At 33.5% G+C, this 57671-nt stretch carries 50 protein-coding genes (1 of these 50 cut by a window edge); 34 read left to right on the top strand and 16 right to left on the bottom strand.

Annotation, left to right across the window (positions count from 1 at the left end; translation table 11 throughout):
- Positions 1 to 787, bottom strand: partial view of a class 1 fructose-bisphosphatase gene (fbp, locus tag ACEN2I_RS08235; protein ID WP_441765616.1) — the 5' portion only. It extends 221 nt beyond the left edge of the window; only the first 787 of its 1008 coding nucleotides appear in the window; its start codon is at positions 785 to 787; the stop codon falls past the left edge of the window.
- Positions 788 to 959: 172 nt separating this feature from the next.
- On the opposite strand from fbp, the gene ACEN2I_RS08230 reads away from it, so the two are divergent.
- The 6 genes from ACEN2I_RS08230 (at position 960) to ACEN2I_RS08205 (ending at position 8459) form a co-directional block, all read left to right on the top strand.
- Complete coding sequence (locus ACEN2I_RS08230; RefSeq protein ID WP_441765615.1) at positions 960 to 1448, top strand: GNAT family N-acetyltransferase; 489 nt, start codon at positions 960 to 962, stop codon at positions 1446 to 1448.
- A 70-nt stretch (positions 1449 to 1518) separates the two neighbouring features.
- A complete protein-coding gene (locus tag ACEN2I_RS08225; RefSeq protein ID WP_441765614.1) occupies positions 1519 to 2778 on the top strand; it encodes an aspartate kinase in 1260 nt (419 codons plus the stop codon).
- Between the two features lie 166 nt (positions 2779 to 2944).
- The gene (locus ACEN2I_RS08220; RefSeq protein ID WP_441765613.1) at positions 2945 to 3172 is read left to right on the top strand and encodes a DUF5808 domain-containing protein; all 228 of its coding nucleotides are present in this window, start codon (positions 2945 to 2947) and stop codon (positions 3170 to 3172) included.
- A 91-nt stretch (positions 3173 to 3263) separates the two neighbouring features.
- The gene (locus ACEN2I_RS08215; RefSeq protein ID WP_441765612.1) at positions 3264 to 6695 is read left to right on the top strand and encodes a hypothetical protein; all 3432 of its coding nucleotides are present in this window, start codon (positions 3264 to 3266) and stop codon (positions 6693 to 6695) included.
- Between the two features lie 63 nt (positions 6696 to 6758).
- A complete protein-coding gene (locus ACEN2I_RS08210; protein WP_441765611.1) occupies positions 6759 to 7238 on the top strand; it encodes a hypothetical protein in 480 nt (159 codons plus the stop codon).
- A 150-nt stretch (positions 7239 to 7388) separates the two neighbouring features.
- Positions 7389 to 8459, top strand: a complete 1071-nt coding sequence (locus ACEN2I_RS08205; protein ID WP_441765610.1) for a glycosyltransferase — start codon at positions 7389 to 7391, stop codon at positions 8457 to 8459.
- A gap of 2 nt (positions 8460 to 8461) precedes the next feature.
- Here ACEN2I_RS08205 and ACEN2I_RS08200 read toward each other — a convergent pair whose 3' ends face one another.
- From ACEN2I_RS08200 to ACEN2I_RS08190, 3 genes are all read right to left on the bottom strand, one after another.
- Positions 8462 to 9757 (bottom strand): porin, encoded by a 1296-nt coding sequence (locus ACEN2I_RS08200; protein ID WP_441765609.1) that lies wholly within the window; start codon positions 9755 to 9757, stop codon positions 8462 to 8464.
- Between the two features lie 161 nt (positions 9758 to 9918).
- Positions 9919 to 11004: a sensor histidine kinase gene (locus ACEN2I_RS08195; RefSeq protein ID WP_441765608.1), complete on the bottom strand. Its 1086-nt coding sequence runs from the start codon at positions 11002 to 11004 to the stop codon at positions 9919 to 9921.
- 225 nt (positions 11005 to 11229) lie between these two features.
- The gene (locus ACEN2I_RS08190) at positions 11230 to 11913 is read right to left on the bottom strand and encodes a response regulator transcription factor (RefSeq protein ID WP_294929662.1); all 684 of its coding nucleotides are present in this window, start codon (positions 11911 to 11913) and stop codon (positions 11230 to 11232) included.
- A gap of 232 nt (positions 11914 to 12145) precedes the next feature.
- On the opposite strand from ACEN2I_RS08190, the gene ACEN2I_RS08185 reads away from it, so the two are divergent.
- From ACEN2I_RS08185 to ACEN2I_RS08170, 4 genes are all read left to right on the top strand, one after another.
- The gene (locus ACEN2I_RS08185; RefSeq protein WP_441765607.1) at positions 12146 to 14920 is read left to right on the top strand and encodes a TonB-dependent receptor domain-containing protein; all 2775 of its coding nucleotides are present in this window, start codon (positions 12146 to 12148) and stop codon (positions 14918 to 14920) included.
- Between the two features lie 204 nt (positions 14921 to 15124).
- The gene (locus ACEN2I_RS08180; protein WP_441765606.1) at positions 15125 to 16255 is read left to right on the top strand and encodes a hypothetical protein; all 1131 of its coding nucleotides are present in this window, start codon (positions 15125 to 15127) and stop codon (positions 16253 to 16255) included.
- Positions 16256 to 16548: 293 nt separating this feature from the next.
- The gene (locus ACEN2I_RS08175; RefSeq protein WP_441765605.1) at positions 16549 to 16887 is read left to right on the top strand and encodes a T9SS type A sorting domain-containing protein; all 339 of its coding nucleotides are present in this window, start codon (positions 16549 to 16551) and stop codon (positions 16885 to 16887) included.
- A 90-nt stretch (positions 16888 to 16977) separates the two neighbouring features.
- Positions 16978 to 17958, top strand: coding sequence for a LuxE/PaaK family acyltransferase (locus ACEN2I_RS08170; protein WP_441765604.1), 981 nt, complete (start codon positions 16978 to 16980; stop codon positions 17956 to 17958).
- A 28-nt stretch (positions 17959 to 17986) separates the two neighbouring features.
- Here ACEN2I_RS08170 and tyrS read toward each other — a convergent pair whose 3' ends face one another.
- Positions 17987 to 19282 carry a tyrosine--tRNA ligase gene (tyrS, locus tag ACEN2I_RS08165; RefSeq protein ID WP_441765603.1) on the bottom strand — a complete coding sequence of 432 codons (1296 nt, stop codon included), beginning with the start codon at positions 19280 to 19282 and terminating at the stop codon, positions 17987 to 17989.
- A 194-nt stretch (positions 19283 to 19476) separates the two neighbouring features.
- Between tyrS and ACEN2I_RS08160 the strand changes: the two genes are divergently transcribed.
- Positions 19477 to 20478, top strand: coding sequence for an NAD-dependent epimerase/dehydratase family protein (locus tag ACEN2I_RS08160; protein ID WP_441765602.1), 1002 nt, complete (start codon positions 19477 to 19479; stop codon positions 20476 to 20478).
- Here ACEN2I_RS08160 and ACEN2I_RS08155 read toward each other — a convergent pair.
- Genes ACEN2I_RS08155 through ACEN2I_RS08145 form a run of 3 tightly spaced genes read right to left on the bottom strand, consistent with a single transcriptional unit; the run spans position 20473 to position 23056 of the window.
- On the bottom strand, positions 20473 to 20973 hold the full coding sequence (locus tag ACEN2I_RS08155; protein ID WP_441765601.1) for a DUF4296 domain-containing protein: 501 nt from the start codon (positions 20971 to 20973) through the stop codon (positions 20473 to 20475). The genes ACEN2I_RS08160 and ACEN2I_RS08155 overlap by 6 nt on opposite strands.
- Before the next feature lie 6 nt (positions 20974 to 20979).
- Positions 20980 to 22320, bottom strand: a complete 1341-nt coding sequence (locus ACEN2I_RS08150; protein WP_441765600.1) for a dihydroorotase — start codon at positions 22318 to 22320, stop codon at positions 20980 to 20982.
- Positions 22321 to 22330: 10 nt separating this feature from the next.
- Positions 22331 to 23056 carry a polyprenol monophosphomannose synthase gene (locus tag ACEN2I_RS08145; RefSeq protein WP_441765599.1) on the bottom strand — a complete coding sequence of 242 codons (726 nt, stop codon included), beginning with the start codon at positions 23054 to 23056 and terminating at the stop codon, positions 22331 to 22333.
- A 106-nt stretch (positions 23057 to 23162) separates the two neighbouring features.
- On the opposite strand from ACEN2I_RS08145, the gene ACEN2I_RS08140 reads away from it, so the two are divergent.
- The 3 genes from ACEN2I_RS08140 (at position 23163) to ACEN2I_RS08130 (ending at position 25344) form a co-directional block, all read left to right on the top strand.
- Entirely contained in the window at positions 23163 to 23840 is a 678-nt protein-coding gene (locus ACEN2I_RS08140) for a DUF4271 domain-containing protein (RefSeq protein ID WP_441765598.1), read from the top strand.
- 14 nt (positions 23841 to 23854) lie between these two features.
- Entirely contained in the window at positions 23855 to 24604 is a 750-nt protein-coding gene (locus tag ACEN2I_RS08135) for a uroporphyrinogen-III synthase (protein ID WP_441765597.1), read from the top strand.
- A gap of 269 nt (positions 24605 to 24873) precedes the next feature.
- Positions 24874 to 25344 (top strand): Lrp/AsnC family transcriptional regulator, encoded by a 471-nt coding sequence (locus ACEN2I_RS08130; protein WP_007811264.1) that lies wholly within the window; start codon positions 24874 to 24876, stop codon positions 25342 to 25344.
- Positions 25345 to 25746: 402 nt separating this feature from the next.
- Here the strand turns inward: ACEN2I_RS08130 and ACEN2I_RS08125 are convergent, their stop codons facing one another.
- Together ACEN2I_RS08125 and ACEN2I_RS08120 are read right to left on the bottom strand one after the other, a co-directional pair.
- Positions 25747 to 26439 (bottom strand): zinc metallopeptidase, encoded by a 693-nt coding sequence (locus ACEN2I_RS08125; RefSeq protein WP_441765596.1) that lies wholly within the window; start codon positions 26437 to 26439, stop codon positions 25747 to 25749.
- A 275-nt stretch (positions 26440 to 26714) separates the two neighbouring features.
- Positions 26715 to 29723 carry a leucine--tRNA ligase gene (locus ACEN2I_RS08120; RefSeq protein WP_441765595.1) on the bottom strand — a complete coding sequence of 1003 codons (3009 nt, stop codon included), beginning with the start codon at positions 29721 to 29723 and terminating at the stop codon, positions 26715 to 26717.
- 495 nt (positions 29724 to 30218) lie between these two features.
- Between ACEN2I_RS08120 and ACEN2I_RS08115 the strand changes: the two genes are divergently transcribed.
- From ACEN2I_RS08115 to ACEN2I_RS08095, 5 genes are all read left to right on the top strand, one after another.
- Positions 30219 to 31094, top strand: a complete 876-nt coding sequence (locus ACEN2I_RS08115; RefSeq protein ID WP_441765594.1) for a cell division protein FtsX — start codon at positions 30219 to 30221, stop codon at positions 31092 to 31094.
- 56 nt (positions 31095 to 31150) lie between these two features.
- Positions 31151 to 31411: a DUF3098 domain-containing protein gene (locus tag ACEN2I_RS08110; RefSeq protein WP_441765593.1), complete on the top strand. Its 261-nt coding sequence runs from the start codon at positions 31151 to 31153 to the stop codon at positions 31409 to 31411.
- A gap of 95 nt (positions 31412 to 31506) precedes the next feature.
- Entirely contained in the window at positions 31507 to 32304 is a 798-nt protein-coding gene (locus tag ACEN2I_RS08105) for an undecaprenyl-diphosphate phosphatase (protein ID WP_441765592.1), read from the top strand.
- A complete protein-coding gene (gene truB, locus ACEN2I_RS08100) occupies positions 32304 to 32993 on the top strand; it encodes a tRNA pseudouridine(55) synthase TruB (RefSeq protein ID WP_441765591.1) in 690 nt (229 codons plus the stop codon). The genes ACEN2I_RS08105 and truB overlap by 1 nt, the downstream gene beginning before the upstream one ends.
- A gap of 39 nt (positions 32994 to 33032) precedes the next feature.
- Positions 33033 to 33563 (top strand): hypothetical protein, encoded by a 531-nt coding sequence (locus tag ACEN2I_RS08095; RefSeq protein ID WP_441765590.1) that lies wholly within the window; start codon positions 33033 to 33035, stop codon positions 33561 to 33563.
- Between the two features lie 405 nt (positions 33564 to 33968).
- Here ACEN2I_RS08095 and ACEN2I_RS08090 read toward each other — a convergent pair whose 3' ends face one another.
- Positions 33969 to 34586 carry a thioredoxin family protein gene (locus ACEN2I_RS08090; RefSeq protein WP_441765589.1) on the bottom strand — a complete coding sequence of 206 codons (618 nt, stop codon included), beginning with the start codon at positions 34584 to 34586 and terminating at the stop codon, positions 33969 to 33971.
- Positions 34587 to 34771: 185 nt separating this feature from the next.
- On the opposite strand from ACEN2I_RS08090, the gene pyrH reads away from it, so the two are divergent.
- From pyrH to ACEN2I_RS08075, 3 genes are all read left to right on the top strand, one after another.
- Positions 34772 to 35479, top strand: coding sequence for a UMP kinase (pyrH, locus tag ACEN2I_RS08085; protein ID WP_441765666.1), 708 nt, complete (start codon positions 34772 to 34774; stop codon positions 35477 to 35479).
- Between the two features lie 163 nt (positions 35480 to 35642).
- On the top strand, positions 35643 to 36206 hold the full coding sequence (gene frr, locus ACEN2I_RS08080) for a ribosome recycling factor (RefSeq protein WP_441765588.1): 564 nt from the start codon (positions 35643 to 35645) through the stop codon (positions 36204 to 36206).
- Positions 36207 to 36311: 105 nt separating this feature from the next.
- Entirely contained in the window at positions 36312 to 38807 is a 2496-nt protein-coding gene (locus ACEN2I_RS08075) for a DUF5686 family protein (RefSeq protein ID WP_441765587.1), read from the top strand.
- 146 nt (positions 38808 to 38953) lie between these two features.
- Here ACEN2I_RS08075 and ACEN2I_RS08070 read toward each other — a convergent pair whose 3' ends face one another.
- Entirely contained in the window at positions 38954 to 39283 is a 330-nt protein-coding gene (locus ACEN2I_RS08070) for a DMT family transporter (RefSeq protein ID WP_441765586.1), read from the bottom strand.
- Between the two features lie 179 nt (positions 39284 to 39462).
- Between ACEN2I_RS08070 and ACEN2I_RS08065 the strand changes: the two genes are divergently transcribed.
- The 4 genes from ACEN2I_RS08065 (at position 39463) to rpoN (ending at position 45766) form a co-directional block, all read left to right on the top strand.
- A complete protein-coding gene (locus ACEN2I_RS08065) occupies positions 39463 to 41892 on the top strand; it encodes an efflux RND transporter permease subunit (RefSeq protein ID WP_441765585.1) in 2430 nt (809 codons plus the stop codon).
- Between the two features lie 305 nt (positions 41893 to 42197).
- Positions 42198 to 43631, top strand: a complete 1434-nt coding sequence (asnS, locus tag ACEN2I_RS08060) for an asparagine--tRNA ligase (protein ID WP_441765584.1) — start codon at positions 42198 to 42200, stop codon at positions 43629 to 43631.
- A 194-nt stretch (positions 43632 to 43825) separates the two neighbouring features.
- Positions 43826 to 44218, top strand: coding sequence for a GxxExxY protein (locus tag ACEN2I_RS08055; protein WP_441765583.1), 393 nt, complete (start codon positions 43826 to 43828; stop codon positions 44216 to 44218).
- An 87-nt stretch (positions 44219 to 44305) separates the two neighbouring features.
- Positions 44306 to 45766, top strand: coding sequence for an RNA polymerase factor sigma-54 (gene rpoN / locus ACEN2I_RS08050; RefSeq protein ID WP_441765582.1), 1461 nt, complete (start codon positions 44306 to 44308; stop codon positions 45764 to 45766).
- 75 nt (positions 45767 to 45841) lie between these two features.
- On the opposite strand, the gene ACEN2I_RS08045 is transcribed toward rpoN, so the two are convergent.
- Both ACEN2I_RS08045 and ACEN2I_RS08040 read right to left on the bottom strand, forming a co-directional pair.
- A complete protein-coding gene (locus tag ACEN2I_RS08045) occupies positions 45842 to 46279 on the bottom strand; it encodes a hypothetical protein (protein ID WP_441765581.1) in 438 nt (145 codons plus the stop codon).
- 30 nt (positions 46280 to 46309) lie between these two features.
- On the bottom strand, positions 46310 to 46900 hold the full coding sequence (locus tag ACEN2I_RS08040) for a thymidine kinase (RefSeq protein WP_441765580.1): 591 nt from the start codon (positions 46898 to 46900) through the stop codon (positions 46310 to 46312).
- Between the two features lie 237 nt (positions 46901 to 47137).
- Here ACEN2I_RS08040 and ACEN2I_RS08035 point away from each other — a divergent pair, with 237 nt between their 5' ends.
- From ACEN2I_RS08035 to ACEN2I_RS08025, 3 genes are all read left to right on the top strand, one after another.
- Positions 47138 to 48157, top strand: a complete 1020-nt coding sequence (locus tag ACEN2I_RS08035) for a hypothetical protein (RefSeq protein ID WP_441765579.1) — start codon at positions 47138 to 47140, stop codon at positions 48155 to 48157.
- Between the two features lie 109 nt (positions 48158 to 48266).
- The gene (gene rsmI / locus ACEN2I_RS08030; RefSeq protein WP_441765578.1) at positions 48267 to 48983 is read left to right on the top strand and encodes a 16S rRNA (cytidine(1402)-2'-O)-methyltransferase; all 717 of its coding nucleotides are present in this window, start codon (positions 48267 to 48269) and stop codon (positions 48981 to 48983) included.
- A gap of 12 nt (positions 48984 to 48995) precedes the next feature.
- Positions 48996 to 49343 carry a HopJ type III effector protein gene (locus ACEN2I_RS08025; protein WP_441765577.1) on the top strand — a complete coding sequence of 116 codons (348 nt, stop codon included), beginning with the start codon at positions 48996 to 48998 and terminating at the stop codon, positions 49341 to 49343.
- A 1-nt stretch (position 49344) separates the two neighbouring features.
- Here the strand turns inward: ACEN2I_RS08025 and ade are convergent, their stop codons facing one another.
- A complete protein-coding gene (gene ade / locus ACEN2I_RS08020; protein WP_441765576.1) occupies positions 49345 to 50967 on the bottom strand; it encodes an adenine deaminase in 1623 nt (540 codons plus the stop codon).
- A 231-nt stretch (positions 50968 to 51198) separates the two neighbouring features.
- Between ade and recJ the strand changes: the two genes are divergently transcribed.
- The 5 genes from recJ to ACEN2I_RS07995 all read left to right on the top strand — a co-directional run bounded on the left by recJ (position 51199) and on the right by ACEN2I_RS07995 (position 56899).
- A complete protein-coding gene (gene recJ / locus ACEN2I_RS08015; RefSeq protein ID WP_441765575.1) occupies positions 51199 to 52899 on the top strand; it encodes a single-stranded-DNA-specific exonuclease RecJ in 1701 nt (566 codons plus the stop codon).
- A complete protein-coding gene (locus ACEN2I_RS08010) occupies positions 52889 to 54169 on the top strand; it encodes an MFS transporter (protein ID WP_441765574.1) in 1281 nt (426 codons plus the stop codon). The genes recJ and ACEN2I_RS08010 overlap by 11 nt, the downstream gene beginning before the upstream one ends.
- Positions 54169 to 55089, top strand: coding sequence for an alpha/beta hydrolase (locus tag ACEN2I_RS08005; RefSeq protein WP_441765573.1), 921 nt, complete (start codon positions 54169 to 54171; stop codon positions 55087 to 55089). The genes ACEN2I_RS08010 and ACEN2I_RS08005 overlap by 1 nt, the downstream gene beginning before the upstream one ends.
- Positions 55090 to 55246: 157 nt before the next feature.
- Positions 55247 to 55603, top strand: coding sequence for a hypothetical protein (locus ACEN2I_RS08000; RefSeq protein WP_441765572.1), 357 nt, complete (start codon positions 55247 to 55249; stop codon positions 55601 to 55603).
- An 81-nt stretch (positions 55604 to 55684) separates the two neighbouring features.
- Positions 55685 to 56899 carry a cytochrome c3 family protein gene (locus ACEN2I_RS07995; RefSeq protein WP_441765571.1) on the top strand — a complete coding sequence of 405 codons (1215 nt, stop codon included), beginning with the start codon at positions 55685 to 55687 and terminating at the stop codon, positions 56897 to 56899.
- Here the strand turns inward: ACEN2I_RS07995 and ACEN2I_RS07990 are convergent, their stop codons facing one another.
- Positions 56900 to 57643 carry a UDP-2,3-diacylglucosamine diphosphatase gene (locus ACEN2I_RS07990; protein ID WP_441765570.1) on the bottom strand — a complete coding sequence of 248 codons (744 nt, stop codon included), beginning with the start codon at positions 57641 to 57643 and terminating at the stop codon, positions 56900 to 56902.
- Positions 57644 to 57671 lie beyond the last annotated feature (28 nt).

Genomic DNA, 57671 nt, shown 5'->3' with positions numbered 1-57671 from the left:
AATAAATTCCGCCTTTAATCATATTGCGATGAAAATCGGAAACTAAACTTCCAATATATCTAGATGTATAAGGCCGATCCTCTTCTTCGCGCTGACAATATTTAATGTAATTTTTAACTCCTTGCGGAAAATGAACATAATTCCCTTCGTTTACCGAATAAATGTGACCGTCTTTTGGAAATTGCATATTGGGGTGTGATAAATAAAATGTACCAATAGCAGGATTCAAAGTAAACCCGTTTACGCCATGACCTGTTGTATACACCAACATTGTTGATGTTCCATAAATAACATACCCAGCTGCTACCTGATTCGTTCCAGGCTGCAAAAAATCCTCACTTGTTACCGGGGTTCCGATAGGTGATATTCTTCTAAAAACAGAAAAAATCGTCCCTAAAGAAACATTCACATCAATGTTAGAAGATCCGTCCAGCGGATCCATCAAGATCACGTACTTATTATTATTACTGTTGTCGCTCCCCTTGACAGTAATATATTCGTCGTTTTCTTCAGAAGCAATACCACAGACAATCTCACGGTTTATTAACGTCTGGATAAATACTTCGTTGGCATAGACATCTAACTTTTGCTGGTCTTCTCCCTGAATATTCTGTTCGCCTACTGCGCCAATAATATCCACTAAACCTGCTTTGTTTACTTTATAGTTTACGACCTTCGCCGCCAAACGTATAGAGTTAAGAATTCGGGAAAGTTCTCCCGATGAATACTGAAATGCTTTTTGGTTCTCAATAATAAACTCTCCCAGTGTTTTATTGCGTTCTTCCATTTGCTATATCGTTAAAAATTTTGTTTATAAGTCACAAATATCGCTTTTTTTGTGAGAATGATTTAAAAATTATTTAGTTAGTTTGCTACTATTGTATATTTGCTAATTAAATGCAAAAAGTACCAAACAAAAAAATATTTATTTAGGTAATCACTGGTTAAAAATATGAATTATGAATATTAGAAAAGGAAGTCCTGAAGACATGAAATCAGTTTTAGAACTGATACGGGAACTTGCAATATTCGAAAAAGAACCTGATGCAGTAGTCATAACTGAAGAAGATTTGATACGTGACGGCTTTGGCGAAAAACCATTATTTCACGTTTTTGTTGCGGAGATTGAAAATAAAGAAAAATTGAAAGAAATTGTTGGAATAGCATTATACTATTATCGATATTCTACCTGGAAAGGAAAAACAATTCATCTTGAAGACTTGATTGTTAAAGAAAAAATGCGCGGTACCGGCTTAGGTTCTGCACTTTATTCTGAAATCATGAAACAAGGAAAAAAAGACAATGTTCGAAGAATCGAATGGAATGTTCTGGATTGGAATACTCCTGCCGTAAATTTCTACGAGAACTCAGGCGCAAAAGTTCTCGAAGAATGGAGAGTAGTACAAATGGATGAAGCAGGAATTAATTCGTTTCTGCAAAAATTATAAATTTCCATAAATTGAGGATTTGGGGTTCAAAAATTAAAATTATAAAAAAACAGCATTTACAAAATTAAAGATGAGGGTATTTAAATTTGGTGGTGCATCAGTAAAAGATGCAGAAGGAATTAAAAACGTATATGACGTTTTACAAAAAGTTGGCTATGAAGATGTAATTTTAGTCGTTTCGGCTATGGGGAAAACCACTAATGCTCTGGAATTGGTAATCAAAAATTATTTTGATAAATCGGCAGAGCTTAATTCATCTGTAGAAGAGATTAAAAAATATCACAATCAAATATTGCTTGATTTATTTCAAGATGAAAAACACGAAGTATTTGAAGCCGTAAGCGCTCAATTTTTAGAATTAGAATATTTTTTAGCACATAACAAATCTCCAAATTACAATTTTGTTTACGATCAGATTGTGAGTTTTGGGGAATTGATTTCTACAAATATCCTAAGTTATTTCATGAATTTTATGGGTATTCAGACACAATGGCTTGATGTTCGAAATTTTATAAAAACAGATTCAAATTACAGGGATGCAGAAGTAGACTGGGAAACTACCCAACAAAACATCAGCAAAAATGTAAAGCGAAAAATATTAAATATTACACAGGGATTTTTAGGTGCTGACGAGAACAATTTTACTACCACTTTAGGTCGTGAAGGTTCTGACTATACTGCCGGAATTTTTGCTTATTGCCTAAATGCTGAAAGTGTTACCATCTGGAAAGACGTTCCAGGAGTGATGAATGCGGATCCTCGTTATTTTGAAAATGCGAGTTTGTTAAACCAAATTTCGTATCGTGAAGCAATTGAACTGGCTTTTTACGGTGCAACGGTAATTCACCCGAAAACATTACAGCCCTTACAGAAAAAGGAAATTCCATTATACGTAAAATCTTTTATCAACCCATTACTAAAAGGAACCTGTGTTTCTAAAGGAGTCGATTTAGAACCTTACTTACCTTGCTTTATCGTAAAAAGAAACCAGCTTTTAATTTCGCTTTCTTCTATTGACTTCTCCTTTATCATGGAAGAGAACATCAGTGAAATTTTTGGATTGTTTCATCAATTCAAATTGAAAGTAAATTTAATTCAGAACTCAGCGATTAGTTTCTCTGTTTGTGTAGAAGATAAATTTGAAAATTTCAACGAATTGAATGCGATACTTTCTAAAAAATTCAAAGTAGATTTTACTGATAATGTAACACTGTATACCATTCGTCATTTTAGTGAAGAAGCCGCACAAACTGTTGAAAAAAACAAAGAAGTTTTACTAAAACAAGTAAGCCGCGAAACCATGCAAATTGTTACCAAAGAACTCAATTAATTTTTAGAAAAGGTTATATTTAATTCAAGATAGTAAAGGTTTCACCTAAAAAGTGAAGCCTTTGTTGTTTTTTATAATCTTCCGGAAGTAACTTATAAAAATAAAAACAATTCATTAACTTTATATTCGTTTAAAAAAAATCCCTCCTAATAATTCTTTCAAAATTATGGATTACGATAACGAACAAAGCGAAGAAACCAAAAATGAATGGCAAAATGATCCCAATAACTGGATTTGGGGTATTTTTTATTATAACCCAAAAGATAAAAGACTATTTGCTCCTAAAAAAATAAAAGAATTTGGATATACCACAAATTTTGCAAATCGCCATGCTGTTTTTGCATTGATTATCCTAATGATAACTCTTATTGTTATAGGAAGGCACCTCAATTAAGCATTTTATCCACATCACTAAAACCAAAACATCTCTCCTAACATTTCCCAATTATAAATACTACTTTTGACTTTTTAGAGTTAAAGTATTTATGTTGAAAAAATTACTGTTTTTAATAGTTTTCTTCTGGTATTCCGGGCTTCAGGCTCAGGAAACAGATGTACTCTATAAAACCAAAAAAGTAATTGCCACACGAGACACCATTCATCTTGAAAATGTCAGTATCAATTCTGGTTTTTTTCAGCTTTTGAATTCTAAAAACGAACCCATAGATTCGACTTTTTATAAAATTGATTTTCAAAAAGGTAAACTTCTTTTAAACGAAAAATTCACTTCAGATTCAGACACTTTAATTGTCAATTATTTAAAATATCCTGATTTCTTAACCAAAGAATACAGCCTATACCAATCAAGTCAGGTGGTAAGCAATGATGTAGGTTCTGAAAAATTATACAAAATAGACAACTCCAATACTAAAAAAGAAACTCCTTTTGACGGGCTGAATACCTCCGGAAGTATCACTCGCGGTGTTACGATTGGAAACAATCAGAATACCGTTTTAAACTCCAATTTAGATCTTCAGATTACCGGAAAAATATCGGATAAGGTAAGCCTGCGGGCATCACTTCAGGATAATAATATTCCGTTGCAGGAAGGTGGTTATTCTCAAAAACTGGATCAGTTCGATAATATTTTTATGGAATTATTCAGCGACTATTGGAATATCCGGGCGGGCGATGTGTTCTTAGAAAACAGAAAAACACAATTTTTAAGTTTCAATAAAAAAGTTCAGGGAATTTCGGCTAGTTTTGATTTTGGAGGAGATGATAATAAAACTAATGTTTTTGCATCAGTAGCTTTCGCAAAAGGTCAATATGCCAAAAGTACCTTTACAGGACAAGAAGGAAATCAGGGGCCATATAAATTAAAAGGTCAAAATGGCGAATTGTATGTATTGGTCATTTCAGGATCTGAACGTGTTTATGTGAATGGTGTTTTGCTCAAAAGAGGCGAAAACAATGATTATGTGATTGATTATAATGCAGGAGAAATTGTTTTTACATCTCTTTTTACTATTACCTCTGAAATGCGAATTAACATTGAATACCAATATTCTGATAGAAATTATAACCGCATGGTAACATATGCCGGCGCTTCTCATGAAAACAAAAGCTGGAGTTTTGCAGGTTATTTATATTCAGAAAATGATTTAAAAAATCAGCCTTTACAGCAAAATCTTTCTCCGGAACAAGTTGAAATTTTAAGTCAGTCAGGAGATGACAAAAATTTAATGATTGCCCCATCAGCCTATGAAGATTCTTATTCAGATGCTAAAATTTTATACAAAAAAACAATTCAAAATTCGGTTGAAATTTACGAGTATTCAAACAATCCCGACGATGTTTTATATAATGTAAAATTTAGCCTTTTGGGAGCCAATTCAGGAAATTATGTAATTCAGAATGTAAATTCAGTAGAAAGGATTTACGAATATGTTGCTCCGATCAACGGAATTCTTCAGGGAAATTACGAACCCCTTGTACAGTTAGTTGCACCAATGAAAATTCAGGTAGCGACTTTTTTAGGAAAATACAATCCTAACCAAAAAACACTGGTTGACTTTGAAATTGGCATTAGTAATAACGACCAAAATTTATTTTCGAATATTGATGACGAAAACAATAACGGAATTGCCTTGAAACTTAATACCAAAAAACGCATTTTTACCAAAGGCTGGACTTTGGATGGATATGCCAATTATCAGTTTGTAGCAGAAGATTTTAAATCGGTAGAGCGTTTGTACAATATTGAATTTAATCGTGACTGGAATTTAAACACGCTACTTTTAGGCAATCAGAGTTTACTGGTCGCAGGTTTGAATTTTGATTTGTTTTCGAAGAAAAAAACGCCCAACATCGGTTTGTTTACTTATCAGTTTGAAAAATTGGACTTTACCGAAAGTTATTCGGGAAACAGACATAGCTCAACATCTTTCTTCAAATTAAAAAACTGGACTGTAGAAAATCAGGGCAGTTTTTTGACTAGTGATGCCACGACATCCATTTCAAAATTCATTAGAAACCTGACCAAAACCAAATATCACTTTGGCAAAAACTGGGTAGGTGGAAATATTCAGATAGAAGACAATCAGGAAAAAGACAAAGCAACAAATCAATTTTCGGCGATTAGCCAGCGCTTTTCAGAATATGGTGTTTTCGTTGGCCGTGGCGACAGCACCAAAGTTTTTGTAGAATTGGGTTATTTAAGACGAAAAAATGACAGTTTACAAGATGGATTATTACAGCATGTGAGCAATTCGCAAACCTATTTTTTCAAATCTAAACTGATTCAGAACAAAAAATCAGATTTAGCCTTTTATGCCAGTTATCGAAATTTAAATTTTACAGATAACAACCGGAAAAGTGAGCCTTCTTTGAATTCAAGAATTTTATACAATGACCGTTTTTTTAATCAATTTCTTCAAATGGGAACCGTTTATGAAACCAGTTCCGGAAGTATTGCGCAACAGGAATACAATTATATAGAAGTTGCGGCAGGTCAGGGAGTGTACGCTTGGAATGATTACAATAACAACGGCATTAAAGAACTGGACGAATTTGAAATAGCACCTTTTCCGGATCAGGCAAAATTCATCCGTATCTTTTTACCCAATCAGGTTTATATCAAAACCAATCAGAATAAATTTTCGCAATCGCTAACGATAAATCCTCTCCAATGGCAGAATGAAAAAGGTTTCAAAAAAATCGCTTCTTATTTTTACAACCAGACATCTTTTATTCTGGACAGAAAAGTAAAAAGTGATGGTGATAATTTTGAATTGAATCCGTTTCATTCTTCCGAAGAAAATATTCTCGGGTTAAATTCAAGCTTTAGAAACAGTTTGTTTTATAACCGTGGCAAACAGAAACATTCCGTAACCTATTCTTATCTGATTAATAACGGAAAAAATCTGCTTTCTATTGGATCACAATCGGTAAAAAACAATTCGAATCAATTGCAATACACGCATTTGTATCAAAAAAGCTGGTTATTCAATTTCTTTACCAAAACGATTCAGACTTCATTAACATCAGAAGATTTTACTGCTAAGAATTATGAATTAACAGGTTATCAGATTGCGCCGAAAATCAGTTATTTATTTTCGAAAAATACGAGTCTGGACCTTTTTTATGAATTACAGAAAAAAGAAAATCAGATTGGAAATTATGAGACATTATCACAGAACCGATTAGGGACTTCGTTTTCATATGCCGGAGAAAAAAAAGTAACTGTAAACGGAGAGTTCTCTTTTTATGAAAATAAATTCACGGGAGATGAATTTTCTTCTGTAGGATTTCAAATGCTGGAAGGACTTCAGGCTGGTCAAAACTTAGTCTGGAAATTACTTTTGCAGAAGAATATAACCCAATTTTTAGATATAAATTTAAACTATCAGGGACGTAAAAGCGAAACAGGCGTAACTGTGCATACAGGGAATATTCAGTTAAGAGCTTATTTTTAATAAATTACAAAATCATACTTATAAATTGATTATTTTTAATTGAAATTTTAACCTCTGAAAACTATGAAAAAATTAGTATTGCTTTGTTTGATGATTGTTTTCTCAAAGAATTTTTACGCACAGGAAGCAGCAAAAACAACAAGAGCGAAAACGGAAACAGTAGCTAAAAAGAAAAAAGCAGACGCGGATAAAGCCACGACAGATTCTAAAAAAGAGGCAGCGAAATCTAAAAAAGCTGCTGATGCATCAAAAAAGGCAAAATCTGAGGCTGTTACTGCAGAGGAAAAAGCTAAAGCAGAAACTACAAAAGCCAGCATAAAAAAAACGGAAGCTAAAAATGCTGAAGCTAAAGCTAAGTATGTAAAAAAAGATGCTACGGCAACTAAAAAAACAACTAAAGCCTTAAAGGAAACTAACGAAAAAGCTCCGAAAGTAGCCGATAAAGTTACCGGAGAATATAATGGCAAAAAAGTTTATACAGGACCAAAAGGCGGAAGATATTACATCAATAAAAACGGAAATAAGACTTATATTCAGGATTAAAACAGAATTTACTATTAAATATTAGGGCTAAATTTCTATTAAGAGATTTAGCCTTTTTACATTTAAAGATATTAGAGTTAATAATTTAGTAATGTATCCGAAATAACAAAAAAAGAGTATTTCTTTATCTTCGTTTGAAAACCGCCAAATATGAGCATCGAATATACTGCCAATAAAACTATTTTAATAACGCCTTTAAATTGGGGATTGGGCCATGCAACACGATGTATCCCAATAATTAAAGCTTTACAGGAAAATAATTATATTCCCATAATTGCTTCAGATGGCATTGCATTGGCATTATTACAAAAAGAATTTCCATACATTCAAACTTTAGAATTACCTTCTTATCATATTGAATATGCCAAAAACGGTAAAAATTTTAAATGGAAGCTGATTAAAAGCTTGCCCAAAATGATTACGGCCATTTTGGATGAAAAAAAAATAGTGAATTCCTGGATAAAAAAATATGATATTGACGGTATCATTTCTGATAATAGACTGGGTGTTTTTAGCAAAAAAATTCCTTCTGTATTCATCACACATCAATTGAATGTGATGACAGGAAATACGACAAAGTTTACGAGTAAATGCCATCAATATTTTATAAAAAAATACAATGAATGCTGGATTCCCGACACAGATGAAACTCCAAATTTAACTGGTGATCTGGGACATCTTAAAAACAACGAATTAAATCTAAGATATATTGGGCCTTTGAGCAGAATGCGTAAAAAAGATACTCCAAAACAATATGATTTAATGATTATTTTATCCGGCCCTGAGCCGCAGCGTACTTTACTTGAAGAAAAACTGCAGACAGAACTTATACGATACAAAGGGGAAGTTGTTTTTGTAAAAGGTGTTGTAGAGAAAACACAAACCAAACAGCAAGTCAAAAACGTGACCTATTACAATTTCATGAATACCAAACAGCTGGAACAGACTTTTAACGAAAGTGAGCTGGTTTTATGCCGATCAGGCTATACTACTGTTATGGATTTGGCTAAATTAGGTAAAAAAGCTTTTTTTATCCCTACTCCTGGTCAGTATGAGCAGGAATATCTTGCCATAAAACTTCAGGATGAAAACTTGGTACCGTATGCAAGTCAAAACGACTTTACGATTGAAAATCTTTCAAAAGTAAAATCGTTTAAAGGTTTATCCCAATTTAAAGATAATATCGATTGGGATTCTTTATTTACTGTTTTTGAGCAATAAAATTAGAAATTAAACTGGGCCTGTAATCGTAATAAATTCCCTTGTTGTCTGTTAATTGGAAGTGCACTGTCTTCAAAGGTTCTATCGGCAATAACGTATTCTGCTGTTAGTTCGAAGGCTTTTATTGGCTGCCATTCAATACCAATTTCATAATCTCTTACCACATAACTTCTGGCATCTTTTTCATATTTTTTGCCTCCGTCATAATATTGAAATTTGGCATACGGATAAATACGCTGTTTTTTAAGATCCAATTTATAATTCAATAAAACGTAACCTCCGTTTAAATCAGTAACATCAACATTTTTGGTTACAGTATTATAACGCGGTCCTGTACCAATATTATACTCTGTTTGGATTCCAAATGGTTTTGGATATAAAACAAATGTCGCTCCTATTCTCTGGTCTTTTATATATTGCGGATCATTAACCGTAACCCCTGAAGAAATTTCTCCGGTAAAAGCCCATTTTCCTGTGTATGCCTGAATTCCCGGTTCTATAATCTGGTTTCCAATAACAAATGGATAAGTAACTCTTGCCACTACATTCAAATCCCTGTTCCCGTCTATTTTGTTGGCAATTTGCCCGTTGTATGCACCCAAAGCAAAAACCCCAAAATCGCCGGAACCTTTATAACCATCTTTTACCAACATGGCAAAACGTTCCCTGATTTCTGCCGGAGCCCAATAAAAGAATATTCCTAAATCACGCTCATTTGCTATTGAACTGTTTATTGCATCAGCACGGTCTAAAGCCAGACGCTGTGAACTGGACTGCATGTTTTCAAATCCATACGGAATTTTACTCTGCCCAACACGAAGGCGATATTCTCTTTTTTTATCAAATGAAAGATCAAAATATAAGTCACGGATCTGAACAAAATTTTGAATCCCACTACTTGGTGAACTTGCAAAATCTGGCTGAAAATAGAAGAATACATTTGGATGTACCTGCCCTGAAAATACTAAGCGGGCACGGCGAATAAAAAGTCCGTTATTTGATTTTGCATCCGGTGCTTGTGAAGTTGTACCCCACGATTTATCACATTGGTCGCAAGAAACTTTATCATTTGTAGAAAACAAGCCGTTATATCTAACTTGTGCATAACCTCTCAAAGAAATTCTGTCATACCAATGATCTTCGTTGCTTACTCCAGATTTAGTTTCCGGAAGTTTTGCTTTATTTATAGAATCTAAAATACGCATTACCTCGTTTTTTACATCCTGTTTATTTAAATCTTGTGCAGTTACAACACAGGAAAGCAGTAATAAAACCGCAATTATTTTTCTTTTTATCATTTTTTCTAATGCCCTTAATTTCAAGGTGCAAAGATGTATCACCTATGTTAAGAAATCATTAACAAGATGTTACTATAATGAAAATTTATTGTTATGGCCTGTATTGTAAAATTGATTTATTGTTAAAACACCTTGTTTTAGGGTCTGTTGATAAATTTAGCTTACAATTTTTTAACTTCGGTTTTTTGTATTTTTAGCGCTTTTTCGAGTGTAAAAGAAAATTCTGAACCAATTCCGAACTCACTTTCCGCATAAACTTTCTCTTTATGTGCTTCAATAATGTGCTTTACAATTGCGAGACCTAAACCAGAACCACCTTCAGATCGTGTTCCGCTTTTATCAACCCTGTAAAAACGTTCAAAGAGTCTTGGAAGGTTTTGTTTCTCTACACCTTCTCCATTATCACTAATCCTGATCAGAACTTTTTTCTTGGTCAGATTAACAACACCAACCTCGGTCAAACCGCCTTCTTTTCCATATTTAACCGAATTAACAATTAAATTTTCTAAAACCTGCTGTATTCTGTCCTGATCTCCTTTTACAATTATAGATTGCAGATTCCTGCTTTCGAATGCTAATTTGATTTTCTTTTTATCGGCTTTCATTTCCAACAAATCAAAAACATTCTGAATCAATTCGACAATATTAAATTCGGTTATATTCAAATCTAAATCTCCCGACTCTAATTTAGTAATCATATCAAGATCTTCAACGATATAAATCAAGCGTTCAACTCCTTTTTCGGCACGTTTCAGATATTTCTTTCGGATGGTTTTATCATCCATTGCACCATCGAGCAAAGTCGAAATATAACCCTGAACTGTAAATAACGGTGTTTTAAGCTCGTGCGAAACGTTTCCTAAAAACTCTCTTCGGTATTGCTCTCTGATTTCGAGCATTTCAATTTCGAGTTTTTTATCTGTAGCAAATTTTTTCACTTCACGTGAAAGCGTTTCCATGTCTGTAGTTATCGGCTGATTGATCAGGGTGGTAGATTCTAATAAGGAAACCTCATCGTAAATTTTCTTAACTCTTCGGTAAATAAATCGCTCAACACGATATTGCACCACCAAAAAAGAGAAGATATAAACTGAAATAATAAAAACTACTCCAAACCCAAATTGATGTTTTAACTGATTTTTATAAAAGATATTCATCAGCAGCAATACAAATCCTGTTGCAAAAAGACTTATATACAAAGCAGATTTTGTAGCAAACTTATAGGTTTTTTTGAAATTGATTTTCATTGGAATTTTTAAATAATAAAACAATTAAGGGATTACTTTTTCATCATATAAATGATATAAGTTCATTTAAAAAACAAAACTTATTTCTATGTCATAATTTAAAAAAGCCAATCTTTTTCAAATTTTTAAAACTTTGAGAAAGATTGACTTGGATAAAAAAAGTACAAACACTATGATTTAAATGAACTTATATCACTTATATGGTTGAGTTTTTTTATTGAATGTTTAAACTTCAAATTTATAACCAACCCCTTTTATGGTTTTAAAAAGGTCTTCGCCAATTTTTTCACGGAGTTTTCGAATATGAACATCAATAGTTCTTCCGCCAACTACCACTTCATTTCCCCAAACCTTATCTAAGATTTCATCTCTTTTAAATACTTTTCCGGGTTTTGAAGCCAGTAAATAAAACAATTCGAATTCCTTTCTTGGTAAAGAAATTTCAACATTTTCTTTGATGATTTTGTACTCTTCGCGGTTAATTTCGATTCCACCAACGTTTAAAGTATCACTAACCACTTCTTGTTCCTTTAACCTTCTTAACAAAGCCTTTACTTTGCTGACGAGTAATTTTGGTTTTATAGGCTTAGTAATATAGTCATCAGCACCGGCATCAAAACCAGCAACTTGTGAATAATCTTCGCTTCTTGCCGTTAAAAATGTTATGATAACGTTATTTAGTTCAGGGATTTTTCTAATATGTTCGCAGGCCTCCATACCGTCCATTTCTGCCATCATAACGTCCATTATAATTAAATCCGGCAATTCTTTCTGAGCTTTTGCGATAGCTTCTTTTCCATTTGAAGCCGTTACAATCTGGTAGCCTTCCTGAGCAAGGTTATAGCCTACAATTTCCAGGATATCCGGTTCATCGTCAACTAGTAAAATCTTGGTTTGTGTTTTTTTCATAAATAGCAAAAATTGATATTTCGCATCAAATTTTCTTCATTATATATTTGATGCTTTTAAATTGCGATGGTAAATATAATAATAAAACAACGGTTAAAAATTCGTGTTAACTGTAATTTAATCTGGTAACAATTTGATAATCTTGAAGACACAAAAACATAACAAGTGCCTAACATGAACTTTACAGTGTGTGCATTTCTTTGCACAAAAATAAATTAAACACAACACTGAAATGAAATTCAATTTAAGATTTCTATTTATTGCATTATTTATCTGTACGATTTCAATCGCACAAAACAAAGGTACGATTTCTGGAGTTTTAACCGACAAAGAAATGAATAATGAAGCTTTACCTTTTGCAAATATTCTAATTAAAGGTACAAACATTAGTGCCAACACTGACATTGACGGAAAATATTCGTTATCTGTAAATCCGGGAAATTACACTGTTATATTTAGTTTCGTAGGATATGAAACAGTAGAAAAACCAGTAACAGTTAAAGCAAATGAGACTGTAACTGTAAATCAGGCACTTTCATCAGGAGGCTATACGCTTAAGGATGTGGTGGTAAAATCTACAGCCGGAAACAAACAAAAAGAGTCCGCATTATTATTAGACCAAAAGAATGCTGTTAGTTTTAAAGCTGCTATTGGGGCCGAAGAAATCTCAAGAAAAGGAGCTAATGATGTAGCAAGTGCTGTTACCAAAGTAAGTGGCGTTTCTAAAAACGAAGATTCAGGAAATGTATTCGTAAGAGGATTAGGTGATCGCTACAACATTACGACATTGAATGGTCTTTCTCTACCATCAAACAATCCTGCAAATAAAAACATAATTTTAGATATTTTCTCTACTAGTATTGTAGACAATATCGGTATCAGCAAAACGTTTGAGACTCAAAATTATGCCGATTTTGGAGGAGCAAATATTGATATTAGCGCAAAGAAATTCAGTGGAAAACCATTTATTAGTTTTTCAATTGGAAGCGGGGCAAATACAAATGTTATGAAACTAGATCATTTTTATTTGCAAGACGGACCTTCTTATACAGGTTTTAAAACCGTAGGTGTCCCAGACTCACCATTTAAACCTTATAACTATTCAACTAGTTGGGACAGACAAGAAAATAAAAACATACTAAATGCTTTCTATACGTTATCAGGTGGAAAAAGATTTAATCTAAACGACGAAAGTTCAATAGGTACTTTTATTACAGGTTCATTTAGTGCGAAAAATAAATACACTGAAGGATACAGCAGAGGAGGTATAACTGCTGACGGAGATATTCTTTCTGATTTTTACAGAAAAGCATATAAACATAGCACTACTACAACAGTTATGGGTACTGCTGATTACAAAATCAACAATAAAAACTCAGTCTTATTTACTTCTTTGTTCTTAAATTCAAGCGAGCAGGATTACAGTGAATACGAAGGAACTAACGTTAATTTTGATGGTGGAGGTGATGCTCTTCAACAAATAACGGGCTTTATAAAACGTGGTACTTTTGAAAGAACTCAATTGTATGTAAACCAATTGGTAGGAAAAAACAAATTTAATGACCAATGGAATTTAAATTGGGCAGTAGGATACAGTATTTCTAACAGTTCAGTTCCAGACCGTATGCAAAACTCTTTTGTTTATGCTCAAAACGCAATAGACTATACTTTCTTCATCAATTCAAACATCAATAATCACAGATTTTTTCAGGAACTAAAAGAAAATGAGTTTTCTGCAAACATTGCTCTTTCTTATGACTTCAATAAAAATGATAATGACAAATATAAAGGAAAAGCGACTTTTGGATATTCTGGAAAATTAAAAAAAGTAGATTATACAATGCAACAATTTTCATTCTTTCCGGACAGAACAACAATTTCATTTCCAAAAGAAGATATAAATAATACTGACAATTACTTGTCTGAGGCTTATTTTGGAAATTCTTCCTCGAATAGAATCCATCAATTATACAACGGTAATCTTGATATTAATGGTTCCTTCGCTAATATACAGTATGCATTAACTGAAAAACTAAGCGTAATATTAGGTGCAAGATTTGAGCAATTGACACAAGATGTTTTCTACGTTACAGCTACTGTATCTCAAGGGGGTGATTCTAATTATTCAAAATTTAATATTTTACCAAGCTTAATCTCAAAATATACTTTAAACGACAAACAAAACCTAAAATTTTCTTTTAGTCAAACCTATACACTTCCTCAGTTTAAAGAAAAAGTACCAATTTTATATGAAGAAGTAGCTCAATCTTATTATGGAAATCCTGATTTGTATCCTTCAACAAACTACAATGTAGATTTAGGCTGGGAATATTTTCCAAAATCAGGGGAGCTGATTTCAGCAACTGTATTTGGTAAAATCATTCAAAATCCTATTAACGAATTTTTCTTAAATTCTTCTTCTAACGATATCACTTATGGAAATACAGGTGAAAAAGCAACTGTAGCCGGAGTTGAATTAGAACTAAGAAAAGATATTTTTACAATAGAAAACAGTAATGATAAAAAAACAAAACTTTCTTTTGACGTAAACGGGTCTTACCTTTATAGCAACCAAGATCTTAGTAATAAAAAGATAAGTACAGAAACTAACTATGGAGCTGATTTTACTTTTAACGAAAGTAAATTATCCGGAGCTTCTAATTTTCTTGCGAATGCTAACATCTCATTTTTGAAAGAATTTGCAGAAAACAAGGATATAACAGCAACAGTATCCTACTCCTATTTTTCAGATAAATTAGCAGCATTAGGAACCTCACAACTTGGAAATATGGTTGACAAAGCAGTCAACAAACTAGACTTTATTGTAAATTCCAATTTAACTAAAAACATAAAGTTAGGATTAATTTATAATAATATTCTAAACCCAGCCATCGAAAGAGTACAAGAGCAAGGAGAAGTACCTGGAAAAAGCGCTGTAGGTGATGTATTAGTAACTTCTTATAAATTAGGTTCAGATTTTAGACTTACTTTAAATTACACGTTTTAAACCATAAGTATTCCATAATAAAAAAAGGTGATTAGTGTCAATACTAGTTACCTTTTTTTATCACAAATCAAATGTAAATTTTATATTAAGTCAGATTGGACTTTAGGCTATATAGTTAATAAATTATTAATATCGGCTTAACTCAACAGGAACATAGGTTGCTTTACTTTGCCTCAATTAAATAAAACAATAAAACACAACACAATGAAAAAAACATTTTTTGCAATTGCTGCAATATTAGGGCTTGCTTTAACAAGCTGTAATTCTGACGACAACAATGACAATAAAAGCTCTTTCGTACTGAAAGCAGATGATTTAAAAGGTGACATTAAAGAAGGTACTGTAACTTTAGATCCAGCTCAAACTTACACTTTAACAGGAGGATTAATCGTTAGAGGCGGAGCTACTCTAGTTATTCCTGCAGGAACAATAATCAAAACTTCTGCAGTCGTAGGCGTAGATCCTAATACTTTATACATTGCAGTAGAAAGAAATGCAAAAATCAACATTAATGGTACTGCTGAAAAACCAGTAGTTATGACATCTGGAAAAGCAACTCCTGCTGAAAGTGATTGGGGTGGATTAATTATTTGTGGTAATGGTAAAGTTAACACGGGTGATGATGGTACTTCTGAAGTAGGTGGTTTAAGCTACGGAGGTAATGATAACGAAGATAATTCAGGAAACATCAATTTCTTAAAAATCATGTATACTGGATCTAAATTTACTCCAGACAAAGAATATAATGGTATTTCATTCTTCGGAGTAGGTTCTAAAACTGTAGTGTCTGACATTTACACTTACGAAAGTGGTGACGATGCCGTTGAGTTTTTTGGAGGAGCGGTAAGCCCAAAAAATTTAATATTAATCAACTCTTATGATGACTCATTTGATTTTGCTGACGGATGGCAAGGAACTGCTACTAACGTTTATATCAACGGAGTAACAAAAGGTGGTGTAGAAGGATCTAACAATCAAAAAAATCCAAGTGGAGCACTTCCAATTACAACTGCTAAATTAGTTAATTTCTCAATTGTAAAAGGTGGAGATAAATTCTTAGCTGACGAAAAAGCAATCAACTACAAAGAAGGTGGTGGAAAACAAGCTTACACAAATTTATATGTTGCTGACGGAATGCCTACAGCTCTTTGTAAATTAGCTACTGATGCTGGTGCTGTTGCAAACATGGAAGCTGGTAACTTTACGATTACAAATTACACTTTTGGATCTTCAGTTATTACTTTAACTGGCCCTAAATTATCCGGAACAACTTCTGGTGCAACTGGAGCTGGAGCTGGGGCAACTTTGCCAAGTTGGGCTGACTGGACTAAATAATTTAATAAAAATATTTCAAATGAAGCTGTCTGAAAATTTCAGGCAGCTTTTTTTATATAAATTTATTCACTCAAAATAACAAAAACAAAATCTCTTGTAAAATATTAAGTACAGTAAACATTACAACTGATGTTTTTAAGTAATCAAATGAATTGTTAACTGATTGATTTGTTTTTTTTATAATCACCTAGAAAATAATCTGTTAAAAACATCCTAAATATTTAAGATGTTTTTTTTGGGGTGTATTTTTTGAAATCTTTTTTTTGTATATTTACCTTATCTAAAATAATGCGATGGCAAAAAATTACTTTTATATTACTTTCTTACTGGCTTTTTTCTTTACTGTTAGCAGCTCCGCTCAGGACAGTAAACAATCGCCGAAAACCCGTGATTCAGTCTCGATAGAAGGTCTTAGCCTATATCCAAATCCTGTTACAAACGGAAAAGTGTACATTACATCTAAAAATGATTTAGAAAAAGAAATTATTATTTTTGATGTTTTGGGAAAAAAAGTACTTCAGGCACATCTCACTACAAGAGAATTAAACATTCCTGATTTAACTCCTGGAGTTTATATCATAAAAATAAGCGAACAAGGCAGTTCGGCGACACGAAAGCTGATTGTTCGATAAAACATAAAATTACATAAAGCTCCAAATTATTGGGGCTTTTTTATTGCTTTTACATCCTACAATTATTTATACCTTTGCACAAAAAAAGTTTTGATTACAGCAAACGATATCTTCACCATTTCGAGTCAGAAACAATTTGAAAAAATAGCACTAAAGGTGTTTCGTTTTCAGCACGAGAATAATAAAGTATATCGTGATTTTTGTGATTTCTTAAAAGTAAATCCACAGCAGGTAAAATCATTAGAACAAATTCCATTTTTGCCAATTCAGTTTTTCAAAAGTCATGAGGTTGTTTCCAATTCAGATCTTCCGCAAGTAACTTTTACCAGTAGCGGGACTACTGGAATGATTACCAGCCGGCACTTGGTTACCGATGTTTCACTTTACGAAGAAAGTTACCGAAATGGATTTTCTCAATTCTATGGCAATATCGAAGATTACGTTGTTTTAGCCCTTTTACCCTCCTATCTCGAGCGCGACGGTTCTTCGTTAATTTATATGGTCGAAGATCTTATAAAGCTATCCAATCAGCCTGAAAGCGGGTTTTATTTACACAATCACGACGATTTAATTAAAAAACTAACTAGTTTAGACGAATCCGGTCAAAATGTGATTTTAATTGGGGTTACTTATGCTTTATTAGATTTAATCCAAAAACATAAATTTCAGCTTCAAAATACCATTATTATGGAAACCGGCGGAATGAAAGGCAAACGCAAAGAAATGATTCGCGAAGAATTACATGAACAGCTCTGCAATGGTTTTGGCGTTTCTTCCATTCATTCTGAATATGGCATGACGGAACTGTTGGCACAAGCCTATTCTCTTGGCGAAGGCGTTTTTGAATGTCCTTCATGGATGCATATTTTAGTCCGTGATCCTGAAGATGCCCTCACTTACGTGAAAGATGGGAAAACCGGTGGAATCAACGTTATAGATCTGGCCAATATTAATTCTTGCTCGTTTATTGCCACACAAGATTTAGGCAAAAAAAATCCCAACAACTCTTTCGAGGTATTGGGACGTTTTGATAATTCTGATATTCGCGGGTGTAATTTGATGGTTTTATAGTTTAACCGTTGTTTAATTGGTTAATCGATTAAACAATTCTTATTACAAAATAATTCTTCTTTCCGCTTTGCAATAACACAAACTGATTGTTAATTAAATCATTTGTTGTCAATACAAAATCTTCTTTGATTTTTTCTCTGTTTACCGAAATAGAATTAGCCGTTAACCCTCTTCTTGCTTCTCCGTTTGATTTAAAGAAACCTGTTTTTTCGTTTAAAACTGAGATGATATCCAATCCGTTTTCAAGATCTGCTTTTACAATTTCGGCTTGTGGAACTCCGTCAAAAACCTCTAAGAAAGTCGCTTCATCCAATTGTTTCAAATCATCTGCAGTAGAATTTCCAAACAAGATATTCGAAGCCTGAATTGCTTTTTCTAATTCTTCTTTACTGTGAACGAAAATGGTTATTTCTTCAGCCAGTTTCTTTTGCAACACTCTTAAGTGCGGAGCTTCTGTATGTTCTTCAATTAAAGCGTCAATTGTTTCTTTATCTAAGAAAGTAAAGATTTTGATATATTTCTCTGCATCAACATCAGTTGCATTTACCCAAAACTGGTAAAATTTGTAAACCGAAGTTTTATCTGCATCCAGCCAAACATTTCCACCTTCAGATTTTCCAAATTTAGATCCGTCTGCTTTTGTAATCAAAGGAGTTGTTAGGGCAAAAGCTTTTGAGTTTTCTCCACCCATTCTGCGCACTAATTCTGTTCCCGTGGTAATATTCCCCCATTGGTCAGAACCTCCCATTTGCAAAAGGCAGTTGTTGTTTTTATATAAATGATAAAAATCGTATCCCTGAATTAATTGGTATGTAAATTCGGTAAAAGACATCCCTTCCCCTTCTCCATTGATTCTCTTTTTAACAGAATCCTTGGCCATCATATAGTTTACCGTAATACGTTTTCCAACTTCACGGGCGAAATCAATAAAAGAGAATTCCTTCATCCAATCATAGTTGTTTACCATAATTGGAGCATTTGGTTCATTTGAATTAAAGTCTAAAAAACGCGACAAAACACTTTTAATTCCCGCAACGTTTTTAGCCAAAGTTTCTTCGTTCAGCAAATTTCTTTCGTCTGATTTTCCAGATGGATCACCAATCATTCCGGTTGCACCACCAACTAAAGCGATAGGCTGATGACCAAAATTCTTTAAATGAACCAATAAAATAATCTGAACCATACTGCCAATATGAAGTGAATCTGCTGTTGGATCAAAACCAATGTATGCCGCCGTTACTTCTTTTAGCAATTGTTCTTCCGTTCCTGGCATACTGTCATGATATAACCCGCGCCACTTTAATTCTTCAACTAGATTCTTCATTTCTTTTAATAATTTGTGCAAATATAAACAATGGCAATGGCAATATCAAAAAGCAATTACAATATCAATCTTAAAAAGCAATGGAATAACAAATTCTAAAAGCAATTGTAAAAGCAAAATTCAATTTTAAAAACCTTTGCAACTTTCATCCTCCGCCTCTTTGCTCCTTTCAGGCAAAAAGGTATCTTTACAAAATGATATTAGTAACAGGAGGGACTGGTTTAGTTGGCGCGCATTTATTACTTCATTTAATTGAAAATGGAGAAAACGTCCGGGCTATTTACCGAAACCAAAACAACATCCAAAAAACAAAATCGATTTTTGAATTATATAAAAAAGGCGATTTATTCGAAAAAATATATTGGCTTGAAGCCGATATTTTAGACGTCCCTTCCCTGGAAATTGCTTTTATTGGAATAGAATATGTTTATCATTGCGCCGCATTAATCTCTTTCGATCCAAAAGATGAAGATGCGCTTCGAAAAACCAATATTGAAGGAACGGCCAATATGGTTAATTTTTCTTTAGCCAAAGGAATAAAAAAATTCTGTTTTGTCAGCTCAATTGCAGCTTTAGGAGATTTGCAGCCACACGAAAATTTTATTACCGAAGAAACCGACTGGAATCCCGAAAAACCACACAGCGATTACGCTATTTCAAAATATGGTGCAGAAATGGAAGTATGGCGAGGGGTTCAGGAAGGCTTAAAGGTGATCATCATAAATCCCGGTGTCATTTTAGCACCCGTTGCAACAAGATTAGTTTTCGAGCACGGAAGCAATGAGCTGTATACAAAAGTAGCCAGCGGACTCTCTTTCTATACACTTGGAAGCACCGGATTTGTTGCTATTAATGATGTAGTAAGAATTGTTTTTGAGTTAATGAAAAGCGATATAAAAAACGAACGTTTTACACTAATTGCAGATAATATTGTTTTCAGGGATATTCTAAATACGATTGCTGATGTTTTAAAAGCAAAAAGACCAAACAAACATGCTACACCAATATTTATGAACTTCCTTTGGATGGCAGATGGTATTTTTTCAACTTTATTCTTTCAAAAAAGAAGCTTGACGAAAGCAACTGCAAAAGCTTCTTATTCTAAAAATCTATATTCTAATGAAAAAATAAAAACCGCTCTGGGAACGGTTTTTATAGACGTGCATCAATACATAAAAGAAGTATCGAAATTATAATCCTTTATGCTGAAGTCGTTTCATTCTTTTTATAGAATCTATATTGACTTTTTTTACGACCTTATTCTTTACAGAATCTTTAGGAGTTTCTTTTAGCTTTTTCTTTTTGGCCTCAGCTGCTTTTTTAGCTTTAGCTGCTTTTTTTTCTTCAGCCTTAACCTTTATTTCTGTACTCTTTTTTTCTTTGTCTAATCTTGCTTGTATTTCATCAAACATCTCTTTGTAGCTGTCATAATCAGCAGCATAATACATATTGCTTTTGGCAAATTGCAAACTGTCAACCTTGTATTTTTTAAAAATAAACTTTGTAGGATTTGATTCAACAGAATCCAACGATAGAGGCTGCTGGTATTTTATGGCCTCCAAAAGAGATAAATCATATATAATATCGATCATTTTTTCTTTCTCAATAAGTTTAGCCGGTTCTTTTACCAACTCTTTTTTACAACTTACAGAAAGAAATAAAACCAATAGTATAAATACAAAATTCTTCATTGCAGTTTATCTGTTAAATAATAATCGTTTTCCGGCACGTATATCTTTCACTTTAAAGTTATTATATACCATTTCGCCATTTACAAAAGTATGGGTAATTCTTGATTTAAAAGTAAAATTTTCAAACGGAGACCAGCCACATTTATACAAAATATTCTCAGGTTTTACGCTCCAGGGTAAACTTGGATTTACAATAACCAAATCAGCATAATACCCTACTTTTATAAAACCTCTTTTTTCGATTTTAAAAATCTTAGCAGGATTATGACACATTTTCTCAACGATTTTTTCTACCGTAATTTTACCCTGATGATGTGCCTCAAACATAGCGACGACAGCATGCTGCACTAAAGGACCACCTGAAGGAGCTTTTAAATAGGATTGGCTTTTTTCTTGTTTTGTATGTGGGGCGTGATCTGTTGCAATAACATCGATACGACCGTCATTGAGAGCTTTCCAAAGTTCTTTTCTGTCGTCAGCCTTTTTTACAGCCGGATTCCATTTGATGAAATTTCCTTTTGTAGTGTAATCCTCATCGGTAAACCAAAGGTGATGTACACAAACCTCAGCCGTGATTTTTTTATCTTCTAATGGGATTTTATTTGTAAATAATTCCATTTCCTTCGCAGTCGAAAGATGAAAAATATGCAAGCGCGCACCGGTTTTTTTAGCCAAAGCCACGGCTTTTGAAGATGAAATGTAACAAGCTTCGGCACTTCTTATCAAGTTATGAGCCGTGACCGGAATATCATCACCATATTTTTCTTTGAATTCTGCTAAATTATTCTGAATTGTAGTCTCATCTTCACAATGAACTGCTATCAACATTTGTGTACTTGAGAATATTTTTTCTAAAGTTGCTTCGTTATCTACCAACATATTTCCGGTTGACGAACCTAGAAAAATTTTGATTCCAGCCACATTTTTAGGATTAGTTTTTAAAACTTCTTCCAGATTATCATTGGTTGCACCCATCATAAACGAATAATTCGCAAATGATTTTTCGGCAGCAATTTGATATTTATCTTCTAAAATTTCCTGTGTCACTGCATTCGGAATCGTATTTGGCTGTTCGATAAAAGAAGTAATCCCCCCTGCTACCGCAGCTCTTGACTCCGATTCAATATCACCTTTATGTGTTAATCCCGGTTCTCTAAAATGTACCTGATCATCAATGGCGCCCGGAATTAAATAACTTCCTTCAGCGTCTATTACTTTACAATCAGATGTTTTTAGGCTGATGCTGTCTGCAACTTCGACAATTAAGTCGTTTTCTATTAAAACATCGCCCTCCAAAATTGATCCTTCGTTTACAATTTTAGCATTTTTGATTAAAATCCTGTTCATCGCCGTTCGTTTATAATGTCTTGAATAATTTTTTTAACCGAAGAGAAATAACTCCAAATATCGCTTCTTTAATAATTGCATTGCTCATTTTTGAAACTCCTCTGGTCCGATCAGTAAAAATAATCGGAACTTCTGTTATTTCAAATTTAGCACAATATGTTCTATATTTCATTTCGATTTGAAAAGCATATCCAACAAATTTAATTTTATTCAGATTTATCTTTTCTAAAACTTCTCTTTTATAACACACAAAACCTGCTGTAGCATCGTGAATTTTCATTCCGGTAATAAACTTTACATAAACCGAAGCAAAATAAGACATTAATACCCGGCTTAAAGGCCAGTTTACGACATTTACACCTGTAACATAACGAGATCCCACAGCTAAAGCTGCGCCTCCAAAATGGCAGGCATCGTATAATTTTTCAAGATCATTCGGGTTGTGTGAAAAATCAGCATCCATTTCAAAAATGAAATCATATTTGCGTTCCAAAGCCCATCTAAAACCATGAACATAAGCTGTACCAAGACCAGATTTTTTAGCTCTTTTTTCAAGAAACAATCTTTCCGGAAATTCGTCCTGAAGCATAAACACCTTATCAGCAGTATGATCCGGTGAATTATCATCGATAATTAAAAGGTGAAAGGATTTATGTTGCGAAAGCACTGCACGTACTATGCTTTCAATATTTTCGATCTCGTTGTAAGTGGGAATTATGACAATACAATCATTCATTATTTCTGCGTAATTTCACCGCAAAAGTAAACTTTTTATAGCATTTGATTCATAATAAATCTATAATAAAAGTATTGAGACAAAAAATTACTAATTTTGTATCGTTATGATCGAACAGCTCCATCCCAGAATTATAGAAAACAAAGATTGGGCAACACTTTTATTTGTGTTGGCTTTTGCCTTAGTTGCCATTACCAAATCATCTTACGAAAATAGGTTTAGTGAATTTACAAAACTTATTTTCTCAGATAAATACGTTAAAATTTACCGTGACGTTTCTCATCTGAAAAGCAGTTTTACTGTAGCGCTGTTTTTTGTTCAAATTGTATCGTATGCGTTTTTCATTCAGCTGACTATGCATATCTTTGAATACCCAATAAAGGCAGAAAAAACCGACTGGATGCTTTTTACTCAAATTGTTACTATTTTGACATACTTTATATTGGCGAAGTACTTAATCGAAAAAATCATAGGAACTTCATTCAATATTAATGAGTTTGTTGATCTATTTAACTTACAAAAAGCAACTTACAGAACCTACATTGGTCTTTTACTCCTTCCTATTAATGCCGTTTTATTCTATCATGACAATGTTCCTAAAAGCATACCGCTAGCAATAATAGGCGTTTCAGCGTGTATAAGTATGTTTTCTTACTTTATTTCAATTAAAACTTATCAAAATACAATAATCAACAAATTATTTTATTTTATTTTATATCTTTGCGCTCTTGAAATAGCCCCTTATTATTTCCTGTATTATTGGATTACAAGAGAGGTGGCTTAGTAAATGTTTATAATATGAAAGTGAAAACAATTTTGGTGTCACAGCCTGAACCTAAAGTGGAGAATTCTCCTTACTTTGAGCTCCAACAAAAACACAAAATAAAAATTGATTTCAGACCTTTTATTCATGTGGAAGGGGTTAATGCAAAAGAGATCCGATTACAAAAAATTGATCTTAATAATTATAGTGCTATTATCCTGACAAGCCGAAATGCTGTTGATCATTTTTTTAGAGTAGCTGATGAAATGCGCTATAAAGTTCCAGAAGGATTAAAATACTTTTGTCAATCTGAAGCGGTTGCATTCTATCTGCAAAAATATGTAGTGTACAGAAAACGTAAAATTTACGTAGGAGCTAAAGATTTTGCAGATTTATCTCCACTTATCAAAAAATACAAAGACGAAAAATTCCTGCTTCCGGCATCAGACCAATTAAATGCTGACGCACCTGTTACTTTAAACGGCTTAAAAGTAGAATGGACACAAGCTGTTTTTTACAAAACAGTAATGAGTGACCTGTCAGATTTAGCAGATGTATATTATGATGTTTTAGCATTTTTCAGTCCAACCGGAATTAAATCATTGTTTAAAAACTTCCCTGATTTTAAACAAAATGATACCCGAATTGCCGTTTTTGGAAGCACAACTCAAAAAGAAGCTCTGGATTACGGATTAAGAATTGATATTCTTGCCCCAACTCCTGAGACTCCTTCAATGACAATGGCTTTAGAAAAATACATTATAGAAGCAAACAAAGGAAAATAATTCCTAAAAAATAATCAAATCTTAAAATTCCAAATTCCAATTTTCTGTTGGAATTTGGAATTTTTATTTTTCGATAAAATTTCGATAAAAACTAAGCTTTCATAGCCATCAGTTCAAATGCCGGAGCAAAATTTATTACCCAAAGATCAAAATACTATTTTAACACCTGATTTCTTCTTTATATTTCGAATTTTTATTTTCAAACATTTTAACTACATTTGATTGCTATCCTAAACCAAATCTACAGGATTAGTTTAAAATATTAAGCTATGAAAATTAACTCGCTATTAATCGAAATTGACGGTATTGACAAGGAAATCCTTCGCTATCTAATGGATGATGCCCGAAAACCCATTTTACAAATTGCAAATAAAATTGGTATTTCCGGAGCAGCCATTCATCAGCGATTGAAAAAACTGGAGCAATCCGGTGTAATTTCAGGATCAAAATTCACTGTAAACCCTAAAGTTTTAGGCTATAACACCATGGCGTTTATTGGCGTTTATCTGGACAAAGCCTCACGAAACTCTGAAGCGGTTAAAGATTTAAAAAAGATTCCAGAAGTTTTAGAATGCCATTATACTACCGGAAACTGGTCGGTTTTGATTAAGATTATCTGTCGTGACAATGAACATTTAATGCAGCTTTTAAACACTAAAATTCAGGCTATTGAAGGTGTTTCAAGAACTGAAACATTTATTTCGCTGGATCAGCAGATTGACAGGCAGATTCAGTTGTAAATTAAACAATGTGTCAATATGACAATTAGATGATTTTTTAATAGACCTGATTACAAACATTAGACCTGAACTCAAAACAATACTTTTTTTCACATTATACTTTTATAACGCCTTTATACTTTAGAAAACAAGTCCGAGTGGCCTATTTACGCCTGGCTTAGGATTTCTTCTATTTTTACTTTCAATTCCTGTAAGTATAATTTATACTCTGATACTTTTTTTAAAATACCATAAATTCAAAAATAGGTAATACTTAAACAGTATTTACATTCTATCCGGATTATGGGCTGTACTTTTTATTATTTTAAATTTCAACAATTAAAATAAAAAAACTCGACAAATTAAATCTGCCGAGTCTTAATAAATTATCTAATTGACTTACTTTCTAATTAACTACTTAAATCAATCTCTCCTATTATTACTTCCTGCGTAAATCGAGATATAATACAACAATGTCGCAATTGATCCAAGTGCCGCAACAAGATACGTTCTAGCCGCCCATTTTAAGGCGTCCTTCGCTCCTGCCTGTTCCTGTTGTGTAAGCATGTGCTTATTTTCTAACCAGGCCAACGCTCTGTTACTTGCATCATATTCTACAGGCAAAGTTACAATCGAAAATAACGTAGTTATTGCAAAAAGCACTATTCCGACTAATAGTAACTGAGGAAATATTTGAATCATCAGGATTCCGGCCAGCAAAATCCATTGCATATAATTTGACGCTACGTTTACAATTGGAACTAATGTAGAACGCATCGCCAACCATTGATATCCTACAGAATGTTGAACAGCATGTCCACACTCGTGCGCTGCAACTGCCGCTGCGGCAGCATTTCGATGATTGTAAACTGCTTCACTTAAATTAACAGTTTTGTCTGCAGGGTTATAGTGGTCCGTCAATTGCCCCGGTGTCGAAATAACACGAACATTTGTGATTCCATTGTCTGCCAGCATTTTTTCTGCAATTTCTCGTCCGCTCATACCATTTTGCAATTGCAACTTAGAGTATAATTCAAACTTGTTCTTTAATTTTGAACTTACCAGCCAGCTAAATAACATGATAAGCCCTGCGAGAATAAAATATCCACCTCCCATATTTATATTTTTTAGATTATGTTTTGTCTTTGTAAACTCACAACAATTTACGAACCATTTTTGTGAAATGCCAAAATGACACATAACTTTAGACTTTAATTATGATTTTTTTGCAAAAAATCCTAAAACACAAACTTGTCATTCAGCAGGAATCTATGTGTGAATTTAATTGAACCGTGAGATTACTACGGAATAACAAAACATACTAAAACAAAAAATTCCAAACTCCAATCGTAAAATTGGATTTTGGAATTTATGATATTTGGATTTTTTATTTATCCTACAAGGTTTATGATCTTCCCAGGGACAATAATCACTTTGTTTGGTGTTTTGCCATCCAATTGTTTCAACGTTCTTTCGTCTTTCATGATGATTTCTTCGATTTGTTCTTTGGTTAAATCCAAAGGCAATTCGATGGTGAAACGCATCTTTCCGTTGAAAGAAACTGGATATTCCTTATTCGTTTCTACTAAATATTTAGCCTCAAAAACTGGGAACGGCACTTCTGAAATTGAAGTTGCATGTCCTAATTGCGACCATAATTCTTCTGCAATATGCGGTGCATAAGGCGAAACCAAAATCGCTAATGGTTCTAAGATTGCTCTTGAATGACAACCTTGAGAAGACAATTCATTCACGCAAATCATAAATTGAGAAACCGAGGTGTTAAAAGAAAAACTCTCAATGTCTTCTGCTACTTTTTTGATGGTTTTGTGTAATGATTTTAAGTTGTCTTTTGTTGGTTCTTCATTGTTTACAATTAAACCGTTATCATCAAAATACAATCTCCATAACTTTTTAAGAAAACCAAAAACTCCCGAAATTCCAGCCGTATTCCAAGGTTTTGCCTGCTCTAGCGGACCTAAAAACATTTCGTACAAACGTAATGTATCTGCTCCATATTCTTCACAAATATCATCTGGTGTTACAACATTGTATTTTGATTTCGACATTTTTTCGACTTCACGGCCTACTATAAATTTTCCATTATCATCTATAAATTTAGCATCAGCATAATCTTCTCTCCATGCTTTGAATTTTTCAATATCTAATTCATCTGAAGAATTAACAAAACTAACATCAACGTGAATTGGAAAAGCTGTATTAGAACCGCCATATCCCGCTTGAATAATTGTTTCAAGATTAATATCATCCAATACAGATTCATCCTTAGATGATATCTCATTCAAAACTTTAGAGCCTCTAACAAATCTTGGATCAATAAAAGGTTTATCTTTAGGAGACAATATTTTGTTGAAAGAATAAAACTCATTACTATCATTTCTTCTATAAACAAAAGCACTAGTTCCCAAAATCATTCCCTGATTAATCAGTTTTTTGAATGGTTCTTCAGTTGGAGCAAAACCTTTGTCTTTTAAGAATTTATTCCAGAAACGAGAATACAACAAGTGTCCGGTTGCGTGTTCGCTTCCACCAATGTATAAATCTACACTTTCCCAGTAAGCCAAAGCTTCTTTAGATGCAAATTCATTTTCATTGTGCGCATCCATATAACGCATCCAGTACCATGAACTTCCCGCCCAACCTGGCATCGTGTTTAATTCTAAAGGAAAAATCGAAACATTGTCAACTAAATCAGTATTAACAACTTTGTTTTTTTTGGTGTCCCAAGCCCAAACCGCTGCATTTCCTAATGGAGGCAAACCGTCTTCTGTTGGTAAATATTTCTCTACTTCTGGCAAAATGATTGGCAAATGTTCTGCACTGATCATTTTTGGCAATCCGTTTACATAATAAACCGGGAAAGGTTCTCCCCAATAACGCTGCCGAGAGAAAACAGCATCACGCAAACGGTAATTTGTTTTTCCTGTTCCTTGCTCTATTTTTTCTAACTCAGCAATTACTTTTTGAGTTCCTGTTTTATAATTTAATCCGTTTAAAAAATCAGAGTCTACTAATTGAAAACCTTCTTTGGCTCCAAAAGCAGCTTCTGAAATATCCTTGTCAAAAATATTTTTGATTTCCGGCATTCCGTTTTGTCCTTTAAAGAAATTAGCAAAAGCATAATCTCTTTCGTCACCACAAGGAACCGCCATTACAGCACCTGTTCCGTAACCTGCCAAAACATAATCCCCAATCCAAACCGGTATGGATTCTTTGGTAAAAGGATGCTCTGCATACGCTCCGGTAAACACTCCAGAAATCGTTTTTACATCAGCCATACGCTCACGTTCAGAACGTTTTGCTGTTTTTTCGATATAAGTCTCAACCGCTGTTTTTTGTTCCGGAGTTGTGATTTTAGCTACCAACTCATGTTCTGGTGCCAAAGTCATAAAAGTTACTCCGAAGATGGTATCGGGACGGGTGGTAAATACTGAAATGGTTTCTGGTTGTTGGTTGTTGGTTGTTGGAACTACATTGAAAGTTACCATTGCCCCTACAGATTTTCCAATCCAGTTTCTTTGAGATTCTTTTATAGACTCACTCCAGTCGATATCATTTAGACCTTGAAGCAAGCGTTCGGCATAAGCAGAAATTCGCATACTCCATTGTGTCATTTTTTTTCTGATGACAGGATAACCTCCACGCTCTGAAACGCCGTTTACGATTTCGTCATTTGCCAAAACTGTTCCTAAACCAGGACACCAGTTTACTTCGGTTTCAGCCAAATAGGTCAACCTGTACTGCAAAAGGATTTTTTCTTGTTCGTCTTTTGAAAACGCATTCCATTCGCTTGACGAAAAAGAAACAATAACATCATCGCAAACGGCATTTACATTGGCATTTCCTTCTTTTTCGAAGATGGAAATTAAAGTTGAAATATCTTCTGCTTTATCTGCATTTTTATTGTACCAGGAATTAAATAACTGAATAAAAATCCATTGGGTATGTTTGTAATAATCCGGATTTGAGGTACGTACTTCACGACTCCAATCAAAAGAAAAACCAATTTTGTCTAATTGTTTGCGGTAGCCCGCAATTTGTTTTCCTTCTTTATCAACTCCACCATCAATATTTACGCGTGTTGTATCTTCGGGACGCTGACCTGTCTGGATTGCATATTGTTCTGCTGGCAAACCAAAACTGTCGTAACCCATTGGGTGCAACACATTGAATCCCTGATGTCTTTTGAAACGAGAATACACATCTGAAGCAATATAACCCAACGGATGCCCCACATGTAATCCCGCTCCGGATGGATACGGAAACATATCTAACACATAATGCTTCGGTTTTTCAGAATTGTTTGACGCAGCAAAAGTTTGATTTTTAGCCCAATATTTTTGCCATTTTTCTTCGATTTCATTTGGATTGTATTTCATTCCCTGTTTTAATTTTTATTTTAATGGAGTCTGCTTTCGCTTACTCATGTTATCTTATTGTGCTACTGAGCAACTAAGTTCTAACTTTTTAGTGCGCAAATTTACATTTATTACACATTGTACCAAAGCTATTTCACTGACAAACAAATAAAATAATAAAATAGGTATTTTTAATTGTGTAAAAAAACCTGTCATTAGTTTGGGGAATTAAATAATTTAACCACAAAGTGCGACAGTATTTTTATATTATTCACCATATAGAATACAAAGTTCGTAAACTCAGTAAACACAAGCTTTCCTAACTTGGTGTTTTTATAAAACTGTTTATTCAGAAAAACTTGAGGAACTTGCGCTCAAATCAACTTTCAAGGTTTTTTATCCTTGATTTATGAATGCTGAATCGTATATTTATGGTACGAAAGTTAAAACTTTGATCGTTATTAACTTTAAATAAACAAATTCTTTATTATTTTTACCACATAATTTAAGTAAACTATGAGTTCTAAATTTGATAGATTTCAAAAACGCAGGTTAATTTCCTCTTATTTTTCGGTTGTATTAAGTGTATTTCTGGTGTTATTCCTTTTGGGAGTACTAGGATTATTCATCATCAATTCTAAAAAACTGGCCAATGATTTTAAAGAAAAAATCGCCATGACGGTATTCTTTAAAAACGAAGCCAATGATAGTGTTATAAAAGCATTTAATACCGAATTGAAAAGGGTTCCTTATGCAAGATCTTATGCGTATGTTACGAAAGAAAAAGCAGCAAAAGAACATACTGATATTATTGGAGAAGATTTCTTAACGTTTTTAGGAGAAAACCCATTATTGAATTCGTACGACATCCACTTAAAAGCAGACTATGTTGAGAGAGACAGTATCCTTAAGATTGAAAGTAAGTTGCGTCAAAACACGATGATTGAAGATATTGTTTATGACAAACAATTAGTAAACTTAGTAAATGACAATATTAAAAAAGTCAGTATGTGGATTTTGATTATCAGTGGTTTCCTTGCTATAATTGCTGTATTATTAATCAATAGTTCTTTACGCTTATCCATTCATTCTAACAGATTCATCATAAAAACCATGCAAATGGTAGGCGCTACAAAAGCATTTATTCGTAAACCATTTGTAGTGCGTAGTGTGAAACTTGGAATGTTAGGTGCAGGTTTAGCTATTATCGCTTTGATTGCGCTTTTACTGTATGTAGAAAACAACTTCCCGGGATTAGGAATTTTAGAAGACAAAGTCTTAATCGGATTGGTTTTATTAGCTGTTTTCGGTTTAGGGGTTTTAATTACCTGGGTAAGTACACACTTTGCTACACAACGTTTCCTGAATTTAAGAACAGACGATCTTTATTAATTTTAGATTTTTAAATAAAAGCCCTATAACTCCGTTCAGGGTAACAAACTATACAGATGAAAAACAATATTAAAGAAGAAGCGAAATCACAACAACATCATCAGGAATTCCTTTTTGACAACATCAACTACAAAATTTTATTGATTGGAATTGGCGTTATCGTATTAGGCTTTATCTTAATGTCTGGTGGAGGAAGTGACAATCCGAATGTTTTTAACGAAGAAGTTTTTAGCTTTAGACGTATTCGATTGGCTCCAACTACTGTTTTGATTGGTTTTGGAATCACGATTTATTCTATCTTCAAAAAATCTAAATAGCCTTCTTTTAGACTTTCTTAGACTCCTTAGATTATTAGAGTAATCTTTAAAAATCTAAATCTAAAATGGTCTAAAAAGCTAAAAATCTAATTTTAATGAATACATTACAAGCTATTATTCTTGCTATTATTGAAGGAATCACAGAATTTCTGCCTGTTTCTTCAACTGGTCATATGATTATTGCCTCTTCTTTTTTTGGAATTGCACAAGAAGATTTCACCAAACTTTTTACGATAGTTATTCAGCTTGGCGCTATACTTTCGGTTGTAGTTTTATATTTCAAACGCTTTTTTCAAACACTTGATTTTTATTTTAAACTTTTGGTTGCCTTTATTCCGGCCGTAGTTTTAGGTTTACTTTTGAGTGATTTTATAGATGGATTATTAGAAAATCCCGTTACAGTTGCGGTTTCACTTTTAATTGGAGGATTGATTTTATTGAAAGTTGACGAATGGTTCAACAATCCCAATGCGGCAGAAACTTCACAGGAAATCACTTATTTACAGGCTTTAAAAATTGGATTATTTCAGTGTATCGCAATGATTCCGGGAGTTTCAAGAAGTGGAGCCAGTATTGTGGGTGGTATGTCACAAAAACTATCGAGAACTACTGCGGCAGAATTTTCATTTTTTCTTGCGGTTCCAACCATGTTTGGTGCCACGGTAAAAAAATGCTACGATTATTATAAAGATGGTTTTGTATTATCACACGATCAGATCAATTTGTTGATTATAGGTAATGTTGTTGCCTTTATTGTAGCACTTTTAGCAATTAAAACTTTTATTGGTTTTTTGACAAAAAATGGCTTTAAAGTTTTTGGCTACTACCGAATTATAGCTGGAATCGTTTTATTACTGATTCACTTTTTCATTCATCCTCTTACCATTATATAATGACACCTGAAGAATATTTAGACGGACAAATTTTATTGATTGATAAACCTTTAAAATGGAGTTCGTTTCAAGCTGTCAATAAATTAAAATATCTTTTAATTAATAAAGTCGGGCTCCCAAAAAAATTTAAAATTGGACATGCCGGAACCCTGGATCCTTTAGCATCCGGATTACTATTGATTTGTACCGGAAAATTCACCAAAATAATTTCTGAACTACAAGGGCAGGCAAAAGAATATACGGGAACTTTTTATATTGGAGCCACTACTCCATCGTATGATCTGGAAACCGAAATCGACGAAACTTTTCAAACAGAACATATTGATGAAGCTTTGATTCATGAAACCGTAAAACAGTTTTTAGGCGAAATCGATCAAAAACCACCCATTTTTTCTGCTATTAAAAAAGACGGCGTTCGGTTGTATGAACATGCACGTGCAGGAGAAACTGTAGAAATTGCCAGTAGAAAAACAACCATTCACGAATTTGAAATTACAAGAATTGCACTTCCTGAAATTGACTTTAGAGTAATTTGCAGCAAAGGAACTTATATTCGTTCGTTAGCTTTTGATTTTGGAAAAGCAATGAACTCAGGTTCTCATTTAACTGTTTTACGCCGAACTAAAATTGGAGATTACGATGTAAAAGACGCCATTGACATTAATTTCTTTGAGGAAAGTCTTCAATAAATAATTAACACATTTATCTTTTTAAAGAAATCAGGATTTATGAAATATTATTCACTTGTTGTCCTTTGGTTTCTTTTAGCAAATACAAGTATTCAGGCTCAGGAAAGAAAATTCACCTATATACAATTTGGCGCCACAATTTCAATAACGGGAAATCCTTATAGAAACAAACCCGATAATTATGAAGGAGAAAAAAAAGCTTTTTTTATACCTAATGCCATAGGCTCTAAATTAGGCTATGGAGTACATTATAAACAATGGTTAACTTTAGGAATTCATAGTGGATTAGATTGGAAATGGGACGACAAACTCGTTGCTGTTCCTGTTTATTTGAATTTTGGTTTAAGTCCAAAAATTTCTGAAAGCGGAAGAATTACGCTTCAGTTAGGGTACGGGAAAGGCTTTGCATTGGGACGGGGAAATTTGAGTGGTGAATATAAAAAAATCAGATTAGGAATAACAGGAAATGATCATACTATTTTTGTTGAAGTTTCTGATTATGCTTTTCAATTATATGACCAAGGAAGCATTGGAAGTATTAGCTTAGGCATTTCATTAATTCGTTTTTAACTAAAAAAATGAAATTCGTTTTTTATAATATAATGAAATTTGAAATGGTTTTTGGCTTAGTTAAATAAAAAAGCACATTATAAATTAAATCATAATGTGCCAGCTCCTAATAAAAGTAGTGCTATTTCATACTTGTTTTGGATTAATAATGAGGTACATTCTTTCCTCCAAACAAAAATCTAGAAACAAAATCGTAAAACTTTTCGAATAACTTTTTCATAATAGTGCACTTTAATTGTTAAACAATAAACAAACACCAAGAATAGTAAGTTAATAAATAGCAGAAGGGCTTAGTCTTAACTAAGTTACGAAATATCAAATTAACAGCAATTGTTTTTAGCATATTTTTAATAAATAAGTTTTTTTATTATCAATGTTCTAACACTATAAAACTCAAATTAAAAACTACAATGGGTTATACTTTATATTTTCCATAATCCCAACCAATTCTTCCTGAACCGAAATTCCTTTGTCTGCCAAATACCATAACTGCAAATCGGTTTTTATTTTTTCATCAATAACACCAAAATCTCTTTTATAATTAGATATCAACTCAACTGCTCCTCTTGGCCTGGGTCCCCAATCAGCACGCACAATTCCCGCTTCTTTACAAATTACAATTAATTTTGGTATTGCCCTGCCGCCATTTGTTAGATATTGACTCATTAATTCATCATTTTTATCTCTTAAAACAATCCTGAGATCAATTATTTTATCTGATGCCAAAGCCATTTTGTTCAATATTGGAAGTATTTGCGCAGCGTCGCCACACCATCCTTCAGAGATTACTAACCAGATATAATGATTGTCTAAACTTTGTAGTTTTGAAATCGCATCTTCAGAAATTTTGATCGTTTTTTCCAGACGATTCATTCGGGCTTCATTCAAACTGGTATAATGTGTCAGACTTTCAGTTTGCTCATTACCGGTTGCTTTCCCTTCTGATAATAAGTCGGTAACTAATTTTCGATATTCTGTATAAGAATAACTATTGAATAATGCTTTGGCTACAATACTTTTCATATTTATTTCGTTTTGATACCATAAAAATACATTTTTTAAAAAGATCGCTGAATGACTTTTATCACATTCAAAAATAAAACTCAAAAATCAGCAGCAATTTAATTAGAAAAGAACAATTAATTTTTTAAAACACTATTTTAAAAAAACAGAATATGTCTATATTTGCACAAACAAAAGCAACACAGATGAAATATAAAAGAATTCTTCTAAAATTAAGTGGAGAAGCCTTAATGGGAGACCTACAATACGGAATTGACCCTAAAAGATTAGCCGAATATGCTGAAGAAATTAAGCAGATTCACAATAAAGGCGTAGAAATTGCTATTGTTATTGGAGGAGGAAATATTTTTAGAGGTGTTTCAGGAGTAAGTTCGGGTATGGACAGAGTACAGGGAGATTACATGGGAATGCTTGCTACAGTTATAAACGGAATGGCTTTACAAGGCGCTCTTGAAGACAAAGGAATGAAAACCCGTTTGCAGACTGCTTTGAAAATGGAATCTATTGCAGAACCGTACATCAAAAGAAGAGCCGTTCGCCATCTTGAAAAAGGAAGAATTGTAATTTTTGGAGCCGGAACCGGAAATCCCTACTTTACTACAGACACAGCAGCTGTTTTAAGAGGAATCGAAGTTAATGCTGATGTTATCCTAAAAGGAACACGAGTGGATGGTGTTTACGATTGTGATCCTGAAAAAAATGCTTCGGCTGTAAAATTTGATTTCATCTCATTTGATGATGTTATCAAAAAAGGATTAAATGTAATGGATACAACCGCTTTTACATTAAGTCAGGAAAATAAATTACCAATCGTGGTTTTTGATATGAACAAAATTGGCAACTTGTTAAAAATCTGCGAAGGAGAAAACATTGGAACAATAGTAAATATTTAGATAGGGTAAGATTGTTAGAATTTAGATTAGTCTATTTCAATACATTTTGACATCTCTATACTATTCAAAAAAAATAAAAAACATATTAGTTAGCATAATTAGATAATTGTTTTTAAGAAGAATCTAAAAAAACAAAAGTCTGAAAATCTAAAAATCTAAAAAAATGAGTGAAGAAATAGATTTTATATTAGAAAGTACTGAAGAATCAATGAATGGTTCTATTGCACATTTAGAAAAAGAGTTTCTTAATATCCGTGCAGGAAAAGCTTCTCCGGCAATGCTTGGAAGTGTTTTTGTAGATTATTACGGATCAGCAACACCTCTTTCTCAAGTGTCAAAAATTAGTGTTCCTGATGCGAGAACAATTACCCTGCAGCCTTTTGAAAAAAATATGCTGCAAACGATAGAAAAAGCGATTATGATTGCCAATATTGGTTTTAACCCAATGAATAATGGCGACATGATTATTATCAGTGTTCCGCCTTTGACAGAAGATCGACGTAGAGAATTAGCGAAACAGGCAAAAGTTGAAGCTGAAGATGCTAAAATCGGTGTTCGTAATGTTCGTAAAGATGCGAATACTGATATCAAAAAATTAGAAAAAGAAGGGACTTCTGAGGATATCTGTAAATCTGCAGAAGAAGAAGTTCAGAACTTAACAAATGAATACATCAAAAAAATCGATGAATTATTGGCTGCTAAAGAAGCCGAAATCATGAAAATATAACTTTTTTGACACAAAATTAAGAATCCGTTTGGTTAAAATTATACCAGACGGATTTTTTTATTCCTACTTTTGCATACCAAATTTTCTGAAACCACAACACTCTGTATGAAGCTATTTTGTTTATTGACATTGTTTTTTTCGCTTACTCTACAAGCTCAATTTCAAGTAAACGGAATTGTGAATGACTCGCAAAACAAACCGCTGCCTTTTGCGACTATTACAACTTCAGACAATAACAATACGATTACGGATGTTGATGGAAAATTTATACTTTCTTCAAAAGTAAAAATAAATTCTTTTATCGTTTCTTATATTGGTTTTGAAAGTATAACTGTCAATATAGCTGATACTAAAAAATTTTATCCTGTTTCGCTTAAACAGAAAACAGACAATCTGAAAGAAGTTATCATTTCAAAAGAAAATCCGGCATTAGCGATTTTAAGAAAGGTGATCAGCAGTAAAAACAGTAATAATCCTCAAAAAAAATTAAACAGTTTTGAGTACAAAACATACAATAAACTGATTGTAACAGCAAATCCTGATTCTATTAAAGGCCGAATTGACTCGTCTGCAGCTTACAAAAATTTAAAGAAACAAAGAATCAACGTTGATTCTTCTGATTATAAATTTAAAGAAATCATAAGCAAACAGCATTTGTTTCAAACCGAAAAAGTTTCGCAATATCAATTTGGAAACAAAAAACTTAAGGAAACCATTCTGGGGACAAAAATGGCAGGTTTTAAGCAGCCTATTTACGAAATCATCGCCTTCAATTTACAGTCAATTTCTATTTACGATTCGAAATATGAACTTTTTGAAACGAAATACAACAATCCTGTTTCTAATGATGCCTTAAAAGATTACAATTATAAATTACTGGACACTGTTGTTATTAAAGGTCGAAATACCTTTATGATTTATTTTAAGAACAGGGAGAAAAGAAGGGCATCCGGTTTAGAAGGTGTTTTATATATTGATAAGGAAAATTTCGCAATTGCAAAAGCTGTAATGCGTATAAAAGGGGTACTCGATATTAGTGGAATTCATGAATTTGAATATGTTCCGGAAGAAAAAATATGGTTTCCAAGCAATACAGCCTTTAAAATTGTAAAGGGTAAAAACGACGATGACATTAAAATTTTGGGTGGAACTATTCAGTTTGACGGGGATGCAGAAGATGTTTTCGAAACCAGAAAAAAAAGCGCTTCAGATTTTACCTATTTACTCTCAGAAAGCAATAATTTTGACATACATTATAACACAACTGCTGTAATAAAAGACCCATCGCTTTATATCGAAATTCAGGATGACGCCAGTAAAAAACCAGAAGCATTCTGGAATAAATATCGTAAAGACAGTTTAGATTTAAAAGGCCAGAAAACTTATTTATTACTCGATAGTATTTCTGTAAAAAAGAGAATTGAGAATCGTTTACGCTTCGGAAGAAAGATCATTAATGGTTATTTTCCGGTTGGTCCAATTGATTTTGACTTAAAAAAACTGATTAGCTATAATAATTACGAAGGTTTTAGATTAGGTCTTGGGGGTGTTACAAATGATGTTTTTTCTAAAAATTTCAGAATTGAAGGATACTCTGCATATGGAACAAAAGACGGAAATTTCAAATACAGCTTAGGATCGGGAATACAAATTGGGAAAATGACCAATACATGGCTAAATGCTTCTTATACCGAAGACGTTCGGGAAATTGCGAGTACCTTTTTTGCGGTCGACAAACGCGTTTTTAAAATTTATGACCCTCGCCCAATCAACATTAGTACTTTTTATAAATACATCGGCTGGAAAGTAAACATTCAGTCAAAAATAATTCCGAAAACTGAAGGCATCTTTGAATTATCACGTACGTATGTCGAGCCAGAATTTGATTATCTTTTTTATTTAAACGAAAAATTGTACTCCAGTTACATCATGACGACTGCTATGGTCTCGCTTGTCTGGTCTCCTTTTAGTGGTTTTATGCAGACACCAACAGGCAGAAATGAATCTGACAAACGATTTCCAAAATTTACTTTTCAATACACGCAATCTTTACCAAATGTATTAGAAAATGATTTCAGTTTTGCCAAAATAGATTTCAAAACCGAGTACGAAAAGAAATATTTAAACGGTCAAAAAACCAGTCTTTTATTGCAGGCAGGATACGCCATGGGAGATGTACCTATAACGCATTTGTACAATACGATGCCTAATAATCTTAACAAGGAAACCATAATTCAACGTATTACTTTTTCCGGAAGAAACAGTTTTGAGACTATGTTTTTTAATGAATTTTTTTCCAGCGAATATCTTTTTTTCCAAATAAAACATGGCTTTACGAGAATAAAAATTCTCAAAAAAGTTCGCCCTTCATTAGTTTTAGTTTCCAGAATGGCCTGGGGAAATATGGAAAACCCTGAACACCATATTGGTCCTGTTTATAAAACGCTTAACAGAGGTTTTTTTGAATCCGGGATTGAGTTAAATAAAATTTACAAAGGATTCGGTTTAAGCGGATTTTACCGTTACGGACCGAATCAATTACCGGAATTCGAAGATAATATTGCTGTTAAGATTTCTTATGTTTTGGATTTGGGGCTTTAAAACTAAATTCCAAACTCCAATTAAAACATCCATTTTTTTATTTCGGCACCAGCCCAAAGCTATAATAAACAGGCTAAAAAAATATGAGACACATATAATCTTAGCGTTAATCCGTGTATTAAATGTTTGATGTATCTGCCTGCATTTTAATGATTAGAAACAAATTTCAACCCAATAATCGAAGCAATTAAAGTGGAAAGAAAAAATATTCTCCAGAAAGTTGCCGGTTCTTTAAAAATCAAAATCCCAACTAAAACAGTTCCTACGGCACCCACTCCCGTCCAAACGGCATAAGCAGTTCCTATAGGCAAAACTTGTGTGGCTTTATACAACAAAATCATACTGATTGAAAGACATACGAAAAAACCAGCCATCCAATAGCTTGACATAATTCCTGTTGTTTCTTTAGCTTTGCCTAAACAAGATGCAAAACCAACTTCAAAAAGTCCGGCAATGATTAATAAAATCCAGTTCATTTTTCTACTCTTTTAAATTGAATGCAAAGATGAGAAAAGCAAAATACAAAATATAGAAACCCATCTAAATTAACAAACCGTTCTTAACATCAATATATGTTAACAAAACGCAAAAACAATCGCTATTATACCCCATTAAAAGCGGGTTTTCACTACATTTGCATCCATTTTAGAGAAATATGAAGAAAAAGATACATGTAGGTTTTTGGGAGTTTATTGCCCGAATCGTACTAAAAAATAGAATTACAATCATTGCACTGATTATTTTAATCACGATTTTCTTTGGATTACAATGGAAAAATATACGTTTTTCATTTACCGAAGCGAATTTACTTCCAGACGACCATATTGTTAACAAAGAATACAACGCTTTCCTGAAAGAGTTTGGAGAAGAAGGGAATATGATTGTAGTGGGCATAAAAAGCGATGCTTTTTTTACTCCAAAAGCATTTGAAGCATGGGAAAAACTCACAGAATCACTAAAAAGTCAAAAAGAAGTTGATTTAGTAGTTTCGATATCAGACCTGCAAAAATTACAAAAAAACGATTCTTTACAAACCTTTGAACTTATACCTTTTGTTAATCAAAGTAAAACTAAAGATCCAGCTTACCTAAAAAGCTTAAAGACTGAATTATTTGACAAAATGCCTTTTTACGAAAGTTTGCTTTTCAATAAAAAAAGCGGCTCTATTCGTTCTGCTATTTATCTGGATAAAAAAATTGTCAATACAGCACACCGTAAAGATTTCATCTTAAACGATTTTATTCCGAAAATTAAAGCCTTTGAGGAAGAAACGGGAATTGATTTACGTGTATCAGGAATGCCTTATATACGTACATTAAATGCAAAAAGCATTACAGACGAAATCAGTCTTTTTGTTGGCGCCTCATTATTGGTAACTTCCCTGATCTTCTTTTTCTTTTTCCGTTCCTTCAGAGCCACTTTAATTTCGATGGTTATTGTAATTATTGGTGTAATGTGGACTTTTGGATTATTAGGTTTGTTTAATTACGAAATTACGGTGCTAACAGCTTTAGTACCTTCGTTGGTTATTGTAATTGGTGTCCCCAATTGCATTTTCCTGACCAATAAATACCAACAGGAATATTTAGCTCATGGTAATAAAGCACGTGCATTACAACGTGTGATTACCAAAGTTGGAACAGCAACTTTAATGACCAACTTAACCACGGCAGCCGGTTTTGCCACTTTTATCATTACTAATAGCGTTTTGCTAAAAGAGTTTGGTATCGTAGCGTCAATCAGTATTATGGCGCTGTTCTTTTTATGTCTTATTGTTGTTCCTGTTTATTACAGTTATCAACCGGTGCCTAAGGCTAAACACCTGGAACATTTGAGCAGGAATTATACGCAGTCCTTTATGAACTGGATTGAAGAAATGGTCCGCTATAAACGCCGTTATGTATATTTGGTTGCTTCCTTAATTTTCATCGTAAGCACTTTTGGAGCTTTTCAAATTAATACTTCCGGAAGTTTAATTGAGGATATGCCTCAAAAAACAGACTTTTTTAAGGATATTAAATTCTTCGAGAAAGAGTTTAATGGTGTAATGCCTTTAGAAATTACAATAGATACTAAAAGAAAAAAAGGTGTCATGAAGCTGTCCACCCTTAGAAAAATGGACGAACTTCAGAAAAAAATCGAAGAAATTCCTGAGCTTTCAAAACCGGTATCGATATTAAACCTGATTAAATATTCTAAGCAGGCTTATTATAACGGGAATCCGGATTTTTACGAGCTGCCTACTTCCCAGGAGCAAAACTTTATTTTGAGTTATGCTAAAAATGCAACGAAGAATACGGACAAAAACATCATGAAAAGTTATGTCGACAGTACTGGTCAGACAGCAAGAATAACTACTTTTATGAAAGACATTGGTACCGGAAACATGGCCAAGATAGAAGATGAGCTTCAGAAAAAAATAGACGAAGTTTTTCCGGCTGACCGCTACAAAGTAACCATGACCGGAAAAGCACTTGTTTTTGAAAAAGGAACAAAATATTTGCTAAACAATTTAGTGAGCTCAATACTTTTTGCAATATTATTGATCTCGATATTAATGGTATTCATGTTTAGATCTTTCAAAATGGTAATTGTTTCTTTGATTCCAAATTTATTGCCACTTATGATTACAGCGGGATTGATGGGCTATTTTGGTATACCGTTAAAACCTTCCACTATTTTGGTTTTTAGTATTGCTTTTGGACTTTCTGTCGATGATACAATTCACTTTTTGGCGCAATACCGTCAGGAATTAACCAAAAATAATTGGAAAATAAAGCGTTCTGTTTATGCAACTTTAAAGGAAGCAGGAGTAAGTATGTTTTATACTTCGGTCGTTTTATTTGCAGGATTCTCGGTATTTATGCTTTCCGATTTTGGAGGAACAGTTGCTTTGGGAGGATTAATAGCCATAACCCTTGGTTTTGGAATGTTGTCCAATTTAATGTTGCTGCCGTGTTTAGTACTAACCTTAAATAAATCATTAGCGAACCAGCAGGAATTTATAAAACCTAAATTTGATGTATTGGCAGATATGTCTGAAAATGATGAAGAAGCAAATCAGGATGTTAATAACAAAGATTAAAACACTTTGGCTGATATGGTTCGTAAATTGATTTGCTGTAGATTGTTTTATGGTCTTAGTTTTACAAATGTTTTAACCTTACAAATACCGATCGCAAACTTGTTAGAGATAACAAAAAGGGATAACAATTTGCTCTTTTAAAAACTGAAGCCCTAGCCCTGATCGAAGCGGCATCCTTTTGTTGCTTTCTTTAAGCAACAAAAGATATAGCGGAGAGCAGGAAATAGCTTCTGATTTTAATAATTATCGTTTATATTTGCAGTTATTGTATAACAAATAATTTAAATTTCAACATTATATATAAAATGAAACACACAAAAGTTAAAGACTTATTAAACAGTACGACGACGCTACAGGAAATAAATGCAAAGGGATGGGTGAGAACTTTTAGAAATAATCAGTTCATCGCGCTTAATGACGGTTCTACCATTAATAATATACAATGTGTTGTTGATTTTGAAAATACACCGGAAGAAATTTTAAAAAGAATCACTACCGGAGCTGCGGTTTCTGTAACGGGAACTTTGGTAGAAAGCAAAGGTGCCGGTCAGAAATTTGAAATTCAGGTTAACAAACTTGAAATTCTTGGGGATTCTGATGCGGAGAAATTTCCAATGCAGCCTAAAAAACACTCTTTAGAATTTTTAAGAGAAAATGCACACCTGCGTGTACGTACCAATGCTTTTGGAGCTATTATGAGAGTGCGTTCGGTATTGTCATTTGCGGTTCACAGTTATTTCCAGCAAAAAGGTTTTGTGTATGTAAACACACCAATTATCACAGGTGCTGATGCTGAAGGTGCTGGAGAAATGTTTCAGGTAACTTCATTGCCTTTGGATAATCTTCCAAAAAATGAAGAAGGAAACATTGATTTCAAAAAAGATTTCTTTGGAAAACATACCAACTTAACGGTTTCCGGACAATTAGAAGGTGAAACTTTTGCGATGGCTTTGGGTCAGATTTATACTTTTGGCCCCACTTTTAGAGCAGAGAATTCAAACACTTCCCGTCACCTTGCAGAATTTTGGATGATTGAGCCGGAAGTTGCTTTCAACGACCTTGACGATAACATGGATTTGGCTGAAGATTTTATTCAGTATGTAATTAAATATGCTTTGGACAATTGCGGTGATGATTTGAAATTTTTAGAAGGAAGACTTTTAGAAGAAGAAAAATCAAAACCTCAGGCAGAAAGAAGCGAAATGGCTTTATTAGAGAAATTGAATTTCGTTTTGGAGAACAACTTCAAGCGTGTTTCATATACGGAAGCTATTGATATTTTGAGAGATTCAACTCCAAACAAAAAGAAGAAATTCAGTTATATCATTAACGAATGGGGCGCTGACTTACAATCGGAACACGAACGTTACCTGGTGGAAAAACACTTTAAATGTCCGGTAATTTTGTTTGATTATCCGGCCAACATTAAAGCATTTTACATGCGTTTGAATGAAGATGGAAAAACGGTTCGTGCGATGGATATCCTTTTCCCTGGAATTGGAGAAATCGTTGGAGGATCTCAAAGAGAAGAGCGTTACGATGTTTTGGTGGAGAAAATGAAAGCATTAGGAATCGACGAAGAAGAATTATACTGGTATTTAGACACCAGAAGATTTGGAACAGCAACACACTCAGGTTTCGGTTTAGGATTTGAGCGTTTGGTATTGTTTGTAACCGGAATGACGAACATTAGAGACGTTATCCCTTTTCCAAGAACTCCTGGAAGTGCGGAATTTTAATAGAAACGGATTTGCCACGAAGGCACAAAGACAATAAGTTTTATTTTTAAAAACTGATTTAAGACTCAAAAAATTAAAATAATACCACGAAGACACAAATTCACAAGTATTATTTTATTGTAACTGGAGATTTAACAACTTTCAAAAATAAAAAACTTTGCGCCTTACCGTCTTCGTTGCAAAATCAAAATATTATGCTCTCGGAAAGAACGGAAGAAATTGGAAAAATAATTGTAAACTCAGCTTTTAAAATTCATAAACAACTTGGATCCGGATTATTAGAAAGAGTTTATGAAGTTTGTTTAGCTCATGAAATTGCTAAAGCTTGTCTTGATGTAAAACGACAAGTTGATATTCCGATCTTTTATGACGGAATTGAATTTAGCGAATCATTAAGATTACATTTATTAATCGAAGATTCTATAAATAGAAGTAAAGCAGTAGAACAAATAAATCCAGTTTGGGAAGCGCAAATTATGAGTCAGTTAAAATTACTAAACAAAGATTTAGGTTTTTTAATTAATTTTAATGTACCATTAATCAAAAGCGGTATCAGAAGATTTATAAACACGAAAAGAGTATTTTAAAAAAAACAAATAAAAGCCTTAGAGGCAATTAAAAATAAAAACTTTGCGCCTTCGCGTCTTAGTGGCTAAAAAAAGTAGTGCCTTATTATGCTAAAGCAATTTTTAAATTTAAAATTATCCCAAAAATTATCTCCGCAGCAAATTCAGCTGATGAAGTTAATTCAATTGCCTACGCAAGCTTTTGAGCAACGTTTATTAGAAGAAATGAACGAAAATCCGGCTCTTGAAGCTGGAAAAGAAGATGAATACGAAGCTGATGAATTTGCGAATGAAGAATACGATGATTATGATGATGCAGAATCAGACAGAATTGAAGCAGACGACATTAACATAGACGAATACTTAAGTGACGACGATACTCCGGATTATAAAACTCAGGTGAATAATTACAGTGAAGACGAAGAACGCGAAACACCTTTTGCGTCGCCAATTAGTTTTCATCAGGATTTAATCAATCAGTTAAATACTTTTATTCTGAATGATGAAGAGCGTGAAATTGCTGAATTCCTTGTTGGAAGCATTGACGATATGGGTTACATACGCAGAAGTGTTGCCGATATGGTAGACGACATGGCCTTTACTCAGGGAATTTATACTGATGAAGCAATGGTCGAAAAAATGCTTCACGTGATTCACGAACTGGAACCATCTGGTGTTGGAGCGCGTGATTTGCAGGAATGTTTATTATTGCAATTAAAACACAAAACGCCAACAGAATACGTAGATTTAGCGATAGATATTATCGAAAATCAGTTTGATGCTTTTACAAAAAAACATTACGATAAGCTTTTACAAAAATACAGTGTTTCGAATGAACAGCTAAAAAAAGCGATTCACGAAATCGAAAGACTGAATCCAAAACCAGGGGGTTCGTACACCGGAAACAATAAAGTAACGGAAAATGTAGTTCCAGATTTTGCGATCAGAATTGTGGATGGCGAATTAGAACTGACCTTGAACGGAAGAAATGCTCCTTCACTGCATGTTTCTAAAGATTATCAGGAAATGATGCAGACATATAAAGATTCTCGTGATAAATCGACTGCTCAGAAAGATGCGGTTCAGTTTATCAAGCAAAAACTGGATTCGGCTAAATGGTTTATTGATGCCATCAGACAACGTCAGGAAACACTTTTTGTTACCATGAATGCGATCATGCATTATCAGGAAGAGTTCTTTTTAGACGGAGACGAAACCAAACTGAAACCAATGATCTTAAAAGATATTGCGGATTTAGTTGGGTTGGATATTTCGACAATTTCGCGTGTTGCCAACAGTAAATATGTAGAAACGCCTTACGGAACAAAACTGATCAAAGAATTTTTCTCTGAAGCAATGAAAAATGATCAGGGAGAAGATGTTTCTACTTTAGAAATCAAAAAAATTCTTCAGAACACTATTGAAGAAGAAGATAAAAAGAAACCATTGCCAGACGATCAATTGGCAGAAATTCTAAAAGAAAAAGGGTATCCGATTGCAAGAAGAACTATTGCAAAATACCGTGAACAGCTTGATATACCGGTAGCCAGAATGAGGAAGAAAATATAATCAGATTTTATAAAATAATAAACCCGACAAATTTAAAGTTTGTCGGGTTTGCTTTTTATTTTAATTCCTAAATTATTATTTATACTGATCGGGAGTTATTGTAACGTCAAACAAATCCGCTTTCTTCTTATCGTTATACTTATAAACCAACGTATAATTATGATCCCGAAACACCTGAAGTCCTGGATTAGCTTTGGTAGTGCTTATTAAACTTGCTTGTATATTTTCTTTTATAATTGGGATATCGGCTGTGGTTTTCTCGACTTTAACTAAAGTCAGATTATACTGAACCACCTTTTCCTGGGGTAAAGAGACACTATCCAAACGAATACCTTCCTGAATTGTTAGTGGACAATTTTGATTATACTTCATAACCAATTCTGTTATTTCTGGCTCTTCTACAGGTTTTTCAGTAAAAAAATTATATTGGGATAAAGTCCACAATAATGCTACAAGTAAAATTGCAAGTACTATAGCAACCGTTATTTTCTTATTGTTTCCTTGTTCCTGCATATTAAATATTTATTTTTTTTTAGAAAAATTTTATTTCTCCTGATTCTTTTTCATTGCATTATAATAGGCAGCACGACTTAAGGGTTCATACTCTTCGGTTTCACCCAGCATTACCAATTTATCATTATCGGTTTTACGAAAACTGTAGTTTGCCAGATTTCCTGTTCGGGTACAAACAGCGTGAACTTTTGTAACATACTCAGCTGTTGCCATAAGTGCCGGCATGGGGCCAAAAGGATTTCCTTTAAAATCCATATCAAGTCCTGCAACTATCACCCGAATTCCCTGATTGGCCAGATCATTACAGACGGTAACAATTTCATCATCAAAAAACTGGGCTTCATCAATTCCGATTACATCGCAGCCTTGTGCTAAAATAGCAATATTGGCAGCGGCCGGCACCGGAGTTGAGCGAATCTCGTTGGCATCATGTGACACCACCATTTCGTCATGATAGCGTATATCAATAGCAGGTTTGAAGATTTCGACTTTTTGTTTTGCGAATTGAGCACGTTTTAATCTGCGGATTAACTCCTCGGTTTTACCCGAAAACATTGATCCACAAATAACTTCAATCCAACCAAACTGTTCTTTGTGATTTACTGTATTTTCGAGAAACATTTTGTATTTTTCTACCTTTAAAAATGAATAGTTTTTATTACTTTGTACTGGTAATAAATTGACGCAAAAAATTACTGTTTTTGCTTTTTTTCAAAAGTAGAAAATTTTTATCAAATCAAAGATTCGCAATCGCTTATTAACAGAAATAAAAAATTTATTATTGATTTCTTTTCGTTATAAAGACATTCAAAATACAAAATTCACTAAAATACCGTACACACTATAATTTCAAAAGTTATGAAAAAAAAATTGGAAGCCGATTTAATCAGCATTGCACATCGAATTTTAAAACTTAAAAACAAATCCGATATCAATCAATTGTATGTTGAAACGCAGAAATTATATGAAAAATTAGCAGTTTTAAAATTTATAGACGAGAATTTCAACAATCCAAAACCAACTATCGGATACAGCGAAATAGAATCTCAGGTTGAAACTATTTTTGAAAAAGAAGAAAATCTTCCTTCAGAAATTAAACTTGAAGAAACAATACCTGCTCCTGTTGATAAAGCTGTAATCGAAACTGAAGCTATTACTACACCTGAAATCATTGAAGAAAAACAGGTAGAAATTGTTGCTGAAACTCCAGAAGCAATTATTGAAAAGCAAGAAACTGTAGTCAATATTCCGGTAGAAGTAGTGGAAAAGATTGAAGAAAAGATTGAAGAACCGGTTTTTGAAATTAAAAAAGAAACGGAGGCAACTGAAGAACTTTCTTTCAAAACGGTAAGTGATTTAAAACCAATTTCTGATTTTAAACCTGCTTTTGAATTAGACAAAGAAGAGCCGAAAGCAGAACAGCCAAAAATTGAAACTCCTGCAAAATCTGATGCTGTTAACATTTCGTTTGAAGATATTCTGGGCATTAATTATGCCGATGCGCAATTTGTAAAAGTAGATCGTTTCGAAAATGTTCCCCCCACTCCAACGCAATCAATAAATGAATTTAAGGAGAAAAAGGCTGTGGCTCCAACTGCAATTTTAGAATCTGAAAAACCTAAAACAGTTCCTTTAAACGAAAAACTGGCAAAAGGTTTCCAGATTGATTTGAATGACAGAATTGCTTTTACTAAAAATCTTTTTGGGAATAACACAGAAGATTACAGCCGTGTTCTAAATCAATTACTGACTTTTGACAATTATGATGAAGCACAGGAATTTATTGAAACAATGGTAAAACCTGATTATAATAACTGGGAAGGTAAAGAAGACTATGCAGAACGTTTTCTGGCAATTGTAGAGAAGAAATTCTCGTAAAAACACGAATTTCACAGATTTACACTAATTTATATTCGTGTATTTTTTTCAGCACTTAATTATTCATGCTAATTTTTGTGCTGTCTGTGTTTAAATATTTAAAATAATTATGTCTAAATTATACATCGTTCCTACGCCTATTGGCAATCTTGAAGACATGACTTTTCGTGCTATTCGGATTTTGAAAGAAGTCGATTTGATCTTGGCAGAAGACACCAGAACGAGTGGTAAATTGTTGAAACATTTTGAAATTGGCACGCACATGCACAGCCATCACATGCACAACGAGCATAAAACTACTGAAAATTTAATTGCGCGCTTGAAAGCAGGAGAAACTATTGCCTTGATTTCGGATGCTGGAACTCCTGCCATATCAGATCCAGGTTTTTTATTGACGCGCGCTTGTGTCGAAAATAAAATCGAAGTGGAATGTTTACCCGGCGCAACCGCTTTTGTTCCGGCTTTAGTAAACAGCGGATTACCAAATGATAAATTTATTTTTGAAGGCTTTTTGCCTGATAAAAAAGGGCGCCAGACTCGTTTTTTGGCTTTAGCCGAAGAAACCAGAACCATGATTCTATACGTTTCGCCCCATAAGTTAGTCAAAACTTTAGCGGAGTTTGTTCAATATTTTGGAGAAGACAGACAAGTTTGTGTATCCCGAGAATTATCAAAACTCCACGAAGAAAATGTACGCGGAACCGCAAGAGAAGTTTTAGCACATTTTGAAAAAACGGCACCACGAGGCGAAATTGTCGTTGTGGTTGCAGGAAAAACAATAACAAAAGAACCTAAGAAAAGTAAGTTTTCGAAGGATGATGAATAAAGACCAAACATTATGACAATCCCAGCCTTTTTAGAAAAAGTAAAAAAAACACCAAATCAAATAACATTTCCTGAAACTATTGCAGTAATTGAAGAAAACTACAACTTTACACCAACCGCTTTCCAAAACGGGACACAGCACAATGCTGCCGGAGAAAATTCAGGTTCTTGTAAATTATTTTCTTTTGCAAAATTGCAAAATCTAAATAAAGAAGAAACTTTAGCTTGTTTTGGCGCTTTTTATTTTGAAGAAGTTTTAGGAGATCCAAACGGAACAAACCATCAAAATATTAGAAATTTCATCAATTTAGGCTGGGACGGAATTCAGTTTGAAGGAGAAGCTTTGACTTTGAAATCTTAGATTATTCTACTTCCAAATCAACAAATGAAAAACTATTTCCGCTAAATAATCCTTTATCGGATAATTTTAAATCGGGAATAACCAGTAAAGCCATAAACGAAAGCGTCATAAAAGGCGCTTTCAAATTGCTGCCTAATTCTTTTGCCATTGCATCAATTTCCTGATATAATTTCCCGGTTTCCCAACCGTTTTTGTCGCTCATAATTCCGGCCACAGGCAACGGCAGCATTTTGCTTTCAGCACCATTTACGGCGCAGGCTCCACCCATATTTTTAATAATAAGGTTGACAGCCTTGCAAATTTCTTCGTCAGAAGTTCCCACAACAACAATATTATGACAATCGTGTGCCACAGAACTGGCAATAGCACCTTTTTTCAAACCAAAATTTTTGATAAAAGCGATAGCGGGTTTGCTATCCTGATAACGATTCACAACAGCCATTTTCAAAATATCAGTTTCGGTATCTGAAACGATTTTTCCATCAACGATTAAGGATTTATAATGAATTTCATTGGTTATCAATTGTCCTTCTAAAGCTTCAATTACTCTGATTTTTGAACCTGAGCCCCAAACTTCAAAATCGCTTGTTTCTTTGGAAGTGATATTGAAATTATTTGGCGTTTCAAACGGAATGTATTTTATAAAAGACTCGCCATTTTCGGCAACTAATTCGCCATTAATATAGGTTTGTTTTACTTTAAAATCAACTAAATCTTCAACTACGATAAAATCAGCAGTATCGTTTTCTTTCAATAAACCTACATCAATTTTATAATGGTTCACAGGATTTACACAAGCTGCCTGTAAAACTTTAAAAACATCAATTCCTTTCGCAACCGCACGAGCGCAAAGTGCATTAATATGACTTACAATCAAATCATCCGGATGTTTATCGTCTGAACAAAACATTATGTTTTCGTAATTTTCAGAAAGCAAATCGATGAGTGCTTCGAAATTTTTGGCAGCACTTCCTTCCCTAATAATTACTTTCATTCCAAGAGATAATTTTTCTTTAGCCTCTTCAAAAGTAAAGCATTCGTGGTCGGTAGAAATTCCAGCTGAAATGTATTTCTTAACTGCTTCACCTCTTAATCCAGGAGCATGGCCATCAACGGGTTTGTCGAAATATTTCGCCCATTTAATCTTCTTTAAAACTTCCTCATCATTTAATAAAACACCGGGATAATTCATCATTTCTGCCAAATAATAAATATCAGAAGAAGCCAACAAATCCTTAATTCCGTCTGAATTTATAATAGCACCGGCACTTTCAAAAGAAGTAGCAGGAACACATGACGGTGCGCCAAAATGAAATTTAAACGGTACTTTTTTACCGTTTTCAATCATATAATAAACACCTGATTTTCCTAAAACATTTGCGATTTCATGTGGATCAGAAATGGTACCAACTGTCCCGTGAAGTACAGCAATTTTTGCAAACTCAGAAGGAACTAACATCGAACTTTCGATATGAATGTGGGCATCAATAAATCCGGGCATAATGTAATTTTTTACCTGGTGCTCTTTCTCGATTATTGAAATTATTTTTTTATTTTCGACCGTGATTTCCCCAGCATAGATACGTCGGTTTTGGATGTCAATAATTTGTCCCAGAATTTTCATTTTGTCTGTTTTAAAAATGATGCAATCAAAAGTAACAACTAATTTTCATTTTTTCTTTTCTTTAATGAACATATGTCTTATATATTTAAGACCAATTAATCACATAATTTTACATAAGTTTTCAATTTGATTAAAATTTGCATTGTCGAAGATTAAAATGATTCGCTATTTTAAACTAAATTTGTCTCTCACATAGCATCCTAATCTTAATTTTCAATTCATAAATTATTTATGCGCTGGACCATCAAATCAAAACCTTCAGAAGAAAAGGTAAAACATCTTTCAGCCGCCTTAAATGTAGAAGATTTTGTCGCCACACTTTTGATTCAGCGTGGAATTGAAACTTTTGAAGACGCCAAAAACTTCTTTCGTCCTTCATTAGAACACCTCCATGATCCTTATCTGATGAAAGATATGGATAAGGCAGTTTCTAGAATCGAATCGGCTATACAAAATCACGAAAATATTCTGGTTTTTGGCGATTACGATGTAGATGGAACTACTGCCGTTTCTTTGGTTTCCTCCTACTTAAAATCATATTATCCAAATATTGCGACCTATATTCCGGATCGTTATGAAGAAGGCTATGGTATTTCTTTTAAAGGAATCGACTTTGCCGATGACAACGGATTTTCATTAATAATTGCATTAGACTGCGGTATAAAATCTATTGATCATATCGCTTACGCAAAAAAGAAAAATATCGATTTTATTATTTGTGATCACCACCGACCTGGAGAATTTCTTCCGGATGCAGTTGCAATTCTGGATCCAAAAAGAGAAGACTGCTCCTACCCTTACGATGAGTTATGCGGTTGTGGTGTTGGTTTTAAACTGATTCAGGCTTTAGGGCAAAATCGAGGTGAAACCATTGAAGATTTGGTATCGTATTTAGATTTGGTTGCAACGGCAATTGCTGCAGACATCGTTCCGATAACAGGTGAAAACAGAGTTTTGGCTTATTTCGGATTACAGGTTATTAACAGCGATCCAAGACCCGGAATTAAAGCATTGGTTCATCAGGTCAAAAAGAAAACCCTTGATATTACAGATGTTGTTTTTATCATTTCTCCACGAATAAATGCAGCGGGAAGAATTAAACATGGCAATCATGCGGTTGAATTGTTAACGGAATTCAATTTCGAACAGGCACAGCAATTTGCGTCAGAAATCGAGCAGTACAATTCGGATCGTAAAGATCTTGACAAAAGAATTACCAAAGAAGCTTTCAATCAAATTGAAGAAAATCAGGAACAAGACCGATTTTCAACAGTTGTTTTTCAGGAAGACTGGCACAAAGGCGTAATCGGAATTGTTGCTTCGAGATTAATTGAAACGTATTATCGCCCGACTTTGGTTTTTACCAAAAGTGGTGATAAATATGCTGCTTCGGCAAGATCTGTAAAAGGTTTTGATGTTTACAATGCTTTGGATGCCTGTGCAGAACATCTGGAACAATTTGGCGGTCACATGTATGCGGCCGGAATGACTTTGAAAGCTGAAAATTATATCACTTTTAAAGAAGCTTTCGAAAAACAAGTTGAGGAAACTATTTTGCCAGCAATGAGAACACCTGAAATCGAAATTGACGCCGAAATCAATTTTACAGATATAACCCCCAAATTAATTCGGATTTTAAAACAATTTGAACCTTTTGGCCCTCAAAATATGACACCAGTTTTTATGACTAAAGATGTAAAAGACACTGGTTACGCCAAAACTTTAGGTGCAGATGATGAACATTTGAGACTTTTTGTAAAGCAAAATAATTCTGATGGAATTGCGGCTATAGGTTTTGGACTTGGAAAAAAAATAGAAATCACAAAAAATCAAAATACTTTTCAGCTAGCGTATTCCCTTTCTGAAAATGAGTGGAATGACACCGTTTCTACTCAGCTTATGCTTAAAGATCTCAGAACAAATGAAGAATAAAGAAAAGAAAAACGACCCATATCAGGCGTTGCGTTATAGAGAATTTAATGTTTTTTTATTATTGCGTTTTGCCATGGTTTTTGCCTGGTCGATGCAATTTATAGTAATCGAATGGGAAGTTTATAGCTTGACTAAGAATCCGCTTTCCTTAGGACTTATTGGATTAATGGAAGTTATACCGGCTGTTTCGATGGCGTTATTTGCGGGACATATGGTCGATCAGCGTGAGAAAAAAGGATTATTGGTAAAATGCATACTTGGTTTTTCCGTAATTAGTTTTGGACTGTTTTTACTAACCTGGCCAAAAGTAATCGGAGGATGGTCAACCAATGCTATTTTGTATTCGATTTATTTTTTGGTCTTTTTAGGCGGATTGGTTCGTGCTTTTCTGGGACCAACTATCTTTTCGCTTTTATCTTTAATTGTACCTAAAAAAGCCTATCCAAATGCAGCAACATGGAGCAGCTCTGTCTGGCAGATTGCAGCAGTTTTAGGACCTGCAGTTGCAGGGTTTTCAATTAACTACATTGGCGTTCATTGGTCTATGTGTACCGTTGTCGGATTTTCTGTTTTTTCATTACTAGCTTTATCACAAATTAGCACCAAACCAATACTGAATCCAAAAATTGGTGAACCTGTAATGGAAAGTTTAAAAGAAGGAATCAAATTTGTATTCAATAATAAAACAATTTTGGGCGTGCTTTCATTAGATATGGTTGCTGTTCTTTTTGGAGGTGCTGTAGCTTTACTCCCTGTTTTTGCTCAGGATATTTTAAAAGTTGGCCCAGAAGGCTTTGGGGTTTTAAGAGCTGCTCCGGCCATTGGTGCTTTTATCACCATGCTAATTTCGGCTTACGTTCCTTTGTATAAAAAAGCAGGAATGAAACTTTTAACTGCCATTTTTGTTTTCGGTTTATGTATTATCCTATTCGGAGTTTCAACCATTTTCTGGGTTTCTGTTGTCGCATTATTTTTAAGCGGTGTTGCTGACGGAATTTCAGTTGTTATTCGACAGACGATTTTACAACTTAAAACCCCTGATCATATGCGTGGGCGTGTTGCAGCTGTAAACTCAATGTTTGTTGGATCATCGAATGAATTAGGGGCTTTTGAAAGTGGTTTAACAGCAAAATTAATGGGAACGGTAACTTCTGTGGTATTTGGAGGAAGCATGACATTACTAACCGTTTTAGGCTTCGGAATCAAATCGCCAACCTTTAGAAATTTAGATCTTCGAAAAGACATGGAAGACCATCAAAACATGGAGTAATGAAACAGGTATTTATAACTTTCTTTTTCACGTTTTCACTTTGCTCAAGTGGACAAAATCTGTACAGTAAATCGTATGGAAATAAAAAAGAAAAAGTCATCATTTTTATTCATGGTGGACCAAGCGGAAATTCCTCTTTATTTGAAAGTACAACAGCTCAAAAATTAGCTAATCTGGGATTTTATGTGATTGTGTACGACCGAAGAGGCGAAGGAAGATCTGTAGATCCTAATGCAAAATTCACTTATGTAGAAGCATTTCAGGATTTAAATGCTATTTATTCAAAATACAATTTAAGAAAAGCCACACTCCTTGCTCATAGTTTTGGCGGTTTAGTCGCAACTCTCTATGCAACAAAATATCCTGAGAATGTTTCTTCACTGATTTTAGCGGGTGCTTTGTTTTCTCAACAGGAAACGTATGATCACATTTTAAATTCGGTCTCAAGAATAGCAACAAATAAAGAGGATTCTATTCAATTAGCCAATATAAATGCAATCGAAAAGCTAAGTAAAAATAGTGCCGAATACCGAAAAGTCTGTTTTAATTTAGCAGCAGAAAATGGCTTTTTTAAAATGAAAACTCCAACAAAGGCTTCAAAAAACTTATATGCAAATTACGAAGCAAGCAAATTTTATAAAACCAACATTCGAAATAAAAATGCCCCTCTGCTATTTTATCAAAACGAAAAGCAAAACAACATTGATAGCCGACCTTTTTTAAAGGAAATAAAAGCAAAAGGAATTGCTATTTATGCTATTTACGGAAAAGAAGATGGTATCTTTTCATCGGCTCAAATTATTTCTATTAAAGATTTAGCTGGGGAGAATCATTTTGCTTTACTTAAAAACTGTTCTCATTACCTTTTTGTTGACCAACAGCAGCAATTTTTGTATCAAATACAAAATTGGTATAAATAAAATTATCACTTAAAGTTAATCGATATAAAAAAAAATACAAATACACTTTTTAAAATTCAATCAAAATATTGAAATTCAATAAATTACTCTTTTATTCGTTTATTATTTAGAACAAATACAAATAATATTTATATTTGTAAAAATAACAGCATTCGAAATGAAAGATATTGAACAGATATACCATAATAACTTTGGAATTTCTTTTTATTGGAAAAAAGAAAATGGAACTCTATTAGACAAAGTTCAATTGGTTTTTAGGGAAACCGGATTTTACCTTACGATAGCGGAACTCAATCAGTTTTGTGATTTAATTGAGGATAGCCTTATCGAAAACTCTTGTTGTAAAGCATGTGAATTACGAAATTCCTGCCATAAATTTTTACTTAAAACGCCTTTATCTCAAGTGGATTTAGCGGTTTCAATGAAAGAAATAAAATCAATAAAAGATCTGGTTGAAGGCACTTTATTCAGAATAGATCTTGATGAATATGTGTATGGTGCAGGTAAAAATTAAGAATTACTACATTATTTAACATCTTTTTTTTACAATTGAAAATATACTTGAATTAATTCAAAAAAAAGTATATTTACAACAATGAAAAAAGCACATATTCTTTTTATCATTTTTGTTTGGACCGTACTTTTAACCAGCTGCAAAAATGAATCTGACAATTACACTGACCCCAGAGGGACAGATTATGCCGGTTCAGAAAGTTGTATTCAATGTCATCAAACACAGCATCAAACAGCCATTCTCAGTGCTCATTACAAAGCTTCTTCACCTGCTACTAAACAAAACATTGTAGGCCATTTTACAAATGGACACAATACTTTCGTCTATGACAAAAACACTAAGTTAGTCATGGAAGAGCGTAAAGATTCTCTTTACCAGGTGCTGTACAAAAACGGAAAAGAAATAAAAGCTTATCCATTTGACGTAATTTTTGGAATCAAACATGCACAAACGAGTGGGTATTGGAAAAATCACCATCTTTATGAATTGCCTATTTCATACTATAAATCTATAAATGGCTGGGCAACAAGTCCAAATTATTCAGCAACAACCCCCAATTTTAATAAAAAAATACAAAAAGAATGTTTTGCATGTCACAGTTCTAATGTAGCAAGCAGATTCGTTACAAAAAATAGCTCAGAAAACTACACCTACATGGGAATGGACGTTGAAGACTTTATGAATAAAAAAACTTTAATTTATGGAATAGATTGTGAACGTTGTCATGGACCGGCAAAAACACATGTTCAGACGCATTTAAAATTTCCTGATTTAAAAAAAGCTCAAAATATAGTTTCTTTTAGAAATTTAAACAGACAGCAAAGAATAGATGCCTGTGCTTTATGTCATTCTGGAGGTGATAAAACTAAACTAAAATCAAGATTTGAATATAAACCCGGAGACAATCTATCTGATTATTTTGTAGAAAATCCACGCTCAAAAGATACTTTGAATTTTGATGTGCATGGCAATCAATTCGGTTTGCTTTCACAGAGTAAATGTTTTCAAAAAAGCCAGACTATGGACTGCATTACCTGTCATAATCCTCACCAGAATGAGCCACAGAATTATATTTCTTATTCAAAAATTTGTATGAGCTGCCATCAAAATACGCAACACAATATTGTAACTTTAAAAACAATCTCAAAATCAAAGTTAGCGGATAATTGTGTGGAATGTCATATGCCAAAACAAGATTCGAAAGCAATCCGTTTTCAGCAATCAAATAGTTCTGTTATTACCAGCTATTCGCTAAGAACACATAAAATAGCTGTTTATCCGGCAGCTAAAAAATAATTATTTTTCGAATTTTTTAAGTTCGAATGTTTCGCCATCAAACACACCGTAAGTAAAGTAACCAATCCAGTCACCCAGATTTACATATTTTGAATCTTCTCCTACCGGAATAATCATAGGTAAATGGCGGTGACCAAAAATAAAGTAGTTGTAATGTTTGGTTTCGAGTTTACGTTTGGCGTACAAAACCAGCCACTCATTTTCTTCTCCCAGAAATTTAACATCATCATCCCCGGAAATTAATTTGTTTTTTACTGATAAATACTGTGCCAAACTCACCCCAACATCGGGATGAAGCCAACGAAAAAGCCATTTTGAAAATGGATTTGTAAAAACTTTTTTCATTCGTTTGTACCCCTTATCGCCAGGGCCTTTTCCGTCACCGTGGCCAATTAAGAATGTTTTTCCGTTAAAAGTAAATTCCTTATTATCATGATAAACCGGAATATTCAATTCGGTTTGAAAATAATCGTACATCCACAAATCATGGTTTCCAACAAAGAAAAAAATGGGTATTCCGCTATCACGAATCTCTGCCAGTTTACCTAAAATACGAACAAATCCTTTTGGAACAACGGTTTTGTATTCAAACCAAAAATCAAATAAATCGCCTAATAAAAAAATAGCTTCAGCATCATCCTTTATCTCATCAAGCCAAGCCACAAATTTCCTTTCACGGGGCAAACTCAATTCCGGAGTTGGAGCTCCAAAATGCTGATCAGAAGCAAAATATATTTTTTTCATTTATGTGTATTATGAAATGTGATTCGTA

Origin of the sequence: Flavobacterium sp. W22_SRS_FK3, assembly GCF_052113665.1 — a bacterium.
In the GTDB taxonomy this organism is placed as follows: domain Bacteria; phylum Bacteroidota; class Bacteroidia; order Flavobacteriales; family Flavobacteriaceae; genus Flavobacterium.
The sequence above is the reverse complement of the archived record's forward strand: the minus strand, read 5'-3'. Positions and strand labels throughout refer to the sequence as shown.

What these genes read in the sequence shown, in the direction of transcription:
- ACEN2I_RS08230 (WP_441765615.1), top strand. Translation starts at nt 960, where the DNA reads ATGAATATTAGAAAAGGAAGTCCTGAAGACATGAAATCAGTTTTAGAA.
- ACEN2I_RS08225 (WP_441765614.1), top strand. Translation starts at nt 1,519, where the DNA reads ATGAGGGTATTTAAATTTGGTGGTGCATCAGTAAAAGATGCAGAAGGA.
- ACEN2I_RS08220 (WP_441765613.1), top strand. Translation starts at nt 2,945, where the DNA reads ATGGATTACGATAACGAACAAAGCGAAGAAACCAAAAATGAATGGCAA.
- ACEN2I_RS08215 (WP_441765612.1), top strand. Translation starts at nt 3,264, where the DNA reads ATGTTGAAAAAATTACTGTTTTTAATAGTTTTCTTCTGGTATTCCGGG.
- ACEN2I_RS08210 (WP_441765611.1), top strand. Translation starts at nt 6,759, where the DNA reads ATGAAAAAATTAGTATTGCTTTGTTTGATGATTGTTTTCTCAAAGAAT.
- ACEN2I_RS08205 (WP_441765610.1), top strand. Translation starts at nt 7,389, where the DNA reads ATGAGCATCGAATATACTGCCAATAAAACTATTTTAATAACGCCTTTA.
- ACEN2I_RS08200 (WP_441765609.1), bottom strand. Translation starts at nt 9,757, where the DNA reads ATGATAAAAAGAAAAATAATTGCGGTTTTATTACTGCTTTCCTGTGTT.
- ACEN2I_RS08195 (WP_441765608.1), bottom strand. Translation starts at nt 11,004, where the DNA reads ATGAAAATCAATTTCAAAAAAACCTATAAGTTTGCTACAAAATCTGCT.
- ACEN2I_RS08190 (WP_294929662.1), bottom strand. Translation starts at nt 11,913, where the DNA reads ATGAAAAAAACACAAACCAAGATTTTACTAGTTGACGATGAACCGGAT.
- ACEN2I_RS08185 (WP_441765607.1), top strand. Translation starts at nt 12,146, where the DNA reads ATGAAATTCAATTTAAGATTTCTATTTATTGCATTATTTATCTGTACG.
- ACEN2I_RS08180 (WP_441765606.1), top strand. Translation starts at nt 15,125, where the DNA reads ATGAAAAAAACATTTTTTGCAATTGCTGCAATATTAGGGCTTGCTTTA.
- ACEN2I_RS08175 (WP_441765605.1), top strand. Translation starts at nt 16,549, where the DNA reads ATGGCAAAAAATTACTTTTATATTACTTTCTTACTGGCTTTTTTCTTT.
- tyrS (WP_441765603.1), bottom strand. Translation starts at nt 19,282, where the DNA reads ATGAAGAATCTAGTTGAAGAATTAAAGTGGCGCGGGTTATATCATGAC.
- ACEN2I_RS08160 (WP_441765602.1), top strand. Translation starts at nt 19,477, where the DNA reads ATGATATTAGTAACAGGAGGGACTGGTTTAGTTGGCGCGCATTTATTA.
- ACEN2I_RS08155 (WP_441765601.1), bottom strand. Translation starts at nt 20,973, where the DNA reads ATGAAGAATTTTGTATTTATACTATTGGTTTTATTTCTTTCTGTAAGT.
- ACEN2I_RS08150 (WP_441765600.1), bottom strand. Translation starts at nt 22,320, where the DNA reads ATGAACAGGATTTTAATCAAAAATGCTAAAATTGTAAACGAAGGATCA.
- ACEN2I_RS08145 (WP_441765599.1), bottom strand. Translation starts at nt 23,056, where the DNA reads ATGAATGATTGTATTGTCATAATTCCCACTTACAACGAGATCGAAAAT.
- ACEN2I_RS08140 (WP_441765598.1), top strand. Translation starts at nt 23,163, where the DNA reads ATGATCGAACAGCTCCATCCCAGAATTATAGAAAACAAAGATTGGGCA.
- ACEN2I_RS08135 (WP_441765597.1), top strand. Translation starts at nt 23,855, where the DNA reads ATGAAAGTGAAAACAATTTTGGTGTCACAGCCTGAACCTAAAGTGGAG.
- ACEN2I_RS08130 (WP_007811264.1), top strand. Translation starts at nt 24,874, where the DNA reads ATGAAAATTAACTCGCTATTAATCGAAATTGACGGTATTGACAAGGAA.
- ACEN2I_RS08125 (WP_441765596.1), bottom strand. Translation starts at nt 26,439, where the DNA reads ATGGGAGGTGGATATTTTATTCTCGCAGGGCTTATCATGTTATTTAGC.
- ACEN2I_RS08120 (WP_441765595.1), bottom strand. Translation starts at nt 29,723, where the DNA reads ATGAAATACAATCCAAATGAAATCGAAGAAAAATGGCAAAAATATTGG.
- ACEN2I_RS08115 (WP_441765594.1), top strand. Translation starts at nt 30,219, where the DNA reads ATGAGTTCTAAATTTGATAGATTTCAAAAACGCAGGTTAATTTCCTCT.
- ACEN2I_RS08110 (WP_441765593.1), top strand. Translation starts at nt 31,151, where the DNA reads ATGAAAAACAATATTAAAGAAGAAGCGAAATCACAACAACATCATCAG.
- ACEN2I_RS08105 (WP_441765592.1), top strand. Translation starts at nt 31,507, where the DNA reads ATGAATACATTACAAGCTATTATTCTTGCTATTATTGAAGGAATCACA.
- truB (WP_441765591.1), top strand. Translation starts at nt 32,304, where the DNA reads ATGACACCTGAAGAATATTTAGACGGACAAATTTTATTGATTGATAAA.
- ACEN2I_RS08095 (WP_441765590.1), top strand. Translation starts at nt 33,033, where the DNA reads ATGAAATATTATTCACTTGTTGTCCTTTGGTTTCTTTTAGCAAATACA.
- ACEN2I_RS08090 (WP_441765589.1), bottom strand. Translation starts at nt 34,586, where the DNA reads ATGAAAAGTATTGTAGCCAAAGCATTATTCAATAGTTATTCTTATACA.
- pyrH (WP_441765666.1), top strand. Translation starts at nt 34,772, where the DNA reads ATGAAATATAAAAGAATTCTTCTAAAATTAAGTGGAGAAGCCTTAATG.
- frr (WP_441765588.1), top strand. Translation starts at nt 35,643, where the DNA reads ATGAGTGAAGAAATAGATTTTATATTAGAAAGTACTGAAGAATCAATG.
- ACEN2I_RS08075 (WP_441765587.1), top strand. Translation starts at nt 36,312, where the DNA reads ATGAAGCTATTTTGTTTATTGACATTGTTTTTTTCGCTTACTCTACAA.
- ACEN2I_RS08070 (WP_441765586.1), bottom strand. Translation starts at nt 39,283, where the DNA reads ATGAACTGGATTTTATTAATCATTGCCGGACTTTTTGAAGTTGGTTTT.
- ACEN2I_RS08065 (WP_441765585.1), top strand. Translation starts at nt 39,463, where the DNA reads ATGAAGAAAAAGATACATGTAGGTTTTTGGGAGTTTATTGCCCGAATC.
- asnS (WP_441765584.1), top strand. Translation starts at nt 42,198, where the DNA reads ATGAAACACACAAAAGTTAAAGACTTATTAAACAGTACGACGACGCTA.
- ACEN2I_RS08055 (WP_441765583.1), top strand. Translation starts at nt 43,826, where the DNA reads ATGCTCTCGGAAAGAACGGAAGAAATTGGAAAAATAATTGTAAACTCA.
- rpoN (WP_441765582.1), top strand. Translation starts at nt 44,306, where the DNA reads ATGCTAAAGCAATTTTTAAATTTAAAATTATCCCAAAAATTATCTCCG.
- ACEN2I_RS08045 (WP_441765581.1), bottom strand. Translation starts at nt 46,279, where the DNA reads ATGCAGGAACAAGGAAACAATAAGAAAATAACGGTTGCTATAGTACTT.
- ACEN2I_RS08040 (WP_441765580.1), bottom strand. Translation starts at nt 46,900, where the DNA reads ATGTTTCTCGAAAATACAGTAAATCACAAAGAACAGTTTGGTTGGATT.
- ACEN2I_RS08035 (WP_441765579.1), top strand. Translation starts at nt 47,138, where the DNA reads ATGAAAAAAAAATTGGAAGCCGATTTAATCAGCATTGCACATCGAATT.
- rsmI (WP_441765578.1), top strand. Translation starts at nt 48,267, where the DNA reads ATGTCTAAATTATACATCGTTCCTACGCCTATTGGCAATCTTGAAGAC.
- ACEN2I_RS08025 (WP_441765577.1), top strand. Translation starts at nt 48,996, where the DNA reads ATGACAATCCCAGCCTTTTTAGAAAAAGTAAAAAAAACACCAAATCAA.
- ade (WP_441765576.1), bottom strand. Translation starts at nt 50,967, where the DNA reads ATGAAAATTCTGGGACAAATTATTGACATCCAAAACCGACGTATCTAT.
- recJ (WP_441765575.1), top strand. Translation starts at nt 51,199, where the DNA reads ATGCGCTGGACCATCAAATCAAAACCTTCAGAAGAAAAGGTAAAACAT.
- ACEN2I_RS08010 (WP_441765574.1), top strand. Translation starts at nt 52,889, where the DNA reads ATGAAGAATAAAGAAAAGAAAAACGACCCATATCAGGCGTTGCGTTAT.
- ACEN2I_RS08005 (WP_441765573.1), top strand. Translation starts at nt 54,169, where the DNA reads ATGAAACAGGTATTTATAACTTTCTTTTTCACGTTTTCACTTTGCTCA.
- ACEN2I_RS08000 (WP_441765572.1), top strand. Translation starts at nt 55,247, where the DNA reads ATGAAAGATATTGAACAGATATACCATAATAACTTTGGAATTTCTTTT.
- ACEN2I_RS07995 (WP_441765571.1), top strand. Translation starts at nt 55,685, where the DNA reads ATGAAAAAAGCACATATTCTTTTTATCATTTTTGTTTGGACCGTACTT.
- ACEN2I_RS07990 (WP_441765570.1), bottom strand. Translation starts at nt 57,643, where the DNA reads ATGAAAAAAATATATTTTGCTTCTGATCAGCATTTTGGAGCTCCAACT.